The organism is Microbacterium laevaniformans (assembly GCF_016907555.1).
Classification (GTDB): domain Bacteria; phylum Actinomycetota; class Actinomycetes; order Actinomycetales; family Microbacteriaceae; genus Microbacterium; species Microbacterium laevaniformans.
This window is the reverse complement of record NZ_JAFBCE010000001.1, coordinates 343,044-399,016: the sequence shown is the minus strand read 5'-3', so window position 1 is coordinate 399,016 and position 55,973 is coordinate 343,044. Positions and strand designations below refer to the sequence as shown.

Annotated in this window: 57 protein-coding genes (1 of these 57 only partly in view); 18 read left to right on the top strand and 39 right to left on the bottom strand. The window is 68.8% G+C overall.

The annotated features are described in order from the left end of the window. On the bottom strand, positions 1-460 hold the 5' portion of the coding sequence (locus JOE53_RS01815; protein ID WP_204946579.1) for a glycerophosphodiester phosphodiesterase family protein. 533 nt of this gene lie to the left of the window's left edge; 460 of the gene's 993 nt are visible here — the first part of the coding sequence; it begins with the start codon at positions 458-460; the stop codon falls past the left edge of the window. A gap of 152 nt (positions 461-612) precedes the next feature. Between JOE53_RS01815 and JOE53_RS01810 the strand changes: the two genes are divergently transcribed. Next, positions 613-1,530 carry a Bax inhibitor-1/YccA family protein gene (locus JOE53_RS01810; protein WP_204946578.1) on the top strand — a complete coding sequence of 306 codons (918 nt, stop codon included), beginning with the start codon at positions 613-615 and terminating at the stop codon, positions 1,528-1,530. A 306-nt stretch (positions 1,531-1,836) separates the two neighbouring features. Here the strand turns inward: JOE53_RS01810 and guaA are convergent, their stop codons facing one another. Genes guaA through JOE53_RS01790 form a run of 4 tightly spaced genes read right to left on the bottom strand, consistent with a single transcriptional unit; the run spans position 1,837 to position 5,840 of the window. After that, complete coding sequence (guaA, locus tag JOE53_RS01805; protein ID WP_061682894.1) at positions 1,837-3,420, bottom strand: glutamine-hydrolyzing GMP synthase; 1,584 nt, start codon at positions 3,418-3,420, stop codon at positions 1,837-1,839. Then, positions 3,417-3,887 (bottom strand): DUF3817 domain-containing protein, encoded by a 471-nt coding sequence (locus tag JOE53_RS01800; RefSeq protein ID WP_036318291.1) that lies wholly within the window; start codon positions 3,885-3,887, stop codon positions 3,417-3,419. Before JOE53_RS01800 ends, guaA begins: the two co-directional genes overlap by 4 nt. A gap of 10 nt (positions 3,888-3,897) precedes the next feature. Then, complete coding sequence (locus tag JOE53_RS01795; RefSeq protein ID WP_112932471.1) at positions 3,898-4,722, bottom strand: SURF1 family protein; 825 nt, start codon at positions 4,720-4,722, stop codon at positions 3,898-3,900. Then, on the bottom strand, positions 4,719-5,840 hold the full coding sequence (locus JOE53_RS01790; RefSeq protein WP_036287715.1) for a GuaB3 family IMP dehydrogenase-related protein: 1,122 nt from the start codon (positions 5,838-5,840) through the stop codon (positions 4,719-4,721). The genes JOE53_RS01795 and JOE53_RS01790 overlap by 4 nt, the downstream gene beginning before the upstream one ends. 86 nt (positions 5,841-5,926) lie before the next feature. Between JOE53_RS01790 and JOE53_RS01785 the strand changes: the two genes are divergently transcribed. Beyond that, complete coding sequence (locus JOE53_RS01785; protein ID WP_204946577.1) at positions 5,927-7,039, top strand: FAD-dependent oxidoreductase; 1,113 nt, start codon at positions 5,927-5,929, stop codon at positions 7,037-7,039. 33 nt (positions 7,040-7,072) lie between these two features. On the opposite strand, the gene JOE53_RS01780 is transcribed toward JOE53_RS01785, so the two are convergent. The 3 genes from JOE53_RS01780 to guaB all read right to left on the bottom strand — a co-directional run bounded on the left by JOE53_RS01780 (position 7,073) and on the right by guaB (position 11,554). After that, on the bottom strand, positions 7,073-8,761 hold the full coding sequence (locus JOE53_RS01780) for an ABC-F family ATP-binding cassette domain-containing protein (RefSeq protein WP_204946576.1): 1,689 nt from the start codon (positions 8,759-8,761) through the stop codon (positions 7,073-7,075). Between the two features lie 229 nt (positions 8,762-8,990). Beyond that, positions 8,991-9,839: an endonuclease domain-containing protein gene (locus JOE53_RS01775; RefSeq protein WP_204946575.1), complete on the bottom strand. Its 849-nt coding sequence runs from the start codon at positions 9,837-9,839 to the stop codon at positions 8,991-8,993. 212 nt (positions 9,840-10,051) lie between these two features. Beyond that, positions 10,052-11,554 (bottom strand): IMP dehydrogenase, encoded by a 1,503-nt coding sequence (gene guaB / locus JOE53_RS01770; protein WP_204946574.1) that lies wholly within the window; start codon positions 11,552-11,554, stop codon positions 10,052-10,054. 360 nt (positions 11,555-11,914) lie between these two features. Here guaB and JOE53_RS01765 point away from each other — a divergent pair, with 360 nt between their 5' ends. Genes JOE53_RS01765 through JOE53_RS01750 form a run of 4 tightly spaced genes read left to right on the top strand, consistent with a single transcriptional unit; the run spans position 11,915 to position 16,049 of the window. Then, on the top strand, positions 11,915-13,255 hold the full coding sequence (locus JOE53_RS01765) for a branched-chain amino acid ABC transporter permease (RefSeq protein ID WP_204946573.1): 1,341 nt from the start codon (positions 11,915-11,917) through the stop codon (positions 13,253-13,255). 10 nt (positions 13,256-13,265) lie between these two features. Further along, positions 13,266-14,261 carry a branched-chain amino acid ABC transporter permease gene (locus tag JOE53_RS01760; protein WP_036284236.1) on the top strand — a complete coding sequence of 332 codons (996 nt, stop codon included), beginning with the start codon at positions 13,266-13,268 and terminating at the stop codon, positions 14,259-14,261. Next, positions 14,254-15,267: an ABC transporter ATP-binding protein gene (locus tag JOE53_RS01755; protein ID WP_204946572.1), complete on the top strand. Its 1,014-nt coding sequence runs from the start codon at positions 14,254-14,256 to the stop codon at positions 15,265-15,267. Before JOE53_RS01760 ends, JOE53_RS01755 begins: the two co-directional genes overlap by 8 nt. Further along, positions 15,264-16,049 (top strand): ABC transporter ATP-binding protein, encoded by a 786-nt coding sequence (locus tag JOE53_RS01750; protein ID WP_005050387.1) that lies wholly within the window; start codon positions 15,264-15,266, stop codon positions 16,047-16,049. The genes JOE53_RS01755 and JOE53_RS01750 overlap by 4 nt, the downstream gene beginning before the upstream one ends. Positions 16,050-16,071: 22 nt before the next feature. Here the strand turns inward: JOE53_RS01750 and JOE53_RS01745 are convergent, their stop codons facing one another. The 4 genes from JOE53_RS01745 to groES form a co-directional block, all read right to left on the bottom strand. Continuing rightward, positions 16,072-17,382, bottom strand: a complete 1,311-nt coding sequence (locus JOE53_RS01745) for an ISL3 family transposase (protein WP_204946571.1) — start codon at positions 17,380-17,382, stop codon at positions 16,072-16,074. Between the two features lie 159 nt (positions 17,383-17,541). Beyond that, positions 17,542-18,876 carry an ABC transporter substrate-binding protein gene (locus JOE53_RS01740; RefSeq protein ID WP_204946570.1) on the bottom strand — a complete coding sequence of 445 codons (1,335 nt, stop codon included), beginning with the start codon at positions 18,874-18,876 and terminating at the stop codon, positions 17,542-17,544. A 170-nt stretch (positions 18,877-19,046) separates the two neighbouring features. After that, the gene (gene rarD / locus JOE53_RS01735) at positions 19,047-19,979 is read right to left on the bottom strand and encodes an EamA family transporter RarD (RefSeq protein WP_036284242.1); all 933 of its coding nucleotides are present in this window, start codon (positions 19,977-19,979) and stop codon (positions 19,047-19,049) included. 141 nt (positions 19,980-20,120) lie between these two features. After that, positions 20,121-20,417 (bottom strand): co-chaperone GroES, encoded by a 297-nt coding sequence (gene groES / locus JOE53_RS01730; protein WP_005050391.1) that lies wholly within the window; start codon positions 20,415-20,417, stop codon positions 20,121-20,123. Positions 20,418-20,638: 221 nt separating this feature from the next. On the opposite strand from groES, the gene JOE53_RS01725 reads away from it, so the two are divergent. Beyond that, entirely contained in the window at positions 20,639-21,832 is a 1,194-nt protein-coding gene (locus JOE53_RS01725) for a class I SAM-dependent methyltransferase (RefSeq protein ID WP_204946569.1), read from the top strand. 29 nt (positions 21,833-21,861) lie between these two features. Here the strand turns inward: JOE53_RS01725 and JOE53_RS01720 are convergent, their stop codons facing one another. From JOE53_RS01720 to coaA, 9 genes are all read right to left on the bottom strand, one after another. Continuing rightward, positions 21,862-22,356, bottom strand: coding sequence for a hypothetical protein (locus tag JOE53_RS01720; RefSeq protein ID WP_204946568.1), 495 nt, complete (start codon positions 22,354-22,356; stop codon positions 21,862-21,864). Then, the gene (gene tsaD, locus JOE53_RS01715) at positions 22,353-23,420 is read right to left on the bottom strand and encodes a tRNA (adenosine(37)-N6)-threonylcarbamoyltransferase complex transferase subunit TsaD (protein WP_204946567.1); all 1,068 of its coding nucleotides are present in this window, start codon (positions 23,418-23,420) and stop codon (positions 22,353-22,355) included. The genes JOE53_RS01720 and tsaD overlap by 4 nt, the downstream gene beginning before the upstream one ends. Next, positions 23,417-23,914, bottom strand: coding sequence for a ribosomal protein S18-alanine N-acetyltransferase (gene rimI, locus JOE53_RS01710; protein ID WP_204946566.1), 498 nt, complete (start codon positions 23,912-23,914; stop codon positions 23,417-23,419). The genes tsaD and rimI overlap by 4 nt, the downstream gene beginning before the upstream one ends. After that, positions 23,911-24,603: a tRNA (adenosine(37)-N6)-threonylcarbamoyltransferase complex dimerization subunit type 1 TsaB gene (gene tsaB / locus JOE53_RS01705; protein ID WP_271170995.1), complete on the bottom strand. Its 693-nt coding sequence runs from the start codon at positions 24,601-24,603 to the stop codon at positions 23,911-23,913. The genes rimI and tsaB overlap by 4 nt, the downstream gene beginning before the upstream one ends. 38 nt (positions 24,604-24,641) lie before the next feature. Continuing rightward, positions 24,642-25,145 carry a tRNA (adenosine(37)-N6)-threonylcarbamoyltransferase complex ATPase subunit type 1 TsaE gene (gene tsaE / locus JOE53_RS01700; RefSeq protein ID WP_204946564.1) on the bottom strand — a complete coding sequence of 168 codons (504 nt, stop codon included), beginning with the start codon at positions 25,143-25,145 and terminating at the stop codon, positions 24,642-24,644. A gap of 94 nt (positions 25,146-25,239) precedes the next feature. Continuing rightward, positions 25,240-26,364 carry an alanine racemase gene (alr, locus tag JOE53_RS01695; protein WP_204946563.1) on the bottom strand — a complete coding sequence of 375 codons (1,125 nt, stop codon included), beginning with the start codon at positions 26,362-26,364 and terminating at the stop codon, positions 25,240-25,242. Further along, positions 26,361-26,723 carry a holo-ACP synthase gene (locus JOE53_RS01690; RefSeq protein ID WP_005050400.1) on the bottom strand — a complete coding sequence of 121 codons (363 nt, stop codon included), beginning with the start codon at positions 26,721-26,723 and terminating at the stop codon, positions 26,361-26,363. Before JOE53_RS01690 ends, alr begins: the two co-directional genes overlap by 4 nt. 59 nt (positions 26,724-26,782) lie before the next feature. Further along, positions 26,783-28,654: a glutamine--fructose-6-phosphate transaminase (isomerizing) gene (glmS, locus tag JOE53_RS01685; RefSeq protein WP_204946562.1), complete on the bottom strand. Its 1,872-nt coding sequence runs from the start codon at positions 28,652-28,654 to the stop codon at positions 26,783-26,785. 70 nt (positions 28,655-28,724) lie between these two features. Beyond that, the gene (gene coaA, locus JOE53_RS01680) at positions 28,725-29,669 is read right to left on the bottom strand and encodes a type I pantothenate kinase (protein ID WP_204946561.1); all 945 of its coding nucleotides are present in this window, start codon (positions 29,667-29,669) and stop codon (positions 28,725-28,727) included. Between the two features lie 33 nt (positions 29,670-29,702). On the opposite strand from coaA, the gene JOE53_RS01675 reads away from it, so the two are divergent. Continuing rightward, complete coding sequence (locus tag JOE53_RS01675; protein WP_204946560.1) at positions 29,703-30,644, top strand: Ppx/GppA phosphatase family protein; 942 nt, start codon at positions 29,703-29,705, stop codon at positions 30,642-30,644. Between the two features lie 121 nt (positions 30,645-30,765). On the opposite strand, the gene glmM is transcribed toward JOE53_RS01675, so the two are convergent. The 5 genes from glmM to JOE53_RS01650 all read right to left on the bottom strand — a co-directional run bounded on the left by glmM (position 30,766) and on the right by JOE53_RS01650 (position 36,244). Then, a complete protein-coding gene (glmM, locus tag JOE53_RS01670; protein WP_204946559.1) occupies positions 30,766-32,109 on the bottom strand; it encodes a phosphoglucosamine mutase in 1,344 nt (447 codons plus the stop codon). A 6-nt stretch (positions 32,110-32,115) separates the two neighbouring features. Beyond that, positions 32,116-32,613 carry a 30S ribosomal protein S9 gene (gene rpsI, locus JOE53_RS01665; RefSeq protein ID WP_061682875.1) on the bottom strand — a complete coding sequence of 166 codons (498 nt, stop codon included), beginning with the start codon at positions 32,611-32,613 and terminating at the stop codon, positions 32,116-32,118. 27 nt (positions 32,614-32,640) lie between these two features. Beyond that, positions 32,641-33,087, bottom strand: coding sequence for a 50S ribosomal protein L13 (gene rplM, locus JOE53_RS01660; protein WP_005050409.1), 447 nt, complete (start codon positions 33,085-33,087; stop codon positions 32,641-32,643). Between the two features lie 393 nt (positions 33,088-33,480). Next, entirely contained in the window at positions 33,481-34,419 is a 939-nt protein-coding gene (locus JOE53_RS01655) for a UTP--glucose-1-phosphate uridylyltransferase (protein ID WP_204946558.1), read from the bottom strand. Positions 34,420-34,546: 127 nt separating this feature from the next. Further along, positions 34,547-36,244, bottom strand: coding sequence for a sensor histidine kinase (locus tag JOE53_RS01650; protein ID WP_204946557.1), 1,698 nt, complete (start codon positions 36,242-36,244; stop codon positions 34,547-34,549). A gap of 134 nt (positions 36,245-36,378) precedes the next feature. Here JOE53_RS01650 and JOE53_RS01645 point away from each other — a divergent pair, with 134 nt between their 5' ends. Then, the gene (locus JOE53_RS01645) at positions 36,379-36,858 is read left to right on the top strand and encodes a VanZ family protein (protein WP_233449456.1); all 480 of its coding nucleotides are present in this window, start codon (positions 36,379-36,381) and stop codon (positions 36,856-36,858) included. Positions 36,859-37,009: 151 nt separating this feature from the next. Here the strand turns inward: JOE53_RS01645 and JOE53_RS15060 are convergent, their stop codons facing one another. Continuing rightward, complete coding sequence (locus JOE53_RS15060; protein WP_204946556.1) at positions 37,010-37,705, bottom strand: response regulator transcription factor; 696 nt, start codon at positions 37,703-37,705, stop codon at positions 37,010-37,012. Continuing rightward, positions 37,702-37,959 (bottom strand): hypothetical protein, encoded by a 258-nt coding sequence (locus tag JOE53_RS01635; protein WP_112932452.1) that lies wholly within the window; start codon positions 37,957-37,959, stop codon positions 37,702-37,704. Before JOE53_RS01635 ends, JOE53_RS15060 begins: the two co-directional genes overlap by 4 nt. Before the next feature lie 324 nt (positions 37,960-38,283). On the opposite strand from JOE53_RS01635, the gene JOE53_RS01630 reads away from it, so the two are divergent. Next, positions 38,284-39,150: a CPBP family intramembrane glutamic endopeptidase gene (locus tag JOE53_RS01630; RefSeq protein ID WP_204946555.1), complete on the top strand. Its 867-nt coding sequence runs from the start codon at positions 38,284-38,286 to the stop codon at positions 39,148-39,150. Here JOE53_RS01630 and JOE53_RS01625 read toward each other — a convergent pair. Continuing rightward, positions 39,059-39,382 (bottom strand): sensor histidine kinase, encoded by a 324-nt coding sequence (locus JOE53_RS01625; RefSeq protein WP_233449455.1) that lies wholly within the window; start codon positions 39,380-39,382, stop codon positions 39,059-39,061. The two genes, JOE53_RS01630 and JOE53_RS01625, sit on opposite strands and share 92 nt — an antisense overlap. On the opposite strand from JOE53_RS01625, the gene JOE53_RS01620 reads away from it, so the two are divergent. Next, on the top strand, positions 39,372-40,109 hold the full coding sequence (locus JOE53_RS01620; protein WP_233449454.1) for a sensor histidine kinase: 738 nt from the start codon (positions 39,372-39,374) through the stop codon (positions 40,107-40,109). The two genes, JOE53_RS01625 and JOE53_RS01620, sit on opposite strands and share 11 nt — an antisense overlap. 1 nt (position 40,110) lies before the next feature. On the opposite strand, the gene JOE53_RS01615 is transcribed toward JOE53_RS01620, so the two are convergent. Next, positions 40,111-40,866: a DeoR/GlpR family DNA-binding transcription regulator gene (locus JOE53_RS01615; RefSeq protein ID WP_204946554.1), complete on the bottom strand. Its 756-nt coding sequence runs from the start codon at positions 40,864-40,866 to the stop codon at positions 40,111-40,113. 46 nt (positions 40,867-40,912) lie between these two features. On the opposite strand from JOE53_RS01615, the gene JOE53_RS01610 reads away from it, so the two are divergent. After that, positions 40,913-41,317 (top strand): DUF4406 domain-containing protein, encoded by a 405-nt coding sequence (locus JOE53_RS01610; RefSeq protein ID WP_233449453.1) that lies wholly within the window; start codon positions 40,913-40,915, stop codon positions 41,315-41,317. Positions 41,318-41,406: 89 nt separating this feature from the next. On the opposite strand, the gene JOE53_RS01605 is transcribed toward JOE53_RS01610, so the two are convergent. The 4 genes from JOE53_RS01605 to JOE53_RS01585 form a co-directional block, all read right to left on the bottom strand. Then, positions 41,407-42,717: an HNH endonuclease signature motif containing protein gene (locus JOE53_RS01605; RefSeq protein ID WP_204946553.1), complete on the bottom strand. Its 1,311-nt coding sequence runs from the start codon at positions 42,715-42,717 to the stop codon at positions 41,407-41,409. Between the two features lie 86 nt (positions 42,718-42,803). After that, a complete protein-coding gene (locus JOE53_RS14630; protein ID WP_233449452.1) occupies positions 42,804-43,604 on the bottom strand; it encodes a G5 domain-containing protein in 801 nt (266 codons plus the stop codon). 76 nt (positions 43,605-43,680) lie between these two features. After that, positions 43,681-44,070, bottom strand: coding sequence for a hypothetical protein (locus JOE53_RS01590; RefSeq protein ID WP_204946552.1), 390 nt, complete (start codon positions 44,068-44,070; stop codon positions 43,681-43,683). Positions 44,071-44,073: 3 nt separating this feature from the next. Next, positions 44,074-45,384, bottom strand: a complete 1,311-nt coding sequence (locus JOE53_RS01585; RefSeq protein ID WP_204946551.1) for a UDP-glucose dehydrogenase family protein — start codon at positions 45,382-45,384, stop codon at positions 44,074-44,076. Positions 45,385-45,494: 110 nt separating this feature from the next. Here JOE53_RS01585 and JOE53_RS01580 point away from each other — a divergent pair, with 110 nt between their 5' ends. Next, the gene (locus JOE53_RS01580; protein ID WP_204946550.1) at positions 45,495-45,989 is read left to right on the top strand and encodes a DUF4916 domain-containing protein; all 495 of its coding nucleotides are present in this window, start codon (positions 45,495-45,497) and stop codon (positions 45,987-45,989) included. A 318-nt stretch (positions 45,990-46,307) separates the two neighbouring features. On the opposite strand, the gene JOE53_RS01575 is transcribed toward JOE53_RS01580, so the two are convergent. Genes JOE53_RS01575 through JOE53_RS01560 form a run of 4 tightly spaced genes read right to left on the bottom strand, consistent with a single transcriptional unit; the run spans position 46,308 to position 49,957 of the window. Then, the gene (locus JOE53_RS01575; RefSeq protein WP_204946549.1) at positions 46,308-46,589 is read right to left on the bottom strand and encodes a Dabb family protein; all 282 of its coding nucleotides are present in this window, start codon (positions 46,587-46,589) and stop codon (positions 46,308-46,310) included. A gap of 4 nt (positions 46,590-46,593) precedes the next feature. Further along, positions 46,594-47,574, bottom strand: a complete 981-nt coding sequence (locus JOE53_RS01570) for a GDP-L-fucose synthase family protein (RefSeq protein ID WP_204948153.1) — start codon at positions 47,572-47,574, stop codon at positions 46,594-46,596. Between the two features lie 58 nt (positions 47,575-47,632). Beyond that, complete coding sequence (gmd, locus tag JOE53_RS01565; protein WP_204946548.1) at positions 47,633-48,661, bottom strand: GDP-mannose 4,6-dehydratase; 1,029 nt, start codon at positions 48,659-48,661, stop codon at positions 47,633-47,635. 36 nt (positions 48,662-48,697) lie between these two features. Beyond that, positions 48,698-49,957, bottom strand: a complete 1,260-nt coding sequence (locus tag JOE53_RS01560) for a glycosyltransferase (RefSeq protein WP_204946547.1) — start codon at positions 49,955-49,957, stop codon at positions 48,698-48,700. Positions 49,958-50,011: 54 nt separating this feature from the next. Here JOE53_RS01560 and JOE53_RS01555 point away from each other — a divergent pair, with 54 nt between their 5' ends. The 5 genes from JOE53_RS01555 (at position 50,012) to JOE53_RS01535 (ending at position 54,915) form a co-directional block, all read left to right on the top strand. Next, on the top strand, positions 50,012-50,560 hold the full coding sequence (locus JOE53_RS01555) for an LbetaH domain-containing protein (protein WP_204946546.1): 549 nt from the start codon (positions 50,012-50,014) through the stop codon (positions 50,558-50,560). After that, positions 50,557-51,699, top strand: a complete 1,143-nt coding sequence (locus JOE53_RS14920; RefSeq protein WP_204946545.1) for a glycosyltransferase — start codon at positions 50,557-50,559, stop codon at positions 51,697-51,699. Before JOE53_RS01555 ends, JOE53_RS14920 begins: the two co-directional genes overlap by 4 nt. Then, on the top strand, positions 51,699-52,586 hold the full coding sequence (locus tag JOE53_RS01545; RefSeq protein ID WP_204946544.1) for a beta-1,6-N-acetylglucosaminyltransferase: 888 nt from the start codon (positions 51,699-51,701) through the stop codon (positions 52,584-52,586). Before JOE53_RS14920 ends, JOE53_RS01545 begins: the two co-directional genes overlap by 1 nt. Positions 52,587-52,619: 33 nt before the next feature. Next, positions 52,620-53,507, top strand: coding sequence for a glycosyltransferase family 2 protein (locus JOE53_RS01540; protein WP_204946543.1), 888 nt, complete (start codon positions 52,620-52,622; stop codon positions 53,505-53,507). A gap of 109 nt (positions 53,508-53,616) precedes the next feature. Next, the gene (locus JOE53_RS01535) at positions 53,617-54,915 is read left to right on the top strand and encodes a hypothetical protein (protein ID WP_204946542.1); all 1,299 of its coding nucleotides are present in this window, start codon (positions 53,617-53,619) and stop codon (positions 54,913-54,915) included. 63 nt (positions 54,916-54,978) lie between these two features. Here the strand turns inward: JOE53_RS01535 and JOE53_RS01530 are convergent, their stop codons facing one another. Continuing rightward, entirely contained in the window at positions 54,979-55,815 is an 837-nt protein-coding gene (locus tag JOE53_RS01530; protein ID WP_204946541.1) for a glycosyltransferase family 4 protein, read from the bottom strand. Positions 55,816-55,973 lie beyond the last annotated feature (158 nt).

Below are 55,973 nucleotides of genomic sequence, written 5' to 3'. Positions count from 1 at the left end.
AGTAGGTGGCGTGCTTGATCTCCAGGACGATGCCGATGTCGCGCCCCTGCTGATGTGAGGCCGCCGCGACGAGATCGAGCAGGTCGCGCAGGCGCAGCGGCGGCTCCGTGTCGTCGAAGGCCGCGCTGCCGCGGCGCAGGTGCGACAGCCGTTCGCGACAGCGCAGCGTCGACAGCTCCGCCCAGGTGAAGTCCTCCGTGAACCAGCCCGTCTGCGGCACACCGTCGACCGGCTTGGTCGTGCGGCGGTCCGCGAACTCGCAGCGCTCGGCGACGTCGGTCGTCCCCGAGATCTCGTTCTCATGCCGGACGACGGCCACCGCGTCCTTCGTGAAGACGACATCCGGTTCGACGGCATCCACTCCCATCGCCAGCGCCAGCTCGTAGGAGGAGCGGGTGTGCTCGGGGCGGTATCCGGGGGCACCACGGTGACCGATCACCAACGGGCGGGCACGAGGCATGGCTCCAGGCTACCGATCGAGGTTCGTCTGAGCGGCTTCACAGCAGCGACACAGCCGGCGCCCGACGATGCGGCACGACCGTCCGATAGCCTGTTATCCACAGCACCGCGCTGTGCACCCGACCGGTGCACCCTAGGGAGTGGAAAGAGACCATGGCCTCCGGCAACTTCGCCTTCAACAACCCCGCCTTCCAAGAGCAGCGTCCCGGCCTCACGCCGCCCGCCGCGCCGCAGCCCGGCGCCTCGACCGGCTACGCCGCGACGTCGCACCAGGTGACGGATGCCGCGGTGAACGCCCAGCTCGAGGGCGCTTTCGCCGCCCCCGCCGCCGCGTCGCACCAGACCGGCCGCATGACCGTCGAGGACACCGTCGCCAAGACGGTGGGCCTGTTCGCGATCCTCCTCGTCACGGCCGTCATCGGCTGGGTGTGGACGCTGGGCGGCGCCTTCTCGCCCACCGACGTCGCACGTTCCTCGCAGATCACGATCGTGCCGTGGATCATCGGCATGCTCGGCGGCTTCGTGCTGGCGATGGTCGTCTCGTTCACGTCGCGCAAGAAGATCCGCCCCGCGCTGATCTTCGGCTACGCGGCCTTCGAGGGCCTGTTCGTCGGCGGCATCTCGGCCTACTTCGAGTTCATCTGGCCCGGCATCGTCATGCAGGCCACGATCGCCACCTTCGCCGTCGTCGGTGTGACCCTCGCCCTGTTCGCGAGCGGCAAGGTGCGCGCGAGCGCGCGCGCCAACAAGATCTTCCTGATCGCGATGGTCGGCTATCTCGTCTTCGGCCTCATCAACCTGGTGCTGATGTGGACGGGAATCGCGCCCGGCGCCTTCGGCCTGTACAGCGCGAAGATCGCCGGCATTCCGATCGGCCTGATCATCGGTGTGCTCGTGGTCATCATGGCCGCCTACTCGCTCGTGCAGGACTTCGACCAGATCCAGCAGGGCGTCCGCAACGGCGCGCCCCGCGAGTTCGGCTGGCTCGGCGGCTTCGGCATCATGGTGACGGTCGTCTGGCTCTACATCGAGATCCTGCGCATGATCGCGATCCTGCGCGGCAACAACTAGCGCGCGACGCATCCGCGCACGAAGGCCCGTCCGGCTCGCGCCGGGCGGGCCTTTCGCATGCCTCGGCATCCCGCGGGCCCGGCTTCCCGACCCCGCCCCCGACCCCGCCCCCGGCCGTTCCGTACTCAGTCTGCGCGCGGCGGCATCTCGGTGTCGGCCGCGCCACCACCCGGGAGCGGTGTCGCAGCAACTCCGCCGAGACTGAATACGGAACATCGCGCCCCGGTGTCATGGGCCGGCGATGCACCCCGCAATGACGGATGCCGGGACCCGGGGCAGTCCCCGCGATCCCGGCATCCGGTCAGATCACTCCCACTCGATGGTCCCCGGGGGCTTCGACGTGACGTCGAGCACGACCCGGTTGACCTCGCGGACCTCGTTGGTGATGCGGTTGCTGATCTTGGACAGCACGTCGTAGGGCAGGCGCGTCCAGTCGGCGGTCATGGCGTCTTCGCTGGAGACGGGGCGCAGCACGATCGGGTGCCCGTAGGTGCGGCCGTCGCCCTGCACGCCCACCGAGCGCACGTCGGCCAGCAGCACGACCGGGCACTGCCAGATCTCGCCGTCGAGGCCCGCCTTCGTCAGCTCCTCACGGGCGATGGCGTCGGCGTCACGCAGGATCTCGAGACGGTCAGCGGTGACCTCGCCCACGATGCGGATGCCGAGGCCGGGCCCCGGAAAGGGCTGACGTCCCACGATCGCTTCGGGAAGCCCGAGCTCGCGGCCGATGGCGCGCACCTCGTCCTTGAAGAGGGTACGCAACGGCTCGACGAGCTCGAACTGCAGGTCCTCCGGCAGGCCGCCGACGTTGTGGTGGCTCTTGATGTTGGCCGTGCCCGCTCCGCCGCCGGATTCGACCACGTCGGGGTAGAGGGTGCCCTGCACGAGGAAGCGGATCGGCTCGCCCTCGGCCGCCGCTTCGGCGACCAGGTCGGCCTGCACCTTCTCGAAGGCGCGGATGAACTCGCGGCCGATGATCTTTCGCTTCTGCTCGGGGTCGCTGACACCGGCCAGCGCGTTCAGGAACGTGTCGCGCGCGTCGACGGTGATCAGGCGCACACCGGTGGAGGCCACGTAGTCGTTCTCGACCTGTTCGCGCTCGCCCTTGCGCAGCAGCCCGTGGTCGACGAACACGGCGACGAGCTGGTCGCCGACGGCCTTGTGCACGAGCGCCGTCGAGACGGCCGAGTCGACCCCGCCCGACAGCGCGGACAGCACGCGACCGGTGCCGACCTGTGCGCGGATGCGATCGACCTGCTCGGCGATGACGTTGCCGCTGTTCCAATCGGCCGCGAGGCCGGCCGCCTTGTGGAGGAAGTTGGTCAGGACGTCCTGGCCGTAGTCGGAGTGCTTGACCTCGGGGTGCCACTGCACACCGTAGAAGCACTTCTCGGCGTTGCCGAACGCCGCCACCGGTGTCGCGGCCGTCGAGGCGAGCACCTCGAAGCCGGCCGGCGCCGTGGCAACCTGGTCGCCGTGGCTCATCCAGACGTTCTGCTCGGCCGGTTGACCGCCGAGGAGCACTCCGCCGTCGTTCACGACGACGGCATCCGTCGCGCCGTACTCGCGCAGGCCCGTGTTGGCGACCTCGCCGCCGAGCTGCTGGGCCATCACCTGGAAGCCGTAGCAGATGCCGAGCGTCGGCACGCCGAGCTGCAGCACGCCGGGATCGAGCGAGGGCGCCCCGGGCTCGTAGACCGACGACGGCCCACCGGACAGGATGATCGCGACGGGGTTCTTGGCCTCCACCTCGGCCGCGGTGACGGTGTGCGGCACGAGCTCGCTGTACACACCCGCCTCGCGCACCCGACGCGCGATGAGCTGCGCGTACTGGGCTCCGAAGTCGACGACGAGGACGGGACGCTGAGCGGTCTCGGTCTGGGTGGTCACCGGCTGCCTTCCGTGGCGGGGATCGAGGCGGAGGATTCGTCGGCTTCGCGCTGGGCGAGGTAGGCCCGCACCTCGCGCGCGACGCGCGCCTCCATGAAGAACGACAGCAGCGGCACGATGCCGCCGAGTGCGAGCACGATGAAGCGCACGAAACCCCAGCGCATGAGGCTCCAGACGCGGAAGCACGCGAAGAGGTAGACGACGTAGAACCACCCGTGCGCGATGAGGATGCCGGTGGAGAGGTTGATCGCTCCGCCGGTGAGGTCGGCGCCGCCGTCGAGGGCTACGGGGTGCAGCCACAGCGCTCCCCCGGACCCGCCCGCGAACAGCTCGTAGCCGAACGCGTACTTCACGATCATCTCGGCGCACAGCGACAGCAGCATCACACCCGTGATCACCGAGGCGATCTGGTAGAACCTGAGCGCCCCGCGGATCGCCGGAAAACTGGCGAGTTTGGGCTGAGGCATGCCGTCAAGTCTAGTCGGCGTGCGCGGCCGCTCCGGCGGCCTGCGCCTCCTCCAGCGCCTCGACCTCCTTCTCCCACGCGTCGCGTGCGAGCCGGTACCACATGTAGAACGCGAAGCCCGCGAAGATGGCCCATTCGACGGCGTAGAAGATGTTCAGCCAGTTGACGCTGGAGCCCTCCGCCGGCGCCGGCGAGTCGATCGCGACGAGCCCGCCCACGAGGGGTTCGCCGGCGTCGGCGACGAGGTACGAGCGGTACACCGACAGCTCCTCGGTGTCATGCCACCAGCTCAGCAGCGCGGCCGGCGACATCCGCGTCATCTCGGTGTCCGCGGCCCCGCGCGGGGGCGCGACGGGCCCCTCGTCGGCGATGAGCCGCCCCGTGAGGGTGAGCGCGCCGCCCGGGTCAGCGTTGAGGGTGGATGCCGCGGCATCCGCGACCGCACGGTCGGCGCTCCAGCCGACGGCGACGGCCAGGGAGGTCGGCGTCGCCGCGTCGGTGCGCAGCTGCCCGGTGACCCAGTACCCCTGCTGACCGTCGTTGAAGCGCGAGGAGACCACGAGGAAATCGCCGGGGACGAACGATCCGGCGACCTCGACGCGCTGACCGACGAGCGGCTCGGGCAGGTAGGCGCCGGGCGCGGTCACGTCGGCGATCGGGCGCACCTGTTCGGTGGCGCCGGGCGCCGGCGGCGAGGTGTCGATGGCGCGGCCCAGCTGCCACTGGCCGAGCCAGGCGAACACCGCCGCGACGACGAGGGCGAACACGAGCATGCCGAGCCACCAGGGGCGCAGCATGACCTCGCGCAGCGTCGGCGGGAACGGCTCCGCGGTCATCGACCTGCCATGTAGGGCGCGACGACGACCTCGACGCGCTGGAACTCCTTGAGGTCGGAGTACCCGGTGGTGGCCATCGACTTCTTCAGCGCGCCGATGAGGTTCGCGGTGCCGTCGGCGACCGGGGCGGGGCCGTAGAGGATCTCCTCCAGCGGCGCGACCTGCCCGACCTCGACGCGCTTGCCGCGCGGCAGCTTCGGGTGGTGCGCCTCGGGGCCCCAGTGGTAACCGCGGCCGGGCGCGTCGGTCGCGCGCGCGAGCGCGACGCCGAGCATGACGGCATCCGCGCCCATCGCCAGCGCCTTGACGATGTCGCCCGACGTGCCGACACCGCCGTCGGCGATGACGTGCACGTAGCGGCCGCCCGACTCGTCGAGGTAGTCGCGGCGCGCGCCGGCGACATCGGCGACGGCCGTCGCCATCGGTGCATGGATGCCGAGGGTCGCGCGGGTGGTCGAGGCCGCTCCGCCGCCGAAGCCGACGAGCACTCCGGCCGCGCCGGTGCGCATGAGATGCAGCGCCGCGGTGTAGGTGGAGGCGCCGCCGACGATGACGGGCACGTCGAGGTCGTAGATGAACTTCTTGAGGTTCAGCGGCGCGTCGACGCTGGAGACGTGCTCGGCCGACACCGTGGTCCCGCGGATGACGAAGAGGTCGACGCCGGCGGCGACGACGGTCTCGTACAGCTCCTGCGTGCGCTGCGGGGTGAGCGATCCGGCGACCGTGACCCCCGCCTCGCGGACCTCGGCGAGGCGGTCCCGCACCAGCTCGGGCTTGATCGGCTCGGTGTACAGCTCCTGCATGCGGCGCGTCGCCTCGGATGCCGGCAGCGACGCGATCTCGGCGAGCAGCGGCTCGGGGTCGTCGTAGCGTGTCCACACGCCCTCGAGGTCGAGCACGCCCAGCCCGCCGAGCTGGCCGAGCATGACGGCGGTGCGCGGACTCATGACGGAGTCCATCGGCGCGCCCAGCACCGGGATCTCGAAGCCGAAGGCATCGATCGACCAGGCGGTCGACACGTCTTCGGGGTTGCGGGTGCGCCGCGAAGGCACGACCGCGATGTCGTCGAACGCGTAGGCACGGCGGGCGCGCTTGGCGCGGCCGAGCTCGATCTCCATGGTCACCCCCTCAGCCTACTCGCGGTGCCCGCCCTCACCCCGCGACGCCCACACGGCAGGATGGGAGCACCGGGAGAAGGGATGCCATGTCGGAACGCATCATCGTCGTGGGCGGCGGGGTCATGGGACTCGCGACGGCGTGGCAGCTCGTGCGCCGCGGCGAGCGCCCGATCGTGCTGGAGCGGTTCGCCCGCGGCCACCACGAGGGCGCCTCGCACGGCGAGACCCGCAACTTCAACAATGCGTACGGCGACGCCCACTACCTCGACCTGCTGGTCCGCGCGCGCGAAGGCTGGGATGCGCTCGGCGAGGTGGAGGGCGAACCTCTGCTGCGGTTGCACGGCCTCGTCTCGCACGGGTCGGGACTCGCGCTCGGCAGTGCGACGGCGCGCGATCTGCCGGCGATCGCGGGCGAGCTGGGTGCCCGCGGCATCCCGGCGGAGATCCTCGACGGCGCCGCGGCCGGCCGGCGCTGGCCGGGGATGCGCTTCGAGGAGACCGTCCTGTTCTCCCCCGACGCCGGCGTCGCCCGGGCGGCGGCGACCCTGCGCGAGCTCGAGCGTCGCATCGCCGGCGGGGGCGGCGAGGTGCGGTGGAACACGCGGGTGCGCGCGGTCGCAGCCGATGCCGACGGCGCGACCGTGGTGACAGATGCCGAGACGCTGCGCGCCGACACGGTCGTCGTGACCGTCGGCGCCTGGACCTCCGGACTGCTCGCGGACCTCGGCATCCCTCTTCCGCCGCTGCGGGTGACGGAGGAGACCCCGGCGCATTTCACGGCGACCATCGCAGGGCCCTGGCCATCGTTCAACCACTTCGTCGCTCCGGGCTCGCAGCCGGCGAACGTCTACGGCATGCCGACACCGGGCGAGGGCGTGAAGGTCGGCTTCCACGGCATCGGCGACGAGATCGATCCCGACCGGCGCCCGCACCTCCCGGTGCTCCAGCGCGAGCTGCGCGACTACGTCCGCGAGTGGTTTCCCGGCCTCGACGCCGACACGGCCGTCCCGATCTCCTGCACCTATACGACGACGCCGACCGAGGCGTTCGTGCTCGACCGGGTCGGACCGGTGGTGGTGGGCGCCGGATTCTCGGGGCAGGGCTTCAAGTTCGCCCCGGGCGTGGGCGCCACCCTCGCCGATCTGGTGCTCGATGCCGACGCCCGCGCCGCGGAGCCGTTCCGCCTGCCGCGCGGGTGACCGGTCGCTCGGGTACGCCGCGCGGGTGCGGCGCTACCGCGCCCGCGCCACCCGCGTCTCATCCCAGACCGGCTCATCGGACTCGACGACCCGACCGTCCGCACCGAAGACCAGGAAGCGATCGAAGGAACGCGCGAACCAGCGATCGTGCGTGACCGCCAGCACCGTGCCCTCGAACCGGCCGAGCGCCTCTTCGAGCGCTTCCGCCGAGACGAGGTCGAGGTTGTCGGTGGGCTCGTCCAGCAGCAGCAGCGTCGCGCCCGACAGCTCCAGCAGCAGCACCTGGAAGCGCGCCTGCTGCCCGCCCGACAGGCTGTCGAAGCTCTGCTCCGCCTGACGGAGCAGGCCGTAGCGGTCGAGCGCCGAGCTGGCGGCATCCCGCGGCATCCCGGCGCGGCGGTCGTCGCCACGGTGGAGGATGTCGAGCAGCGAACGCCCCGCGTACTCGGGATGGCGGTGCGTCTGAGCGAACCACCCGGGCCGCACACGGGCGCCGAGCACCGCGCGCCCGCTGTGGGCGACCGGCTCGAGCGCGACGCCGAGCTCGGTGACGTGCCCGAGGAGGGCGTCGGGGTCGGTGCCGCCGCGAGCCAGCAGCCGCAGAAAGTGCGACTTGCCCGATCCGTTCGAGCCCAGCACGGCGATGCGATCGCCGAACCAGACCTCCAGATCGAACGGCTTCATCAGGCCGGTCAGCTCCAGGCGTTCCGCGACGACGGCGCGCTTGCCGGTGCGCGCGCCGCGCAGGCGCAGGTCGAGGTTCTGCGCGGGGGGACGTTCCTCGGGCGGGCCGGCGTCTTCGAAACGACGAAGCCGGGTCTGGGCGGCACGGTAACGGGAGGCGAACTCGTCACTGGCGGCCGCCTTCGCCTTCATGTCGGCGACGAACCGCTGCAGTTTGAGGTGCTGCTCATCCCACCGGCGGCGCAGCTCGTCGAGTCGAGCCATCCGGTCTTCGCGCGCGGCGTGGTAGCCGTCGAAGCCGCCGCCGGGCACCCAGGCGCTGCTGCCGGCGCCGCCCGGCTCCAGCGTCACGATGCGGTCGGCGGCACGCGCCAGCAGCTCGCGGTCGTGGGAGACGAGCAGCACGGTCTTCGGCGTCTCGCGCAGACGCTCCTCGAGCCAGCGCTTTCCGGGCACATCGAGGTAGTTGTCGGGTTCGTCGAGCAGCAGCACCTCGTCCGGCCCGCGCAGCAGGGCTTCGAGTGCGAGACGCTTCTGCTCACCGCCCGAGAGGGTGGTCAGCTCGCGGAAGCGGGCACGGGCGAAGGGGATGCCGAGAGCCGCGATCGTGCAGGTGTCCCAGACGGTCTCGTACTCGTAGCCGCCCGCCTCGGCGTAATCCGCCAGCGCGCTCGCGTACCGCATCTGCGTGTCGAGGTCGTCGCGGTCGATGATGGCGGCCTCGGCATCCTCGAGCTCGCGTGCTGCCGTGCCCACGCGCGCCGGGGCGACCGAGACCAGGAGGTCGTGGATGGACTGCTCCGCCGTGCCGTGACCGACGAACTGGTCCATGACACCCAGTCCGCCGTCGATCGTGACGACGCCCGACGGCGGGGCGAGCTCACCGCGGACGAGACGCAGGAGCGTGGTCTTGCCGGCCCCGTTGGGGCCGATGAGGGCCGTCGTCTTGCCGTCGGCGACCCGGAACGTCACCTCGTCGAGCAGGGGGCGCCCGTCTGGCAGCACGAAGGAGACGGCGGCGATGTCGATGTAGCCCACAGCGGGTCCTTCCGCCCTCGCCGCGGCGGGCGCAGAGCCGACCAGCCTCACCGTTCTCGCCTCGACCGCGCGAACCGGGCCGACCGGCTCCGATGCGAGCCCGGTTCACGAACCCCGCAGAATGTGACGAACTCCGCACCAGATAACGCGAATGGATGCGGAGTTCGTGCGAATCTGCGGAGTTCGTGACACCACGGATGCCGCAGCCGAGCCGATCCCGGTGCCGCCGCTACCGAGCGGGCATGTCGTGCAGGCCCGCGGCCAGCGCCCGGCGAATCGCGCGCTCGACGGCGGCCGCGTCGTGCACGACCTGGGCGTAGGAGAAGCGGAGCACGGTATAACCGCGCACACGCAGCTCGACGTCGTGGGAGATGTCCTTCGACCGCTGCGTGGACGACGAGTGATGCGCCCAGCCGTCGATCTGGATGACGAGCCACTCGCCGACCAGGACGTCGACCGGTCTGCCCGCGAGGTACACCTGCTGGCGCACGCGGACCCGCAGCCGCCGCAACGGACGGCACACCAGCACCTCGAGACCGGAGTCGGCCAGCCCCGTGATCTCCGCGGCGAGCGCCGTCGCCGCACGTGACGGCCAGCGGATCGCGCGCAGCGCCTCCGGCGCCAGGCGCTCGACGCCGGCGGCCGACTCCCAGAGCACGATCGCCTGCTCCGGCGGCACGCACACGGCGATGTGTGCGAGCGCATCCTCGACGGTTGCCACGAGCGAACGTCCGAGAGGCGCGACCGGCTGTGTCCAGTGCGCGACGCCGTCCCAGGGGGCACGGGGCCCCGTCGACCCGGGCGGGAAATGCAGGTGCAGCTCGTTCGCGATACCCTCGGACATCCACCACCCCCGCTGACGCGCGAGCGTGGTGCAGGTCATCCTCCCGCCCCACCGTGCGGCCTCGCGCAGCTCGTTCGCCGCGTCGCGACCGACGAACCACGCACGGCGAAAGAGCTCTGCCGCTCCCGACCGCACCGCCGCGCGGAGCTGCTCGGCGCTGTACCCCTCACCCCGCAGCTGCTGACGGTGCTCCGCCGTGCCGCGGAGGCGGTCCGAGATGGGCACGAGCTGCATACCGGCATCCTGACCGGCTCTCGCGCCCGACCGGGCGCCGCGGGCTCCATCTGTTGCGAGAAGCCTCACGACGGCGGTTGGGGAGGAGTTCACGAACCCCGCAGAATGTGACGAACTCCGCACCCGATAACGCGAATGGATGCGGAGTTCGTGCGAATCTGCGGAGTTCGTGACACCACGGAGACGGATGCCGCGGACGCGGCGGGCCGCGCTCAGCGCTTGTAGTTGGGGGCCTCGACGACGATCTGCACGTCGTGGGGGTGGCTCTCCTTGAGCCCGGCCGCCGTGATGCGGACGAACTTGCCGCGAGCCTTGAGCTCCTCGATCGTGCGCGCACCGACGTAGAACATCGACTGGCGCAGGCCGCCGACGAGCTGGTAGGCCACCGCCGAGACGGGACCGCGGTACGCGACCTGACCCTCGATGCCCTCGGGGATCAGCTTGTCGTCGCTCGGGATATCAGCCTGGAAGTAGCGGTCCTTCGAGTACGACGTCTTCTTGCCGCGCGTCTGCATCGCCCCGAGCGAGCCCATGCCGCGGTACAGCTTGAACTGCTTGCCGCCCTGGAAGACGATCTCACCCGGCGACTCGTCGGTGCCGGCCAGGAGCGATCCCAGCATGACGGTGTCGGCGCCGGCGACGAGAGCCTTCGCGATGTCGCCGGAGTACTGCAGGCCGCCGTCGGCGATGACGGGGATGCCGGCCTCGCGCGCGGCCTGGTAAGCCTCCCAGATCGCGGTCACCTGAGGAACGCCCACGCCCGCGACGATGCGCGTCGTGCAGATCGAGCCCGGGCCGACGCCGACCTTGACGGCATCCACCCCGGCGTCGATGAGCGCCTGCGCACCCTCGCGGGTGGCGACGTTGCCGCCGATGACGTCGATGTGCGCGAACGACTCGTCGGCCTTCAGGCGACGGACCATGTCGATGACGCCCTGGGACTGCCCGTTGGCGGTGTCGACGACGATGACGTCGACACCCGCGTCGCGCAGGGCCTCGGCGCGCTCCCAGGCGTCGCCGAAGAAGCCGATCGCCGCGCCGACGCGCAGACGCCCCTGGTCGTCCTTCGTGGCGAGGGGGTACTTCTCGCTCTTGTCGAAGTCCTTGATCGTGATGAGACCGGCGAGCTTGCCGTCGTCGTCGATGAGCGGGAGCTTCTCGACGCGGTGCTGCGCGAACAGGGCGATGACCTCGTTGGCGCCGATGCCGACGCGCCCGGTCACGAGGCCCTCGCTCGTCATGACGTCACGCACCTTGGTCGTCTGGCGCTCGAAGCCCGAGACGAAGCGCATGTCGCGGTTGGTGATGATGCCGAGGAGGCGACCGTCCTCGTCCACGACGGGAAGGCCCGAGATGCGGTACTGGCCGCACAAGGTGTCGACCTCTTCGATCGTCGCGTCCGGAGTGGTCGTGATCGGGTCGGTGATCATGCCCGACTCGCTGCGCTTGACCTGGTCGACCATGGCGGCCTGCTCGGCGATGGCGAGGTTGCGGTGCAGGATGCCGAGTCCGCCCTCGCGGGCCATCGCGATGGCCATCCGCGCCTCGCTGACGGTGTCCATCGCCGCCGACAGCAGCGGGGTCGCGACCGTGATGCGGCGGGTGACACGCGACGACGTGTCGGCCTCGGAGGGGATGACGTCGGTGTGCCCGGGCAGCAGCAGCACGTCGTCATAGGTCAGTCCGACGAAACCGAACGGGTCGTTGTGCTCCACGTGCTCTCCTGTGTCTGGCATGTGCGTCGCGCGCGGCTCGCGTGTGTCTCGCGCGCGCGAAAGGCGGGTGTACCGATTGTAAGTCGCGGCGGCCTGCGCGCATTCCGCCGATACTCCCGGCTCATCCGGTTCCGCCGTGCACGTCACATCTCGATACGTGCACGTGAACGTTTCGCCTCTTGACGCGGGGCGGCATCTGAGGGAGCGTTTCTTCACGCGACGATGCGCACCCCGACGAAGCTCCGACGACGACGCGACGACGTCCTTGTGCGAAACACGCGCGACACATCCGGGTCGTAGCCTCGACCCACCAACGAGCGACCGTCCGGATGGCCGCCGTCGATTTCAGAGTGGAGTGCCATGCTCGTGTCCTCAGCGAGACTCGAGGTCCATCCGCGACGACGCGTCGCCCTCCTCGTCTCCCTTGTGTTCGCCGCGATCACGCTGCTGGCGGTGCTCCTGCCGGCGCAACCCGCCGCGGCCGCCTCGCCCTCGTGCTCGGCCGACGCGTCGACCGCATGCGTGCAGGGCACGATCCGCCAGAGCGACGGCTCACCCGCGGTGGGTGTGGGACTGACGATCTCCGGCCCCGGCGTCGGCGCCAGCCCGACCACGACGACCGACAGCGCCGGGCGGTGGGTGTTCGCCGTCACGAAGGACGGCACCTACACGGTGAAGGTGGATGCCGCGACTCTCGCCCAGGGCCAGTACCTCGACGGCGCCGACTCGCGCGAGGTCAGCGTGACGCTGCACTCCGACGTCTCGGCGATCTTCAAGCTCTCCGACAGCCCGGACGGCGCCGCCGCCAGCGCGAGCGCGTTCGACTGGCCGCGGTTCTGGCAGCAGGCGGTGCAGGGCATCCGACTGGGGCTGCTTCTGGCACTCGCTTCGCTGGGGCTGTCGCTCATCTTCGGTACCACCGGCCTCAGCAACTTCGCCCACGGCGAGCTCGTCACCATCGGCGGCGTGCTCGCCTGGTTCCTCACCTCGCTCACCGGCAACCTCTGGCTCGGTGGCGGCCTCGCCGTCGTCGTCATGGCGGCGCTGGGGTGGGTGCAGGATGCCGGGCTGTGGAAGCCGCTGCGCCGACGCCGGCTGAGTCTGACCCAGATGATGATCGTGTCGATCGGTCTGTCGATCGCCCTGCAGTACGTCGTGCAGCTGTGGATCGGCGCGGGAACGGTGCGCATCGACAAGTCGAACCCCACCACCGTGACCATCTTCGGCGTCACCCTGACCATCCAGTCGTACGTCGCGATGGGGATCGCGATCGTCGCCATCGCGGCTGTCGGGCTCGGCCTGATGTACACGCGCTTCGGTCGCGCCACCCGCGCGGTCTCCGACAACCCCGCGCTGGCCTCGGCATCCGGCATCGACGTCGACAAGGTCATCCGCGGCGTCTGGATCCTCGCCTCGGGCCTCGCGGGTCTCGCCGGCGTGCTGCTCGGCCTCGTGCTCAACGGCATCGGCTGGGAGACCGGCGGCCAACTGCTGCTGCTGCTGTTCGCCGCCGTCACCCTCGGCGGACTCGGCACCGCGTTCGGCGCGTTCGCCGGCGCGATGGTCATCGGCCTCATCGTCGAACTCACGAACATCTGGCTGCCGGGCGATCTGAAGTACGCCACGGCGCTCGCACTGCTCATCGTCATCCTGCTGTTCCGGCCGCAGGGCATCTTCGGCCGCGCCGAGCGAGTCGGCTAAGGAGAGGGCCATGGACTTCTGGATCACGCTGCTGCAGCAGCTCACCGAGACCGCGATCGCACCGATCACCGCCGCGTACGTCATCGCGGCGATCGGCCTGAACATCCACTTCGGATACACGGGCCTCATGAACATGGGGCAGGCGGGCTTCATGCTCCTCGGCGCCTACGGGTTCGCGATCACCGTCATCAACGGCGGCGGCTTCTGGCTCGGCGTTCTCGTCGCGATCGTGGCCTGCGTCGTGTTCGCGTTCGTGCTCGGCATCCCGACCCTGCGCCTGCGCGGCGACTACCTCGCGATCGTCACGATCTGTGCGGCGGAGATCGTGCGCATGGTCGGACGCCTGTCCGCCCTCGCCGGCGTGACCGGCGGATCGACGGGCCTCGTCGGACCCGAATACCGCGGAGCGTTCACGAGCCTGTCGATCCTGCCTCCGGGCACCACGCAGATCCTGTGGTTCTCGTACCCCAACACCGACCCGGGGTCGGGCAACGACTGGTGGACGCGCCTGGTCGCCTGGGCCCTCGTCGCCATCGCCCTGCTGTTCACCTGGCTGGCCATGCGCAGCCCGTGGGGTCGCGTGCTCAAGGGCATCCGCGAGGACGAGGACGCCGTGCGCAGCCTCGGCAAGAGCTCGTACTCCTACAAGATGCAGGCTCTCATCATCGGCGGTGTGCTCGGCGGCATCGCCGGCATCCTGGTGGTGCTGCCGGCCTCCGTGCAGCCCGACGGCTTCGGGCGTCCGCTCACGTTCAACCTGTGGACGATCATGCTGCTGGGCGGCGCCGCCACGATCTTCGGCCCGCTGCTGGGATCGATCATCTTCTTCGTCGTGCGCATCGCGATCGTGCAGATCGCCGGCGAGTACATCCCGGCGTCGATCCTCAACACGCAGCAGACGCAGTGGCTGTCGTGGGTGCTGATCGGCATCGCTCTCATGCTGCTGGTGATCTTCCGACCACAGGGCATCCTCGGCAATAAGAAGGAGTTGAGCTTCAATGCCTGACCAGACCGCCGACCGCGCCGTTCCGGTCTCGCAGGAGCCCGGCGCGATCACACAGGCCATCCGCTCCACGCTGCTGAACGTCGCGGAGACGCCCGGCTCGGCCAAGCCCGATCCCATCCTCGTGGTCGACAACATCGTTCGACGCTTCGGCGGGATGACGGCCGTCGACGTCGATCACCTCGAGGTGCAGCGCGGCGCGATCACGGCGCTGATCGGCCCGAACGGCGCCGGCAAGACCACGTTCTTCAACCTCATCACCGGCTTCGACAAGCCGTCGTCGGCGAAGAAGCTCTTCGGGGGGCCTTCACCGGCCGAGGCTGCCAAGTGGTCGTTCGACGGGCGCACGCTCGGCAACACCGCGGCATCCAAGGTGGCCCGCGCCGGCATGGTGCGCACGTTCCAGCTGACGAAGGCGCTGTCGCGCATGACGGTGCTGGACAACATGCTGATCGGCGCGAAGGACAACCCCGGCGAGAACCTGGCGGTCGGCCTCATCAAGCCACTGTGGGGCGACGCCGAGAAGGCGAACATCGCCAAAGCCGAGGAGCTGCTGCAGCGCTTCAAGCTCGACACCAAGCGCGACGACATGGCCGGAAGCCTCTCCGGCGGGCAGAAGAAGCTCCTCGAGATGGCTCGGGCCCTCATGAGCGATCCGAAGATGATCATGCTCGACGAGCCCATGGCCGGCGTCAACCCCGCGCTGACGCAGAGCCTGCTCGAGCACATCCAGGCGCTGCGCAACGACGGCACGACCGTGCTGTTCGTCGAGCACGACATGCACATGGTGCGCCACATCTCCGACTGGGTGGTCGTCATGGCCCAGGGCGAGGTGGTCGCCGAGGGCGATCCGGAGCGCGTCATGAAGAACCCGGCCGTGATCGACGCCTACCTGGGCGCGTACCACGACACCGATCTCGGCGACGATGCCGCCGTGAACACCGGCCTCATCACCCAGATCGAGGCCGAGGTCGAAGCCGAGGCCGAGCAGGAGGACGACCACAAATGAGCATGCCATCCGCCGCTGCGGCGCCCGAGGCGCCGACGGCGACGCCCGTCGTCAAAGCCGACAGCCTCGTCGCCGGGTACCTGCCGGGCGTCAACATCCTCAACGACTGCACGCTGGAGGCGTTTCCCGGTGAGCTCGTCGGGATCATCGGTCCCAACGGCGCCGGCAAGTCGACGCTGCTGAAGGCTCTCTTCGGACTCGTGAACGTCCGCTCCGGCGCCGTCACGCTGGAGGGCGAGGACATCACCAACCAGAAGGCCAACCAGCTCGTGCAGGCAGGGATCGGCTTCGTTCCCCAGACGAACAACGTCTTTCCCTCCCTGACGATCGAGGAGAACATGCAGATGGGCATGTTCTTGCGACCCAAGGAGTTCCAGAGCCGCGTCGCCGAGATCTGGGAGCTCTTTCCCGTGCTGGGCGAGCGTCGCAAGCAGCGCGCCGGATCGCTCTCCGGCGGCGAGCGCCAGTCGGTCGCCATGGCCCGCGCCCTCATGATGAAGCCGAAGGTGCTGCTGTTGGACGAGCCCAGCGCGGGCCTGTCGCCCGTTCGGCAGGACGAGACGTTCATCCGCACGCGGGAGATCAACAAGACCGGCGTGACCATCATCATGGTGGAGCAGAACGCCCGCCGCTGCCTGCAGATCTGCGACCGCGCCTACGTCCTCGACCAGGGCCGCAACGCCTACGAGGGCGCGGGTCGCGAACTCGCGAAGGACCCGAAGGTCATCGAGCTGTACCTCGGCACGCTCGCCGCGGATGTCGAGGCGTCGCACTCGGACTGACCGCTCAAGGGAAAGAAGGGGCTCATCGCAATCGAGGGTGTAGGAGTGGTCTGAAGCCGCCGGCTTCGAGCAGCGACCGCGCGATGTAGTGAGTCAGGTTGCGGAAGCCCAGGGCCGATCCGCGGAGGTGTTCGAGGCGCCCGTTGATTGCCTCGGTGGGTCCGTTCGAGGTGCCGGGGCGGTCGAAGAACGCGAGCACGTCGGCTGCGCGCTGCTTCAAGGTCCGCCCGAGTCGGCGGATCTCGGTGAGAGCGGCGGGGACGCCGCTGCTGACGGCGTCGATCACTGCGCGCATCATCTCCTTGGCCTTGTTCTTGTCGGGTTCGCGGTAGGCCGCGACGATGCGCTGGTAGATGCCCCAGGTCGCTTCGACCTCGATGTGCTCCTCGGCGGCGAACACCGCGTCGAGGCGTGCGGTCTGCTTCTCGGTGAGCAAGCTCGCGCCGGTGTGAAGGGTGCGGCGGACACCGTAGAGCGGGTCACCGGCGTGGCCGCGGTGGCCGAGGTTGTCCTGCTGAACACGCTGCCGGGTGCGGTCCAGGGCGTCGCCGGCGAGGCGGACGACGTGGAACGGGTCCATGACGGGGACGGCGTCGGGGAGTTCCTCGGCCGCGGCGGTCTTGAACCCGCTGAACCCATCCATCGCGACCACCTCGATCGCCTTCGACCAGTCCGCGGGCCGGGCGGCGAGCCACTGCTTGAACACCTGCTTCGACCGCCCCTCGACCATGTCCAGCAGCCGGGCCGGGCCGCTCTTCTCGCGGACCGGGGTGAGGTCGATGATCACGGTCACGTACTTGTCGCCGAACCGTGTGTGGCGCCAGACGTGCTCGTCGACACCGATCGTGGTCACCCCATCGAACCGCGTGGGGTCGTCGATCAGCCGTCGCTTGCCTTCGGCGAGGATCGCGGTGTTCGCGGTGTGCCACGACACCCCGAGTCCTGCTGCGGCGCGGGAGACGGTGAGGTGGTCGACCACGATCGTGGTGAGTGCCCACCCGATCCCGCCGCGCGAGATCTTCGCCCGTGGCGCCGCCGCTTTCGTCGTGTCCTGCCGCCAGGTGCGCCGGCAGTGCGCGCACCGGTAGCGGCGCACCCGGATCAGCAGCGTCGTCGGCCGGTGCCCGAACGGCTCATGCGCGAGCGGCCGCGTGACCGTGTCACGCGCCACGCCCTCCGCACCGCACTTCCGGCACCACGGGTCATCATTGATGACACGGCACTCAAGCACTGCCCGGTCTGGCTCGAGCAGCTGTCCAACAGCCTCGAGGCCGAGCTCGTCGAGGCGGCAGAACGTGGTCAGGTCAGGGGTCGCGAACGTAGGGTGGTGCACGTCGAGGTCTTTCGGATGGGCAGCGTAGGAACTTCCATCCTGGAAGACCTCGACGCCTATCCGCGAACCACCAGCCGGCCCACGACTACACCCTCATCTGCGAAGAGCCAAAGAAGGGGCGGATGCCGCAGCATCCGCCCCTTCTTTCGTGCGTGGGTGTCAGTTCACGGAGCCCTGGATGGACTTCTGGAAGACGGGAGTGTTGTTGGTGTCGAACTTGTAGATGCCGATGTAGGCGCTCGACGGGTCGTTCTGGGAGTTGAAGGGACCGATGCCCGCCTTACCCGTGTACGTGATGTCCTTGCCGCTCTTGATGAGCGCGAGGCACGAGGCGTAGTCGGAGCACTTCTCACCGTTGGTGGTGCCCGAGACCGCGGCGAGGTTCGCCTGGATCGTCGGACCGTCGGTGCCCTTGCCCTTCTCGGCAGCCAGCGCGGCGAGCACGATGGCGTCGTAGGACTCGGGAGCGTACGAGAAGTCCTTCAGGTCGGCGTTCGCGCTCTTCTTGTAGAAGTCCACGAGGCGCTGCTTGAACTCGGGGTCGGGCTGGGCGCCGGGAATGGTGCCCTGGGCGCCGGTGAGCGTGCCCGCCTCGAAGTCCTTGCTGTAGTCGGCCGTGTTGCCGTCGACGAGGTACGTCTTCGACAGATCCCAGCCCTGAGCCTTCAGCTCGGGGACGATCTGCTTGGTCTCGTCGAAGGCGAGGATCACGATCGCGTCGGGCTTGGCCGCCAGAGCCGCCGACACCTCGGACGAGAAGGTCTTCTGCCCGGGAGCGAACTCCTGACCCTTGCCCTTGGCGCCGTAGACGACTTCGCCGCCCGCCTTGGTGACGGTGTCTTCGACGACATCGCGCAGGCCGGTGCCGTACGCGTCGTTGAAGACGATGAACGCGACCTTCTGGACGCCGTCACCGATGACGAGGTTGCCCAGCGCCGAGCCCTGCACCGTGTCCGGCGGAGCGGTGCGGAAGTAGTAGCTGGAGTAGCCGGAGAGCTCGGTCGCGGTGTTCGCGGGCGAGATCTGCACCTTGCACTTCGAGACGATGGTGTCGACGAAGTTGAGGCTGACGCTCGAGGACTCGGCACCGAGCACGACCTGCGCGTCCGACGACGCGATCTGCGCAGCCGAGGCGGTGGAGACCGACAGGTCCGACGAGGCGCCGGAGTCGGTGATCGGGCCGACCTTGATCGGCTGGCCGAGCACGCCGCCGGCGGCGTCGATGTCCTCGACGGCGAGGCCGTAGCCGGCCTCGGCGGGCGGGTTGAGGTAGGCCAGCGAGCCGGTCTGCGGCAGGATCGTCGCGAGCGTGAACGGTCCGGTCGAGGGCGTGCCGGGCTTGCAGGCGGCGGCAGGGTCCGCCGACCCCGTCGAGGTTGCCGTGGGAGCCGTCGTGGCGCCGCCCCCACCCGAGCTCGAACACCCTGCGAGGGCGAGCGACGCAGCGCCCGCGAGCGCAAACGCGGCGATCAGCGCCTTGTTGCGATGAACCATGGGTTCTTCCCTTTCTTCGATGACATCGCGCGGCGCACGGGCTCCGCGGTCTGGCTTGAACGCTAAACCTGCTGTGTCACCAGGATGTTTCGCGCACGCATCGAAGAAAAGCACCGCGACGCAATCGTTATGAACCTCGCCGTGCGCGCGGGAGCACCGCCGGGAGGGTCTCAGACCAGATCGGCGACGTCGGAGATGCTCCGGGACCGCCGCGACGACACCACGGAATCGACGCTCAGCACGACCAGCGCGACCCACACGAGCGCGAACCCGATCCAGCGTTCGAGCGGCATCGGCTCGTGCAGGATCCACGCCCCGGTGATGAACTGCAGGATCGGGGCGACGAACTGCAGCAGGCCGATCACGGTGAGCGGCGCCCGGCGCGCCCCCGCGGCGAACAGCAGCAGCGGAACAGCGGTGACGACGCCCGCGAGGGTGACCAGCACGGTGTGCCCGACGCCCTGGGTGCCGAAGACGAGGCCGGTGGTGGCGGCGACCACGACGAGCTGGATCAGGGCGATCGGGGCCAGCCACAGCGATTCGAGAGTGAGGCCGCTGATGGCATCGACCCGAGGACCGATCTGCTTCTTCACGAGTCCGTAGGTGCCGAAGCTCGCCGCCAGGGTCAGTGCGATCCAGGGGAACGATCCGTAGGCCACGATGATGACGACCACGGCCAGGCCCGCGAAGCCGATCGCGATCCACTGTGCCAGCCGGAGGCGCTCCTTCAGCACGATCACACCCAGCAGCACGGTCACGATCGGGTTGATGAAGTAGCCGAGGCTGCCCTCGATGACGTGACCGGTCAGGATGCCGATGAGGAACACCTGCCAGTTCACGTAGATCAGCAGGCCCGCGACGATCGTCCAGAACACGAGCCGCCGATCGCGCAGGATCGCGAAGAGCTTGCCCCACGTGCGGGTGACGGTGAGCAGGACCGCGCAGAAGGCGAGGGAGAAGAGGATGCGCCAGCCGACGATCTCCCACGGCCCGATGGGTGCCAGCAGCAGGAAGTAGAGGGGCATGAAGCCCCAGAGGAAGTACGCCGCGAAGGCGTAGATCCCACCGCGCCGTTCGTCGCGGGCGGACTCGGCGGGTGTCATGAGACAAAGCCTACGACGGTCGTGACATGCGCGGGGCGACGGATGCCGAGGCATTCTGCCGTTGGTCGTCGTTCCTCCGCCAATCCGCGTTAACGGCGATGGCCCCCGGACTTTGCCGGGGGCCATCGTCGAATGCGATCGTCAGCGGACGACGACCGCCAGAACGTCGCGGGCCGACAGGACGAGGAACTCGTCGCCGCCGAACTTCACCTCGGTGCCGCCGTACTTGCTGTAGATGACGCGGTCGCCGACGGCGACGTCGAGCGGCACACGGTTGCCGTTGTCGTCGATGCGGCCGGGGCCCACGGCGACGACCTCGCCCTCCTGGGGCTTCTCCTTGGCGGTGTCAGGGATGACAAGGCCACTGGACGTGACCTGCTCAGCCTCGACCTGCTTGATGACGATGCGGTCCTCGAGCGGCTTGATGGAAACCGACACGGTCTACCTCTTTCTTGCTGGGCGTGATGCTTCAAGACTCGTTAGCACCCACAGGGGTGGAGTGCTAACAGCAAGTCTAGAGCGCGGCTGGCACTCGTGCAACGCGAGTGCCAGCTCTACCTCGGGCGAGGGGATGCGACGGTGACAAGCCTGCGGCAGACGTCGGCATCGCGCTGGACGAAAGTGAGCGGGTGCTGAGCCGCCCCGCATAGGCTGGCGGGATGGAACGCGCCGAGCTCACCGCCCTGCTCACCCCCGAGGGGCTGCGGCTGGTCGATGAGCTCGGCGCGATCGACTCCGCCGACGAGGTGGCCCGCACCGTGTCGCGATTGCGGGCGCAGGGCCTGTCGCCCGACCTCGTCTCCGCTGCCGTGGGCCAGGCGCGGCTGCGGACGCGCGCACGCGCGAAGTTCGGCGACTTCGCCGACCGGATGCTCCTCACGCGCGCGGGCCTCGAACAGGCCACGCGCCTGTCGGTGGGCGCGCGCCACGCGGGCCGGTTCCGCGACGCCGGCGTGCGCCGCGTCGCCGACCTCGGCTGCGGGATCGGCGGCGATGCGCTCGCGTTCGCCGGGATCGGCCTCGACGTGCTGGCCGTCGACGCCGACGAGACCACGGCCGCCCTGGCCGCGTACAACCTCGCCCCGTTCGGCGAGTCCGCGACGGTGCGCCATGCCCGCGCCGAGGAGGTCGCGCTCGACGGCGTCGACGCGGTGTGGCTCGATCCGGCCCGACGCACGGCCGGCCATACCGAGACCGCGCGGGTCGCCGCCGGTGACTGGTCGCCGTCGCTGGAATGGGTCTTCGCTCTCGCGGAGCGGATGCCCGCGGGCATCAAGCTCGGACCGGCGTTCGACCGGGCGCGGATCCCCGAGACTGCGGAGGCGCAGTGGATCAGCGTCGACGGGTCGACCATCGAGCTCGTCGTCTGGACCGGAACGCTCGCCCGCGCCGGTGTCCGCCGCTCGGCGCTCGTCGTCCGCTCCGACCGTGCGGCCGAACTGACGGCGTCCTCCGACGCCGAGGATGCCGAGGTCCGCCCCTTGGGCGCTTTCGTCCACGAGCCGGAGGGCGCCGTCATCCGCGCACGCCTGATCGGCGAGGTGGCCCGCCGCCTCGACGCCGGAATGCTCGCCCCCGGCATCGCCTACCTGACCTCCGATGCCGAGATCACCAGCCCCTTCGTGCAGTCCTTCCGCGTCCTCGAGGAGCTGCCCACCGATCTGAAGGCGCTCCGGCAGGCGCTCCGGGAGCGGGAGATCGGCACGCTGGAGATCAAGAAGCGCGGCGTCGATGTCGACCCCGCGACCTTCCGCACCCAACTGAAGCTGAAGGGTCCGCGCACCGCGACGCTGATCCTCACGCGCGCGGGGACCTCGCGCATCGCCCTGCTCGCCGAGCGCGTCACCGGCTGACGCGCATCGCGTCGGCGCGGCGCGCCCGCTCAGCCGAACAGCGGCCCCTGGGTCGACGCCCACCACAGCCAGCCTGCGCTGTAGGCGAGCGACAGCAGGCTCAGGCACAGCGCCCAGACCGCGACGGCGCGGCTCTCCCACGGGTGGCGCAGTGCGACGACGGCGAAGACCGCTCCCACGATGCCGATGAGAAAGCCCCAGCCGACCACGAGCGACACGATCAGCCCGACGACGGCGAACGTGAGGGCCCACGGGGCGCTGCGGGGCAGCACCGGCGGCGCCGGAGCCCAGCGCACGTCGGGTTCGGGCGTCCACGACGCAGCGGCCGCGGCATCCACATCCACCGGCGCCGCCACGGGTACCGGCTCGGTGAACTCGCGCTGGAAGCCGCCGCGGTGCGCCCCGGGGAGGGCAGCGCTGTCGGCGGGGGCGACGTCAGTCGACCGTGCTTCCAGCCGCGTCTCGACACGCGGGAGGGGCACGTCGGGCACGTCGGGCGCGGGGCCGGGGCGGTCATCACTCATCCCACGGCCTCCCCGGCGACCTGGATCTGCGTCACCGGCAACGTCGAATCCGCGCCGAACGCGAGGGTCGAGGGCTGGCGTCCGCTCGCGATGAGCTCGGACGCGAGCGCGGCGATCATAGCCCCGTTGTCGGTGCACAGACTCAGCGGCGGGATGCGCACGGCGACTCCCGCTTCGGCCGCGCGCGCCAGCGCGACCTCGCGCAGGCGCCGGTTGGCGATGACGCCGCCGCCGAGCAGCAGTCGCGGCACGCCGTGGTGCGCGCAGGCGTCGAGCGCCTTCGTGACGAGCACATCGACGACCGCTTCGCGGAAGGATGCCGCGACATCGGCCACGGCGACCTGCTGCCCCGACGCGTCGGCCTGCTCGACCCAGCGAGCGACGGCTGTCTTCAGGCCGGAGAAGGAGAAATCGTAGCGGTGCGCCGCCATGTCGGACGCGCGGGACAGCCCGCGCGGGAAGCGGATGGCCGACGGGTCGCCGCCCGCGGCGGCGCGGTCGATCTCCGGTCCGCCGGGGTAGGGCAGCCCGAGGATGCGCGCGATCTTGTCGAAGGCCTCTCCGGCGGCGTCATCGAGGGTCTCGCCGAGAAGCTCCACATCGCTCACGAGGTCACGCACGAGAAGCAGCGACGTGTGCCCGCCGCTGACCAGGAGCGCGACCGTCGGGTACTCGACGTCCTCGCCGGTGAGCAGGTCGGCGGCGATGTGTCCGACGAGATGGTTGACGGCGTACAGCGGCTTGTCGAGACCGACCGCAAGCGCCTTGGCGGCGCCGATGCCGACCATGAGCGCACCGGCGAGCCCCGGCCCGCTCGTGACGGCGACGGCATCCACGTCGGCGAGGGCGATGCCGGCCTCGGCCACGGCGGCGGCGATCGCCGGCTGCAGCGCCTCCAGGTGCGCGCGGGCGGCGACTTCGGGCACGACCCCGCCGAAGCGGGCGTGCTCGTCCATCGAGCTCGAGATGGTGTTGCTGAGCAGGGTGCGGCCCCGGACGATGCCGATGCCGGTCTCGTCGCAACTCGTCTCGATGCCGAGCACAAGCGGTTCGCCGGCGGTCATGAGCACACTCCCCCGATCTGCGTCTGCGCGTGCCGCTCGGCGGCCCAGGCGACGAGATCGAGCTTCATGACGACGGCATCCACGTCGTCGGGCTGGTAGTAGCGGGGGCGACGCGCGATCTCGAGGAATCCCTCCGAGACGTACAGCGCGGACGCGGTCGGATTGTCGGCACGCACCTCGAGGAACACTTCGCGCGCCCCGCGCTGCCGCGCCGCCTCGAGGAGTGCCCGCAGCAGCGTCCGCCCGCGGCCCCGGCCCCGGGCGGACGCGGCGACCGTGATCGTCTGGATGTCGGCGTCTGCGGCGCGGGCGACAGCGCGGACACCGCCGTATCCGAGCAGACGACCCGCCTCGACGTCGACGAGGTAGTGCGCGTGCGGCGAGAGGAGCTCCTCGCGCATCATCGGCTCGCTCCACGCGTCGGTCGGAAACGACGCGCGTTCGAGGTCCATGATGTCGGCGAGGTCGCCGACCGTCGCCACGCGAAGCGTCATGATGCTCCTCCCACGGGCGGGCGGGCGATGCTCTTGGGCAGCGTGACGTCGGGAGCTCGCAGGTACAGCGGCTCCGCACCGGTGAGTTCGCGTCCGGCGGCGACGGCACGCGCCGCGACGACCGCGAGCATGGCCGCGCTGATCGCGGTCACATCGACGCGCTCGGCCTCCTGCGCGGACAGCACCGCGTCGATGTCGGTGCGCAGGGCGAGGGCGGGTCCCATCGCACGGATCGGGAGACCGTCGGCATCCATGCCCTCGTACACCGAGTACGCGACCTCACGCCGCCGGGCATCGGTCACGACGGCGAACCGGCGCGTGTCGGCGTACGGATCGGCCAGCGCATCGTCGAGGAGGACCGCGAGGGCCGCCGCGTCATGACTGGGAACCGCGACGACGGGGAGGCTCCGGGCGAGAGCGAAGGCGCGTGCCGCCGCGATACCCACCCGCAGCCCCGTGAAGGGGCCCGGCCCCATGCCGGCGGCGACGTGCGTGAGGGTGACCGGCTCTGCCGCCCCGGTCTGTCCGATCGGGCCCCGGGCGGCGTCGGCGAGCGCGTCGCGCAGGAGGTCGCCGATCACTTCGGCGTGACCGAGCGGGTTGTCGCTGGTGCGGTCGGCGCGAACCGCGCCGTCGGGATCGACGATGCCGACGGCGGTGCCGAGCGAGGTGTCGATGCCGAGGATCACGTTTCCAGGGTAATCGCGCTCAGCGCCCGCCGGAGCGCTCACCCGTGCCGGGTGATGCGCACGCGCCGCGGTGCGGCGTCCTCCATCGCGGCCATGTGGGGGCCGGCGGTGCCGCAGGCGTTGTCGACGCCGGCGCCGCTCCAGCCCCGGTCGATCTCGACCTCCCACCAGCGGTCGGCGACGGCATCCGCGAACGGCGCCGCCCACTCGGCGACGACGACCGCATGGGCGAAATCGATGTCGAGGTCGTCGAGCTCTCCGTCGGTTCCGAGCCGGTAGGCGTCGACGTGAACGAGGGCGGGACCGTCGGCGAGCGAAGGGTGGGTGCGGGCGATGACGAAGGTCGGGCTCTGCACGCGGCCGCGCACGCCGAGTTCGGCGGCGATGCCGCGCGTCAACGTCGTCTTGCCCGCGCCGAGGGGCCCCGTCAGCACGACGAGATCACCGGCGCCCAGCGCGCGGCCGAAAGCCCGGCCGAGCTCTTCCATCTCTGCGGGCGAGGCGATCTCGCGCTGCCCGACGAACTCATCCAATCCGCTCATGCGATCACCGTTTCGTCTTCTCTCCGCCCGCTGCAACGCCGCGGACGGGTCGCGGATTCCCGCGGGCGGGGTGCGGCAGCGCGCAGCGGTGAACTCACGCCACGCCCTCGCGCCGCGGCACGCGCGGACCGATGCGGGTGACGATCTCGTAGTTGATGGTGCCCGCGGCATCCGCCCACACCTCCACCGGAGGCGCCCCCAGCGTCGGGTCGCCGAACAGGACGGCTTCGTCGCCCACCGCGACGGGGTGATCACCGACGTCGACGACGAACTGGTCCATCGCGATGCGACCGGCGACGGGGAAGACCTCCCCGCCGATGCGGACGGCGGCGCCCCCGGACGCTGCGCGCGGCACACCGTCGGCGTAGCCCGCGGGGATCAGGGCGAGCGTGGTCGCCCGCGTCGTGCGGTAGCCGTAGCCGTAGGAGACGCCCTGGCCGGCGGGCACGCGCCGGACAGCGGCGACGGCGGCGCGAAGCGTCATCGCGGGTCGCAGGCCCAGATCGGCGGAGGTGCGGTCGGCGAACGGCGACAGCCCGTAGATCGCAATGCCGAGCCGGACGCACCCGAAGCGCGATTCGGGCAGGGCGATGGCCGCGTGCGAAGCGGCGATGTGCCGCAGCTGCGGGGCGAGGCCATAGGATGCCGCGAGGGCGAGCCCGTCGCTGAAACGCTCGATCGCCGCGCGGTCATCGGCGGCGGACGTGTTCGACAGATGGCTGAAGATGCCCACGACCCGCAGGCGCCCGATGCGCTCCAGACGGGCGGCCTCGGCGAAGGCGACCGCGTAGTCGGCGGGGGCGAGCCCGTTGCGGCCGAGGCCCGTCTCGATCTTCAGGTGCACGCCCACGGGGCGATCGGCCGACGCCGCCGCGGCGGCGGCCTGCAGCTGATCGATGCGGGAGACACCGAGCTCGATGCCACGGGAGGCGGCCTCGGCGAAGCGGGCGGCGGGCGCGTGGAGCCAGGCGACGATGGGGGCGTCGATGCCCGCGCGGCGCAGGGCCAGCGCCTCGTCGATGTCGGAGACGCCGATGCGGCGGACGCCCCCCTCGAGCGCCGCGCGGGCCGAACGCACGGCGCCGTGCCCGTAGCCGTCGGCCTTGACGACGGCGATGACCTCGGATGCCGTCAGCTGTCGCAGGTGCCGCACGTTCGCCGTGATCGCCGCGGTGTCGATGACGGCTTCGCGCAGCACGCCCTCGGGAAGTCTGCTCATGCGCTCTCCTGCGATTCGGCAATGACGTACGCGGTCGCCAAACCCGCGTCGTGACTGAGGGACAGATGCAGGGCGCCGATGCCGCGCGCGGCGACCGTGGCCGCCGTCTCGCCGCTCAGCGCGAAGACGGGTCGGCCCGACGGCTCGCTCGCCACCTCGATGTCTGTCCAGTGCACACCGTCCGAGCCGCCGAGCGCCTTGATCAGCGCCTCCTTGGCGGCGTAGCGGGCGGCCAAGGAGTGCGGCCTCAGGCCGCGCTCCCCCGGCGCGAAGAGACGCTCGATCAGCCGGGGCGTGCGCTGCAGCGAACGCTCGAAGCGCGGGATGTCGACGAGATCGACGCCGATTCCGATGATCACGGCATCCACCCCCTCCGCGCACGCGCGCCCCACCAGCCTACCCGCGCCGCGCCGGCGGACTATTCGACGGTGACGGACTTTGCGAGGTTGCGCGGCTGGTCGACGTCCAGGCCCTTCGCGGTGGCGAGGCCCATGGCGAAGATGTGCAGCGGCACGACCGCGAGCAGCGGCTCGAACAGGGGGCCGGCCAGCGGGATGCGCAGCACCTCGTCGGCGAATGGCAGCACGGCGGCATCGCCCTCTTCGGCGACGGCGATGACGCGCGCGCCTCGGGCGCGGATCTCCTGGATGTTGGAGACGACCTTCTTGTGCAGCTCGGCCGACTCGCGCGGCGAGGGCACGATGACGAAGACCGGCTGACCGGGTTCGATCAGCGCGATGGGTCCATGCTTGAGCTCGCCGGCGGCGAAGCCCTCCGCATGGATGTAGCTGATCTCCTTGAGCTTGAGAGCACCCTCCAGGGCGATCGGGTAGCCGACGTGACGACCCAGGAAGAGCACCGACTGGGTGTCGGCCATCCAGTGCGAGAACTGCTCGATGTGCGTCTGCTCCTTGTCGAGCACCCGCTGGATCTTGGCGGGGACCGCCTCGAGCTCGCGAACGTGCGTCGCCTGCTCGGCCACGGAGATCGTGCCGCGCAGGCGCGAGACGTGCAGGGCCAGCAGGTACAGCGCGGTGATCTGGGCGACGAAGGCCTTCGTGGAGGCCACGGCCACCTCGGGTCCGGCGTGCGTGTAGATCACGGCATCCGACTCGCGGGGAATCGTCGCGCCCTGCGTGTTGCAGATCGACAGCGTCTTGGCGCCCTGCTCGCGGGCGTACTTGACGGCCATCAGGGTGTCCATGGTCTCGCCCGACTGACTGATCGAGACGACCAACGTGTCCTCGCCGATGACCGGGTCGCGGTAGCGGAACTCGTGCGCGAGCTCCACGTCGACGGGGATGCGGGTCCACTGCTCGAGCGCGTACTTGCCGGTCTGACCGGCGTAGGCGGCGGTGCCGCAGGCGATCACGACGATGCGACGGATGCCGGTGAACAGCTCGTCCAGCCCGTCGAGCTCGGGAATGGCCACCGTCATCTCCGCCCCCGTGGGACCGGCGGCGCGCAGGCGCCCGCGGATGGTGTTCGCGACCGCGTCGGGCTCCTCGGAGACCTCCTTGGCCATGAACGAGGACCAGCCGCCCTTCTCGGCCGCCGAGGCGTCCCAGACGACCTCGAACGGCTCGACCTCGACGGGGGCGCCGGAGAAGTCGGTGACCTCGACGCCGGCGGGCGTGATCGCGACGATCTCGTCCTGGCCGATCGCGAGCGCGTTGCGCGTGTGCTCGACGAAGGCGGCGACGTCGGACCCGAGGAAGTTCTCCCCCTCACCGAGACCGATCACGAGCGGCGAGTTGCGGCGGGCGCCGACGACGAGCCCGGGCTGGTCGCGGTGCATCGCGAGGAGCGTGAAAGCGCCTTCCAGACGGGCCACGACGGTGCGGAAGGCGGCGACGAGATCGCCGGAGGCCTGATACTCGCGGCCGAGGAGCACCGCGGCGACCTCGGTGTCGGTCTCGGAGCGGAACGTGTACCCCTCGCTGAGCAGCTCGGCCTTCAGCTCCGAGAAGTTCTCGATGATGCCGTTGTGGATGACGGCGAGCTTGTCGTCGTCGGCGAGGTGGGGGTGCGCGTTGGCGTCGGTCGGACCCCCGTGGGTGGCCCACCGCGTGTGACCGATCCCGGTCGTGCCGTCGGGCATCGGGTGGGCGGCGAGATCGTCGCGCAGCACCTGCAGCTTGCCCGCGCGCTTGCGCATGTCCAGCTCCCCCGCACCGTCGATGACGGCGATGCCGGCGGAGTCGTAGCCGCGGTATTCCAGGCGGGCGAGCCCGGCGAGAAGGATGGCCTGGCTGTCGCGAGGGCCCACGTATCCGACGATTCCACACATGGGCTCCATGCTAGGTGCGCCCATTTGCGCGGATCCCTCACAAACGCCGTGAATTCGGCGGATGTCGCCGTCAGAGCTTGCGCAGGCGCACCGACTCCACCGCGTGCGCCGCCGCCTTCTTCAGCACGAGGGTGGCGCGGTGGCGCGTGGGCGCGACGTTCTCGCGGAGGTTGGGCAGGTTGATCTCGTTCCAGTAGCCGAGGGCCGTCGTGACGGCCTCCTCGTCGGAGAGGTCGGCGAACACGTTGAAGAACGAGCTCGGGTTGCTGAACGCACCGCGGCGCAGGGCCAGGAACCGGTCGACGTACCACTGGGCGATGTCGGCTTCGTCGGCATCCACATAGATCGAGAAGTCGAAGAGGTCGCTGACGGCGACGTCGTGGGGCGACGGCGGGGGCGAGAGCACGTTCAGACCCTCGACGATGACGACGTCGGGGCGACGGACCGTGACATGCGCATCGGGGACGATGTCGTAGCGGACGTGCGAGTAGAACGGGGCGCGCACCTCCGCGGCGCCGGATTTGACCTCGGTGAGAAAGCTGACCAGCGCGCGGCGGTCGTACGACTCCGGAAAGCCCTTGCGCTCCATCAGTCCCCGGCGCTCGAGCTCGGCGTTCGAATAGAGGAAGCCGTCGGTGGTGACCAGTTCCACCCGGGGCGTTCCCGGCCACCGGCTCATCAGCTCGCGCAGCAATCGCGCGATGGTGGACTTTCCGACCGCGACCGACCCGGCGACGGCGACCACGAACGGCGTGGTCGAGTCGGCTTCGCCGAGGAAGGCGGCGGTCTCGGCGCCAAGGCGCTGGGTGTTCTCGGCATAGGTGCTCAGCAGCCGGCTCAGCGGCAGATAGACCTCGCGCACCTCGGTGAGATCGAGCCGATCGCCGATACCGCGCAGCTGCACGACCTCGGTCTCGGTGAGCGGAGCGGGGATGCCTGCAGCCAGGCGTGCCCAGTCTGCGCGCCCGATCTCGCGGTACAGCGAGTCGATCGTCGTCTCGTCTTGGGTGGACATCGGGCCCACTCTATCTGTGGATACGCTGAACCCATGCGTCTCGGAGTCCTCGATATCGGCTCGAACACCGTCCACCTGCTCGTCGCCGATGTCCACCCCGGCGGGCGTCCCCAGGCGACCACGAGCCAGCGCACGGTGCTGCGTCTCATGCGCTATCTCGAGCCCGACGGTGCGATCAGCGAGGCGGGTGTGGAGGCGCTGGTGGATGCCGTCGCGCAGGCCCGCGCCGTCGCCCAGGCGGAGAACGTCGTCGAGCTGCTGGCGACCGCGACCAGCGCGGTGCGCGAGGCCGCGAACGGCGCCGACGTGATCGCGCGGATCGAGGCGGCCCTCGGCCAGGAACTGCAGGTGCTGGGCGGCGAGTCGGAGGCGCGGTTCACGTTTCTCGCGGTGCGCCGCTGGTTCGGCTGGTCGGCGGGGCAGATCCTGCTGTTCGACATCGGCGGCGGATCGCTGGAGATCGCCGCCGGCGCGGACGAACTGCCCGACGTGGCCGCATCGGTCCCTCTCGGCGCGGGAAGGACGACGGTGGAGTTCCTCCCCCATGACCCGCCCGGCGAGGAGGCCGTGGAGGTGCTGCGCGAGCACGCGCGCGGTGTGCTCGCGCCCGTCGCCGCGCGCATGGCCGGTCAGCCTCGGCCGAACCACGTCGTGGGCTCGTCGAAGGCGATCCGGTCGCTGGCGAAGCTCGCCGGCTACCCCGTGCCGGGCTGGAGCGGGAGCGAGCGGATGCTGCTGCCGCGGGGAGCGCTGAGCTCGTGGATTCCGCGGCTGGCGCGCATCCCGGCATCCGCCCGTCAGGAGCTGCCCGGCATCACCGCCGACCGCACCTTCCAGATCGTCGCGGCCGCCGTCGTGCTGCACACGGCCATGACGGCGCTCGACGTCGACGAACTCGAGGTGAGCCCCTGGGCGCTGCGCGAAGGCGTGCTGCTGCGGTACATCGAGTCGCTGAGCTGGCAGGAACCGGCCTGAGCGCCGTCGGTGGCCGATCGAGGGGAGCAGCCCCTCCGTCGGGGGGGGGGCGTCGGGGGGAACGCTGACGAACGGGCCGCGCACCCCTTTTGCCGGCGCGTAATCTGCGCCGATCGCCGCCTCAGCCCCGGACGATGTCGGCGAGTTCGTCGGCGATACGCTGCGCATCGTCGTGCGAGGCGGCCTCGACCATGACCCGCACCATCGGCTCGGTTCCCGAGGGGCGCAGCAGCACCCGCCCGCTGTCGCCGAGCGCCGCTTCGGCGACCTGCACGCCGGCGAGGACGTCGGCGTCGGTCGCGCGGGAACGCTCGACCCCGCGCACGTTGATCAGCACCTGAGGGAAGACGGTCATGACCGACGCCAGATCGGCCAGCGAACGCCCCGTCCGCGCCATCTCGGCGCACAGGTGCAGCCCGGTGAGCACACCGTCGCCGGTCGTCGCGTAGCGGCTCATGATGACGTGGCCGCTCTGCTCGCCGCCGAGGGAGAAGCCGCCCTCGTTCATCCGCTCCAGCACGTAGCGGTCACCGACCGCGGTCTGCTCGACGGTGATGCCCTGGGCGGCCATCGCGCGGTGCAGGCCGAGGTTGCTCATGACGGTCGCCACCAGCGTGTCGTTCTTGAGCCGCCCGTCGCGCTTCATCGCGACGGCGAGAATCGCCATGATCTGGTCGCCGTCGATCACGCGCCCCTCGGCATCCACCGCCAGGCACCGGTCGGCGTCGCCGTCGTGCGCGATGCCGACGTCAGCGCCGGTGCGCACGACCTCCGCAGACAGCTTCTCGAGGTGCGTCGATCCGTAGCCGTCGTTGATGTTGACGCCGTCGGGGTCGGCGCCGATGACCGTCACCTTCGCCCCGGCGTTGCGGAACGTCTCGGGAGAGACACCGGATGCCGCGCCGTGCGCGCAGTCCAGCACGACGTGCAGCCCGTCCAGGCGGTGCGGCAGGGACGCGAGCAGGTGGATCGCGTAGCGGTCCTCGGCATCCGAGAAGCGCACCACGCGCCCGACGTCGCCGCCGGTGGGACGCAGCTTCTCCCCCGCCATCGCCTCTTCGATGCGTCGCTCGACCTCGTCGGGGAGCTTGACGCCGCCGCGGGCGAAGATCTTGATGCCGTTGTCGGGGGCAGGATTGTGGGATGCCGAGATCATGACGCCGAAGTCGGCGTCGATGTCACCGATGAGGTAGGCAGCCGCCGGCGTGGGCAGCGTTCCCGCGTCGAGGACGTCGACGCCCGACGAGGCGAGCCCCGCTTCGACGGCCGCCGACAGGAACTGACCGGACACGCGAGGATCGCGCGCGATCACGGCGGTGAGCCGCTTGCCCGCGGCCTTTCGTGCCTCGGCGATACGGCCCTGGCCCAGGACGACGGCGGTCGCCTGGGCCAGGGTGAGCGCGAGGTCGGCGGTGAGGGGGCCGTTGGCCAGGCCCCGCACACCGTCCGTCCCGAACAGCGCCATGAAGCTTTAGCGCTTCGAGTACTGCGGAGCCTTGCGGGCCTTCTTGAGACCGGCCTTCTTGCGCTCCTTGACGCGGGCGTCGCGCGAGAGGAAGCCGGCCTTCTTGAGGGTCGGGCGGTTGTTCTCGGCGTCGATCTCGTTCAGCGCGCGGGCGATGCCCAGACGCAGCGCACCGGCCTGACCCGAGGGGCCGCCGCCGGAGATGCGGGCGATGACGTCGTAGCCACCCGCGAGGTCGAGCACCGTGAACGGGTCGTTGATGAGCTGCTGGTGCAGCTTGTTGGGGAAGTAGTCCTCGAGCGTGCGGCCGTTCACCGTGATGGTGCCGGAGCCGGGGATGAGGCGGACGCGCGCGATGGCCTGCTTGCGGCGGCCGACGGCGGCACCGGGAACCGACAGCACCGGGCGGGGCGCGGCAGCGGCCTCGACCGGAGCGCTCTCGGTGGTGTAGCTCTCCGCGTTGCCGAGGGTGTTCTCTTCGATGGAGTCAGCGATCTTCGCCATGAGTTGTCCTTATATCTCTCGGCGCGCTTACTGAGCGACCTGGCCGAAGGTGTACGGGGTGGGCTGCTGGGCCGCGTGCGGGTGCTCGGCGCCCACGTAGACCTTCAGCTTCGACAGCTGCTGGCGACCCAGGCTGTTCTTGGGGAGCATGCCGCGGATCGCCTTCTCGACGGCGCGGACCGGGTTCTTCTCGAGGAGCTCGGCGTAGGAGGTGGCCGTGAGCCCGCCCGGGTAGCCCGAGTGGCGGTAGGCCATCTTCTTCTGGAGCTTCTGACCCGTGAGGGCGACCTTCTCGGCGTTGACGACGATGACGAAGTCACCGGTGTCCATGTGGTTCGCGAAGGTGGGCTTGTGCTTGCCGCGGAGGATGGCGGCGGCGTGCGAGGCGAGGCGTCCGAGAACGACGTCGGTCGCGTCGATGACGACCCACTCGCGGGTCACTTCACCGGCCTTGGGGGTGTAGGTGCGCGTCACAGTAGTGCTGCTTTCTTGATTCGAACGGAGAGGTTCGTGAATCCCGCTCCGGGGTGGTTCGCTGCGCGCATACGAGATACGGGCAGGTGAACACGCCAGTGGAGGGCTCACGTTCGTGGCGTCGGCCGCAGGCAGCACGAGCACCAAAGGGAAAGTCTACGCTACGAGCTCATCACAGCCAAACCGGCCGAGAGGACGCGGACGGGACGGTCCGGAACGTGCCGTGAAAAAAGGGCGACCGAGGAGTCGAAGGGATACTCCGGCTCCTCGGTCGCGGCGGCCGCACGCGGGGGGTCGGCGACCGCCAACCGGTCGTGTGGGGACACTACCGGGGGTTGGGGGGGACAGGCTCTGCGGGCGAGGCTCACTGTTCCTGTGTTGTCTGTCACCAGACTATCGGTCGGATGCCGTCTGCACCGCAGGTTGAGCCGGAGAAGCGGGCACGGAATCCAAGCCCGCGGCGAACTGCTTGAGCCACGGGCGCAGCTCGGGACCGAGGTCGTCGCGGTCGCACGCGAGCTGCAGGATCGCCTTGATGTAGTCGACACGGTCACCGGTGTCATAACGGCGCCCGCTGAAGACGACGCCGTAGACGCCGGGCCCGTCCGCATCGGCCGCGAGCTCGCGAAGCGCATCGGTGAGCTGGATCTCGCCGCCCTTGCCGGGCTCGGTGTGCGCGAGCACTCCGAACACCTCCGGACCCAGCACGTAGCGGCCGATGACAGCGAGGTTGGAGGGGGCAACCTCGCGGGCGGGCTTCTCGACGAGGTCGAGGATGCGGACCGATCCGTCATCGCCGCGAGCTCCGACGGTGGCGACACCGTAGAGATGGACCTGTTCGGGATCGACCTCCATGAGCGCGACGACGGCACCGCCGGTGCGCTCGTGGACCGCGAGCATGGTCGGAAGGAGCGGGTCGCGCTCATCGATGAGGTCGTCGCCGAGCATGACGACGAACGAGGAGTCGCCGACGTACGAGGCCGCTCGCGACACGGCGTGCCCGAGCCCGCGCGGTTCGCCCTGACGGGTGATGTGGATGTCGGCGAGCTGCGACGAGTGGGCGACCTTGCCGAGCTTTGCGGTGTCGCCCTTCGTCGTCAGCGCCGTCTCGAGCTCGGGGACCGAGTCGAAATGGTTGGCGATGTTGTTCTTGTTGCGGCCGACGATGATGAGCACGTCGCGGATGCCGGCGGCCACCGCCTCTTCGACGACGTACTGGATGGCCGGCTTGTCGACGACGGGCAGCATCTCTTTGGGCATCGCCTTGGTGGCGGGAAGGAACCTCGTGCCGAGGCCCGCAGCGGGGATGACGGCCTTGTAGCGAAGGGACATGCGATCTCCTGCGGGGCGTGAAGGGGGGTCTGCTCCGAGGCGCGCAGCGACGCGCGCGTACGGCGAGCATAGCGCCCGCAGAAGATCGCTCTGTGTCGGCCGGGCGACGGCCAGATGACGTGCCGACTCAGGCCGGGGCGGCGATCCGGGTCGTCGGCACGGTCGATTCGAGCACGACCTCGCGCCCGTCCTGATAGAGGAGCGTTCGTCCCGCGAAGGGCCGCATGGGCATGACCGCGCGAGGCAGCTCACCGGCCGATGCGACGCGCACGTGAAGGTCTCCCCCGGCATCCGTGGAGATGTCGATCCGTGCCGCGCGCGCACCGGAGTGCTTGACCGCGTTGACGAGGGCCTCGTTGACGACCTCCGAGACGATGGGGGCGGCCTCGGCACCGTCCACGGCCGACGCCGCGGCGTCGTCGATGCGGGTCTCCAGCACCATGATCGGCTCCCACCCCGCCAGCATCCGCCGCAAGGCGCCCACCGTCTCGATCTCCGACGTCGGCACGGGCACGAGCACCTCGTCGAGCGCCCGGTCGGTGTCGACACGGAACTGCGCGATGTCGTCGGCCGTCGGCGGATTCTCGTCGACGCGAGCGGCGAAGATCACGCAGAGCCCCTGCACGCGCCCGTGGAGAGTGGATGCCGCATGCAGCAACGGAGCCTGCGCTCGCCGCACGCGGTCGGCGAACTCGCCCGCGGCGCGGGCGAGCTCTCGGGTGGCATCGGCCTCGTCGGTGCGTGCCCACCGATACGTGTCGATCGCGAGGGAGAGGACGATGGCCGTGAGCGTCATGGCGAACACGGGGATGATCATCAGCGCCCCGGTCGCCGGGAGCAGGAGACGCCCCACGACCGCGGACGTCATTCCCGCCAACGTCCACACGAGGAGGAAGATGACGCCTCGGCTACGTCGGGTGTGGATCGGCACCGCGCGCAGCACGGCGCCGGCAGCCAGATCGAGCAGGAAGACGGCGACGCCGGCGATGACGACATCGGAGACGTCTCCCACCGTCAGCAGATACGGCGCAGCCATGAGCAGGTAGAGCGCCCCGACCCACAGCAGCGGCGTCGGCTGGAGCCGCTCGAGCCCGTGACGGTGCCGAGTGGCGCGAGACCGCGGCACCGACAGCGCGGGAACCGGCGCACTGGCGGCGGCCATCTCCTCCAGGCGGTGGCTCGCGGCGCGCACGCGTTCGGAGAAGTCGCGCACGGCGTCGAAGTCGATCACCCGCGCCAGCATGGCGTTGCGCTCGGCCCGAAGCTCCGCGACGAGGCTCCGGATGACCAGACGTGCGTCACGGTCGCCGGTGACGACCTGCTTGGTCGCGGCATCCAAGCGGCCCAGAGCGTGGGCAAGACGGTCGGCGGTCGCACGCGTCTGTTGATACTGGGTGGTGGTGATCGCGACGAGGGTGAACAGACCGAAAGCCACGATGACGTTGGTGCCGATGCGCGCCGCCCACACGCCGCCGGAGCGGCCGTTGTAGAGGAGGTGGATGAACGTCTCGTTGAGGATCGGACGCGCGGTCGCGACGAGCAGCAGCGTGACGGTGACCAGGAGCGCACGAGAGCGGTGATCGCGCATTCGGCGTTCGGCGGCAGCCACGGCGAGAACGGGAAGGGCGAGGACGGCCCAGCTGAGCACAGCCGCGGCAATGCCTTGCACATAGCCGTCACGGGTGCCCTCGACGATGGCGACGAGCAGGAGCGCCGAAACGGGCAGCGACACGACAGCGCTCCAGCGCGTGAAGAAGCGACCACTTCCGGCGGTGTCCCAATACGCTGACACCATGTTGATCGCGCGCGGCTCACGCCGGGCCATCAGCTCAACCCCACCATTCCTACCCCCAAGTAGTAGTCAGTGTAGCCATTCGTCTACATGGAGGGGAGAGGGAATTCCTTATAATCCGCCGGTATTCTCGTCGCGACGGGGCGACCCGGTAGAAGGGAAGCCCGATGACGAAAGACGCCGGTTCTGCCCCCTTCGGTCGGCGTCTCGCGCCGACCTGGCAGACGCGACTGGCGCGGTGGGGGCGAAGTGCCCGGGCATGGCTGTCAGCGTACGTGATCGCGCTCGCGCTGATCGCGTTCTGGCCCGTTCCCGTCGACTCCGGGGCCGGGCCACTGCTGCGGGCGGTGACGCGGCTCTTCCCGCTGCTGACCTACGCGCGGATCGAGTTCGGCGCGAACATCCTGCTGTTCGTGCCGCTGGGTTTCCTTCTGACGCTGATTCTCGCGCGCGATCGGTGGCTGGTGATGCCGATCGCGTTCCTTACGACCGTCACGATCGAGACCGGCCAGGCCATCGCGCTGTCCGCGCGGACGCCGAGCGTGCTCGACATCATCGCGAACACGGCCGGGGCCTGCCTGGGCATCGTGCTCGCGGTCTTCGCGGAGACGCTCGCCGGGGCGCGGACGGACCGTCCGACGACGTAAGTGCTCGACCGTCGGACGGAGGGATGCGGTCGCCCCGCGCCAGCCCCCCGGCAGGGGCAGGGCGACCGCCTTCCCGTGGTGACATCTGGGGTTCGTCACCGCATGGGGATGGGGCACGCCCATCATCGACCACCGGAGGCGACTCGTGGGGCTATATGAGAGGAATCTCACCCACCGCGTTCGCGAACTCCGATCCCCCGTGCGCGAGATACGCGCGCACGGCATCCACTCGGGCGTTGCGCGCGGAGTCGGACCCGACGCCGAGCACGGCGTAGGCCGCCCGCAGGTGCGCTTCGACCGAGCGCGGCGAGAGGGCGAGCCGCCCGGCGATCGCCGTGTTGCTGAGCCCCTCGGCGACGAGGGCGAGCACCTCGCGCTGACGGGCGCTGAGGCGGCAGAGGGGGCTCTCGCGCCATTCGACGCTCTCCGCCCGGATGGCGGGGTCGAGTACGCGACGCCCGGCGGCGACCGACCTGAGGGCGTAGATGAGAGCGGGGGATGTCAGCGAGAGGTTCTTGGAGAGCACGGCCCAGCCGGCCGCGTCTTGCGCCGGCACGCGGCGCAGGAGATCCCGCGTTTCGGGCGCCGCGAGCACGACGATCCCGAGGCGGCTCGATCGGGCACGCAGAGCTTCGCCGAGCGGAACCCCGCCGCCGTCGGGAACGTGCGGGCCGATGAGGGCCACATCGATCGCACGTTCGGTCGCCTCGATGGCGGCGCGGGCAGAGTCGCAGAGCGCGACGGCACGCATGCCCGACTGCTGATCGATGAGGCGTGCGAGCAGATCTCGAAGGAGGGGTTGCCCTTCCACGACGAGGACGCGCACCGAGCGCGGCCGGTCGGTCACGCCCGGCTGGTGGCGTCGCCGCCGCGGTGCGTGGTGGTCGCGAGGTACCGGGCGACGGAGATGTCACGGCCGGCGAGACCGGCGGCGCGGCCGGTGATGCGACTCCAGAGGCTGGGGGCGACGCGCACCATCGTGATGCCCTCGGCGCGCAGCTGGCGGGCCGTGGGCGGGTCGAGGTAACGGCGCGAGGGCGCGGGCTGCCAGTGCGCGTTGACGTAGATCTCCACAATGCGAGCGTCGCCGGCTCGACTCATCGTCACTCCTCATTTCCCCAAGATGCGACCCGCCGACCGCAGGCCCGGCGCATCCGGCGAGGGAGGCGCAGCGCTGCAGAAAGTGCTCCGTTCCCAGAAACGGGTCGGTCGCGCCGGCCCCAAGACCGGACGCAGCATCATTGTGTCGCAGCGCGAAAGAGCGCATCGTCCGATATCCGCGATTTCACGAGAGTTTTACGCGAAAGCACGTAAACCGACAGACGACCAAGGGTCGGCCCGTCGCGGTGGGAGCGTTCCCGCGTCGGCAGATTGTCACGGCCTCCCCCGCTGGCTGCGCAGCGAGGGGCGGAGTTGACTCGACGCATGAGCGCGTACCCTGCGTCGGGGATCGCGGCGCCCGCGCGGCGAGGCACCGTGGCGGTGTTCCTGGGCGTCACCTTCGCCGTCACCTGGGGGCTGTGGCTGCCGCTTCTCATCGACGCGCGCACCGCGCCGTCGGGCACGCTCGACACCGTGCCGGCCACCTTCTTCGTCGCGTCGGCGGGACCGGCGGTCGGAGCCGTAGCGGCGACCTGGTTCGCGGCGGGGCCGGCGGCCGTGGTGAGGTGGGCACGACGCATCCTGCGGCTGCGGTTCCGCGGTTTCTGGTGGTTCGCCGCCCTGGGGATGCCGGCGCTGTACTACCTTGTCGGCTTCTTCACCGCCGCTTTCGCCGAAGGCGGCTGGCCCGACCCGGCCGCCTTCGGCACCACCGGCAAACTGCCGGGCCTACCCTGGCCGCTGGTCGCACTGGTGTGGGCGGCGACGTTCGGCCTCGGCGAGGAGGCCGGGTGGCGCGGATGGCTGCTCCCCGTGCTCGCGGAGCGCGTCACGGTGTTCTGGGCGTCGGTGCTGGTCGCCGCGGTCTGGATCGTGTGGCACGCTCCGGCGTTCTTCTTCAATCCGACGTATCAGGCCATGGGCGCCGGCATCGTCGGCTGGATGCTGGCTCTGGTGCTCGGATCGTTCGTCCTGTCGTGGATGACGGCCGGCGCACGGTGGAGCATCGTTCCCGTGGTGCTGTGGCACGCCGGCTTCGATCTGCTGACCGCAGCGCATCAGTCTGCGGGAGTGATCGCGTCGACGATCAGCGCGGTCGTCATGGTGCAGGGGGCGGTGTGTGCGGCGCTGCTGTGGCGGAGGCGGATGCCGCGGCATCCCCGGCACTCTCCTCGCTCAGCGGCAGCGTGAGCTTCAGGCGGGCGCCGGTGCGCGAGCGCCCGCCGTGGAGCGTTGCGAGCACGAGCTGTCCGCCGAGCACCTGCGCTCGTCGCCGAAGGCGCGCCAGCCCCGACAGCGCCGGTGTCGCCGGCGGCGCGGAGCCGGTGTTGCCGACCACGACGAGCAGGATGCCGCCGCTCTCGCGCGCCGAGAAGACGACGTGGTCGGCCGAAGGGGCCGAGCAGCGCGCGATGTCGATCACCGCCCGCCCGTTCCGAGATCAGCGCGGCGCCCGGCGGGGCGCGGTGATCGTGGCGCGCGATATGACGACGGTGTTCGAGGCGTCGCGGATCCGTGACGACTTCCTGCGCGATGCGGCCCACCGCCTGCGCGGTCACCTGACGACGGTGGCCGGCTATGCCGAGCTGCTCGAATCGCACTCCCCGGCCGGTGAGATCGGCGGGCGGCTGAGTCGGGCGACGGAGCAGCTGGTCGACGTGGTGGACGATCTGTTCCGCACGGCTCGTGAGGACGTCGCGCGGTCGATACCCGCTACCGAGGTGTCGGCGGCCCTCTCTGACGTATGCGCCGTGTTCCTCGGCGTTGCAGGGGCCCGAGGGGTGACGCTGCCGGTGATCGATGAGGGCTGCGGCAGCGTGCGGTTCGAGCAGACGCAGCTGCGTCAGGTGCTCGCCGACCTGTTGTCGTATGCGATCGGCCACTGCCGTACGGCGGGCCGGATCGTGGTGCGAGCACATCGCGATCATCACCGCACGACGGTGTCGGTGGCCGACGACGGGCGGCACACGACGGACGAGGAGCGACGGCGACAGCTGGCGCACCTCACGGGCGCTGCCGATCACCGCACGGCGACGCGAGATCCGGCGTTCGCGCCGCGCCATGCCGTGCGGGCGAATCAGGCAACGCTGCCGGTGCGGCCCGACCACCCGGTCGGCACGACCGCGAGTCTGGTGATGATCGCCGTCTGAGTCAGCGTGCGTGCAGCAGGGTCACGCCACGGGCGGCGAGTGCGCGTGCGGTCGGGTCGGCCTCGGCGGCGTCGGCGATGATCGCGGTGACGGCGTCAAGAGCGAGCACCTCGTACCGAGAGGCGGTGCCGATCTTCTCGTCGCTGCCGAGGACATAGGTGTCGGCGGCGCGGGCGGCGAGCGCGCGTTTCATGGCAGCTTCCTCGGCATCGCCGGTGGTGAGCCCAGCAGTGGGATGGATGCCGGTGACGCCCACGAAGAAGAGGTCGGCGCTGATGCGGCCGGCCGCTTCGACGGCGGCGGCTCCGCAGGCCACGGCGGAGTGCTTGAACAGCTGACCGCCGATGAGGAAGACGTCGACGACGTGGTCGAGGAGGGCGGCGGCGATGGTGGGGCTGTGGGTGATGACCGTGCCGGGCTGGGTGCGCGGGAGCGCGTCGACGAGGGCGAGGCTGGTCGTGCCGCCGTCGAGGATGACGGTGGCGCCGGGTTCGATGAGGGATGCCGCGACGGCGGCGACGCGACGCTTGCTGTCGGGGGCGACGGCGGTGCGGGAGGCGTAGTCGACGACGGCGGGCGAGGCGGGCAGGGCGCCGCCGTAGACGCGCACGGCGAGGCCGGCGGCATCGAGGTCGCGCAGATCGCGGCGGATGCTGTCTTCGGAGAGGCCGAGCTCGGCGGCGATCTCTTTCGCGACGATGCGCCCATCGCGGCGCAGGCGGTCGAGCAGGAGGTCTTTGCGGGCAGCGGCGAGCATTCACGTTCTTTCTTGTTTTTGCACGTTGTGTCTTAGTGTAGCCGACATGAGTACGTCGTTGATGATCTTGATCGCCTGCCCCTACGCGTCCGGCACCGATGGTGACCCCGCGCTGGTGGCGAAGAATCTGAAACGGCTCGAGACGGCGGCGTGGCCGCTGTTTCGAGCCGGTCATCTGCCGATGATCGGCGAATGGGTGGCGCTGCCGGTGCTCGACAGCGCGGGGGCGACGGGCCCGACCGACCCGCTGGCCGCGGAGGTGATGTACCCGACGGCGGAGCGCCTGCTGCAGCGCTGCGATGCGGTGCTGCGCCTGCCGGGAGCGTCGCGCGGTGCGGATCAGGACGTCGCGATCGCCGAGGCGCGCGGCCTGCCGGTGTACTGCGCCCTCGAGGACGTTCCGGGCGTGACGGCGTCGACCCTGTCGGAGGGCGCCGCACCGCTGTCGTGACGCCACCGCGCAGCGGTCGTGACGCCACCGCGCCGCGGTTCTGACGACCGCGCGCCGGTGCACGGCATGCCGGACAGCCAGCGTGCGGATCAGAACGGCGGTGCGGTGTCGGTGGGTACCGGCGGTGGCGCGGGACTCATGACGAACGCGACCGGCGGCACGGGTGCGTCTTCGCGGTAGAGGCGGCCGGTCGGAGATGTCCATTCCAGAACGCCGCCGGGATGTTGTCGCACCCTCCACGCGGTGAACTGCTTCATCGAATGGTGCCGCTGGCACAGGTGGGCGAGGTTCCACAGCGCGGTAGGTCCACCTCGGGCATGGTCGATGGTGTGGTCGATCTCGCAGCGGATGGCCGCGCGGCGGCATCCGGGAAAGCGGCAGTGCTGGTCGCGGGCGCGCAGGAATCGCCGCTGCGGTACGGCGGTGCGGTACCGGTCGACCGCGATGACGGTGCCGTCGACGGGATCGGTGAGCACGCGCGCGAGCGAGTGGGTCTCGGCAGCGAGGCACCGCGCGGTGGCGGCGTCGATGGGTGCGCGCCCGACCAGGTCTACGGGCCCCTCGTCGGCGCCGAGGAGCGTGAGGGCGGGCACGATGACCTGCACCTGGGCGCGGATCGCACCGAGCGTTCCCGGCCCGTCGCCGCAGGCGGTCGGATCGAGCGCCGGCGCGCCCGTCAGCAGCAGGTCGCTGAGCACGTCGGCACGCACCTGATCTGTGGTGCGCGGATCGTCGTCGTCAGGAGTGCGCGCATCGATGATGACCGTCGCCTGCTGCGTGAGGCGGTCCATGACCCCTTCCGCGATGACGGTCGGAACCGTCGCGATGAGGTCGGACATGCCCTCGGCGCCCGGCACCACACGCACCCGTCGGCCGCGGCTCGCCTCCGCGTGCCGTTCGGTGAATGAGCGCTCGGCGCAACGTTCGGCGAGGATCTCGACTGCGGAACGCACCCGGTTGGGGGTGTCGCCGGCGCACAGCCGAATCGCCTCCGCCTCGAACGGGGCCTTGCGATCGGCAGGCACGCACGCCCCGGCATCCAGGATCACGCGCACGTGGGCGCGGGTGAGGCGCCCGGCCTCCCACGCGTCGAGGGTGGCAGGGTAGCTCTCGACGAGTTCGCGTGCTTCTCCGATGCGCTGCTGCACCGTGCGATCGGTCACCCGCATGACACCGCCGAGCTCGGCGGCGATCGAGCGCAGGGCCATGTCGTGCACGCGCACCGAGCCCCGCTGGGTGGCCGCTTGACGCTCGGCGAGTTGCCCGGCCCGCGCGAGCAGCCGCACCTCAGCCACCTGGGCCGCCGAGACCTCTGCCAGCACCGTCTCGGTCTCGGCGACCAGAGCCGCGAGCGCGGACAGCTGGTCGCTGTCTTCGCTCATCGGCGTGGTCTCTTCCATGCCTCAAGGGTAGCGATACCCTCGGACATTTGTTCGAATGAAGAGACCCCGTGCAACGCACGCGCCTTCTCCCCCGCCGTTACGCGTCAGCCGTTGCAGGCCCAGCCGTCTCCATCGCCGTCGAGCTTGTAGATGTCGCGGCCGACGACGCGGGCGACGCCGTCGAAGTAGGCGGGGCCGTTGCCCTTTCCGCCCGCGCAGTCGACGTCGCTGGCGATGGACACGCAGGCGTCGGCATAGTTCGGGTCGCAGCCTCCGGGCGCGGCGGCGGGCGGAGGAGCGGCCGGCTCGACATACGTGCCGACGGACGTCACCCCGGTGACGGGCGGCACGGTGACGGTGTCGGAGACGAGTTCACGCTTCGTCTCCTTTCCGTCGGTGAGGGTGACGCGGTAGGTGCGCGTGCGTTCACCGTTCTGTCCCGCGGTCGTGACCGCGCTCTGCCCCTGCGCCATCGTGGAGTCGTCCACCGACGTGCGCTCGAACGGCACGGCTTCGGTGACGGCCTCGTCGCGGGTGGTGACGACCGGCGTGTGCGTCGGCGTGGGCATGCGGGTGGCGGTGGGGGTGGATGCCGCTGCCGTGCCGGTCGCCGCGACGAACGCGACCGCACCGTTCTGTTCGGCCGCCGAGCGTGCGGCGAGCGTGGCCGCACTGACCGCTCCCCCGACGAGCGCGATGCCGAGCACCGCCGCCGCGCCGACGATGATGCTCGTGCGGCGAGAGAGTTCCCGTCCCGGACGCTTGGCCGCGGTCACCGCGGTGTCTGCGGATGCCGCGGCCCCGGTCTTCTCGGCGACGTGCGCAGTCCACGCCGTGCCGTCCCACCACCGCACCGTGTCTGCTTTATTCGGGTCGGGGTACCACCCCGGTTGCACGTTCGCCATCGACTCTCCCCAGCTCGATCAGAACGTACTCCTACCCGCGTAATCACGGCAATGGGAGCGGTACCGTGAAAAAACCTCAGGCAGCGAGATCGCTCGCGGCGCCGATGGTCAGCACGGCACCGGACGCGAGAAAGGCGATGGTGGTCATCCAGGTGCCCCAGGTCTGAGGATTGCGGGGACGCACCGCGGCGAGGGCCGGCGCGAAGCCGCAGACGAATGCGACGAACGCGACGATGGTCACCGCGATCGCGAGGTCGTCACCCGGCTGCGCAGCGGGATCGAAGGCGCGCGCGATGCTGATCGCGGCGGCGACGACAGCGACGACGGATGCCGCAGCCGACAACCCGCTGAGCACGCGCGAGAGCGGCGGGATGTCATCAAGGTCGCGTCGACGCGAGATCGGCCCGTCTGCGAAGACCAGGAAAACCGAGGCCAACGCCAGCACGATCGTTGCGATGAACGTCACGCGTTACGGCCGCCCCATCCCGTAGTACGCCCACCCCGCGGCGCGCCACGCGGCCGCGTCGAGCCCGTTGCGCCCGTCCACGACGACGCGGCCGTCGGTGAGCGACGACGCGTGCTCCGGCGGCAACTGGCGACGGTACTCGTCCCATTCGGTGACGAGCACGAGAGCGTCGGCGTCGCGGATGGCCTCGTCGCGGTCTTCGACATAGGTGAGCTGCGGGTGGATGCGGCGGGCGTTCTCGATCGCCGCCGGATCGGTGACCGTGACGTTCGCGCCGAGTCCGTGCAGGCGCACGGCGACGTCGAGGGCGGGAGAGTCGCGGATGTCGTCGGAGTGCGGTTTGAAGGCCGCGCCGAGCACCGTCACCTTCTTCTCGAACACCGATCCCCCGAGCCCGTCGACGACGAGCTGCACGGCGCGCTCGCGGCGGCGCAGGTTGATCTCGTCGACCTGACGAAGGAACGCGACGGATTCGCCCCGCCCAAGCTCTTCCGCACGAGCGGAGAACGCACGGATGTCCTTGGGCAGGCAGCCGCCACCGAAGCCGATGCCGGCACCGAGGAAGCGACGACCGATGCGGGCGTCGTGGCCGATGGCGTCGGCGAGCTGGGTGACGTCGGCGCCGGTGACCTCGGCGATCTCGGCCATCGCGTTGATGAAGCTGATCTTGGTCGCCAGGAACGCGTTCGCCGAGACCTTGACCAGCTCGGCGGTGGCGTAGTCGGTGACGATGAACGGCGTGCCCTTCGCCACCGAGGGGTGGTAGACCTCACGCAGCACGGATGCTGCGATCTCACCCTCTTCGCCCGCCGGCACGCCGGCGACGAGGCGGTCGGGGTCGACGGTGTCTTGCACCGCGTAACCCTCGCGGAGGAACTCGGGGTTCCACACGAGCGTGGCGCCGGTCTCCGACACCCGCGGAGCCAGGCTCGCCGCGGTGCCGACAGGGACGGTCGACTTTCCGGCGACGATGTCACCGGAAGCGAGGTAGGGCAGCAGAGCATCGAACGCCGCGTTCACATAGGTGAGGTCGGCGGCGTAGCTGTCTTTCTGCTGGGGAGTTCCCACTCCGACGAAGTGGACCTTCGCGCCCGCAGCCTCGGCCATATCGGTGGTGAAGCGCAGGTTGCCCGCTGCAATCCCCGCCGTCAGGATCTCCTGCAGTCCCGGCTCGAAGAACGGCGCCTGTCCCTCGGAGAGCGCGTCGATCTTCCGCTGGTCAACGTCGATGCCGACGACCTCATGACCGATCGACGCCATGGCCGCAGCATGCACAGCGCCGAGGTAACCACAACCGATGACGGACAGCTTCATAGGAGCTCCAAGTTGGGGGGACGGTGCGCGAGTGGAGTGTGAACACGCAAGACTGTTCCTACCAGAGACGCGTATCCGGCTTGTAAACCGGCGGATGTAAAAGAGGTCACGTGACGTTCCTACCCGCCGACACCTATCGCCTCATCGAGGAGTCGATGCCGATCGCCTGCGTCGATTTCGTCCTGGTGCGTGAACCCAACGGACATCGAGAGCTCGGCCTGATCCTCCGCGACTCACCTCATGGCCGGGTGTGGTGCCACCTCGGAGGTCGCATTCAGCGCGGGGAGACGATCGCCGGCGCCATCCGCAGACACAGCCGCGAGACGATCGGCATCGAGCCGACTCTTCCGCTGAATCCGCAGCCAGACTATGTCTACGAGTGGTTCCCGCCCGACCTGACGCCGACCGACGGAACGGTGTCGGGTGATGACCCCCGCAAGCACGCGATCGGGCTCTCCTTCGTGGTCGCGGCGGAAGGCTCGCCGCGACCACGCAACGAGGGTCTCGACTTTGCGTACTTCGCGCCCAGCGAACTGCCCGCAAACCTCTGGCCCGGATGCCGGGAGTTGTTCGCGCTCCTGAAGCTCGCGCCGCTTCCCAATTGATCTTTACCGGGATTGGGCGTAGTTTCATCGCTTGGACGTCGTCGTCCCACCATTCCGGGGGGAATGGTTGTGTGAGCACTCTGGGGGGATGATGCTCGAGCGTGTCAAGAAGCGCATCAACGCGCTGATCTGGGGAATCGAGAGCGTGAACTGCGCCGAGTGCGGTTCATCTGTGTCGCCCGCGAAGGCCGTCTGGAGCGGGCGAGACGCCTACTGCTCGATAGAGCACGAGTTCCGCGATCGCGAGGTTCCCCGTTGGGCGCCGCCATCGCATGCAGAAGCGCGGGCGCGCACGGTCGACGTTGCTCCCGTGTACCGTCAAGCAGCGTAGTCGCCGTTCCACCAGTCGGCGATGTGCGACATCGCCTCGGCTGCGACGACGTGGCGCGGATCAAGTCGAAACTGCTCGAAGCTGCCCTGATCCACGAAGGTGCCATCTTCTACGATCACTCGCCCTTTTCGGGCGTCGAGCGAGAGCTCCACGCGCCAGTCGACCACGCCGGGCAGTGCGGCGAGCGAACGCAAGCGGTCGATCGCCTCTTCCACCCGGTCGTGGTCGACATCGTCGTGCACACGAAACAGCACGATGTGACGGAACACAGGGCTACTCGCGAATGCTGTCGACGTGGTCGCGATACCACGCGACGGTGCGCTCCATGCCCTCTTCGAGAGTGATCTTCGCCGTCCACCCGGCCTCGGCGAGCTTGGAAACGTCGAGCAGCTTCTGCGGCGTGCCGTCGGGCTTCGAGGTATCCCAGTCGGTCTGTCCGGTGAACCCCGTCACACCCGCGATAGTCTCAGCGATCTCGCGGATGGTGACGTCTGAGCCGGTGCCGACGTTCACCTGGTCAGGGCCGTCGTAATGCTCCAGCAGGTGCAGGCAGGCGTCGGCCATGTCGTCGGCGTGCAGGAACTCGCGGCGCGGCGTTCCGGTTCCCCAGTTGGTCACCGACGGCGCACCCGACTTCGCCGCATCGTCATAACGCCGGATGAGCGCGGGCAGCACGTGCGAACCCTTCGGCGAGAAGTTGTCGTTGGGGCCGTAGAGGTTCGTCGGCATCGCGCTGATCCAGGGCAGACCGTACTGGCGGCGCACGGCCTGCGTCTGGAGGATGCCGGCGATCTTCGCGATCGCGTACGCGTCATTCGTCGGCTCGAGGTGACCCGTGAGCAGGGAGTCCTCGCGGATCGGCTGCTCCGCGAACTTCGGGTAGATGCAGGATGACCCGAGGAACAGAACGCGCTCGACGTCGTTAGCAAGTGCAGCGTCCAAGACGTTCACCTGGATGCGCATGTTGTCGCTCAGGAAGTCGACTGGGTACGTGGAGTTGGCGAGGATGCCGCCGACCTTCGCCGCCGCGAGCACAACGTACTTCGGCTTGGCTTCGCCCATGTAGGCGAACACTGCGTCACGGTCCTTGAGATCGAGCTCGGCCGACGTCTTGCCGACGATGTTCTCGAAACCGGCCGACTCGAGCCTGCGCACGATCGCCGACCCGACGAGCCCGCGGTGACCGGCGACGTAGAACGTCGCGTCACGGTCGAGCTCACCCGGCGTGTACTCGACGCCGTCAACGGCCGTCACCACGTCAGACCACTCCCCCGGTCGTTGAGCGAGCGCAGCGAGTCGAAACGCCCCACGCTCACAGAGTCCCCCACGAGGCCAGCTTCACGGTGTCGATCCAGTCGGCGCCCTTTTCCAGTGCTTCCACGTCGGCGTCAACCATGAGCTTGGCCAGTTCCTTCCCATCGATCGTGGGAACCCAGCCGAGCTTGTCGGCGGCCTTGGCCGGGTCGCCGATGAGCGCGTCGACCTCGGTGGGGCGCAAGTAGCGCTCGTCGAACTTGACGAACTCCTGCCAGTCGAGGCCCACGTGTCCGAACGCCGTCTCGAGGAAGTCCTTGATCGTGTATCCGACACCCGTCGCCAGCACGAAGTCTTCCGGCTCGTCGGCCTGCAGCATGCGCCACATGCCTTCGACGTACTCGGCGGCATAACCCCAGTCACGAATCGACTCGAGGTTGCCGAGGTAGATGTCCTTCTGTACACCGGCCTTGATGCGGGCGACGGCGCGCGTGATCTTGCGGGTCACGAACGTCTCACCGCGGCGGGGGGACTCGTGGTTGAAGAGGATGCCGTTCACCGCGAACATGTCGTATGCCTCGCGGTAGTTCTTGGTGATCCAGTACGAGTAGAGCTTCGCGACCCCGTACGGCGAGCGCGGGTAGAAGGGCGTCTCCTCGTTCTGAGGCGGAGGAGTCGCACCGTAGAGCTCCGAGGTCGACGCCTGGTAGAAGCGGGTCGTGATGCCGGAGAGTCGCACCGCCTCAAGCAGACGGATCGTGCCCGTGCCCGTGGTGTCAGCAGTGTGCTCGGGCTCGTCGAACGAGACCCTCACGTGTGACTGCGCGGCAAGGTTGTAGACCTCGTCGGGGTTGATCTCCGACATCAGGGTGACCATGCGCGCCCCGTCGGAGAGGTCGCCGTAGTGGAGGAAGAGCTTCGCGTCGGCGTCGTGCGGGTCGACATAAAGGTGGTCGATGCGGTGTGTATTGAAGGTGGATGCTCGGCGAATGAGGCCGTGCACCTCGTAGCCCTTCGAGAGCAGCAGCTCCGCAAGATAGGAGCCATCCTGGCCCGTAATGCCGGTGATGAGTGCGCGCTTGGTCAAGAGATTCTGCCTATCTTGATCGTCGATGGGGGGAGGTCACGCAGGATGCTTCTCAGCGGCGGTGGCAATCAGATCCGCGAGCAGACTATCGAACCGATCGATCGCGAATGTTTCATCGAGCACCGTCTCTCTGTAACGTTTGCCGTTCTGCCCCAGACGATCAGCGTGGGCTCGGTCAGAGATGAGGGACGAGACGCCGTCGAGCAACGCCGCGGGGTCTCCGGCGGGAACGACGAAACCAGCTTGTGCCGCGGTAACCTCCTGCGCCGTGATTCCGGTGGAGTCCGTCGCCGCGAGCACCGGCCGCCCAGCGGCGAAGTAAGACGTGAGCTTGCTCGGAACAGCCATCTCGGCGACTCCGGGAAGCTCATTAACGAGCAGGACGTCAGCTGCTTGAAGGATGCCGGTGAAATCACGGTCTCCCAGAGGCGGCAGAAACTGCGTCGCCGTCGGCTCCGCATCGGCTCGCTGCTGCAGTTCGTCGCGCTGCGAGCCGTTGCCGACGAGCACGAAGCGCACACGCTCTCCGCGCTGATGCGCCAATCGCCCCGCGTCCACGACGTGGTGAAGGCCTTGCTTGACGCCCATATTTCCGGTGTGGACGACGACGACTTCGTCATCGGGCCAGCCGTAAGAAGCACGTACCGCGGCAACGTCCACCGGTGGCAGCGGGGGCAAATGCGTCCAGTTTCGGACTACCGCGATGCGCTCACGAGGCACACCGAAGTCATCGTGCACACGATCCGCGAATCGGTCGTGAATCACGACGACGGTCGAAGCCGAGCGCAGCAGCCATCCCTCGACGTTACGAATGATGCGCGCAGCCATGCCGCCACCCTGCCCGGTCTCCGATATCCCGATGCCGTAGAGGTCCTGCACCCACACGACGAACGGAGTCGAGCGATGCGTGAGGCGCGAACGCAGACGAACGAGAGCAGAAGAGAGCAATGCTGGCGATACGGCGATGATCGCGGCCGGCCGGCCCCAGCGGGCGAAACTCTGGCGTATACCGAAAGTGACCTCCGACAGCGCGCGTGGCAGCGGCGACGGCCGCTGGGGTACGTAATGACGCAGCCGTGAGAGGGTCACACCCTCGATCTGTTCGCTCCGCGACCACTGCCCGTAACCTGAAGTGATCTTCCAGTCTGGATAATGAGGGTGCGCCGTGATGGCGCGGACCTCGTGCCCGCGCCGCGCCAACCCCCCAGCCATGGCGCCCGTGTAGGGAGAGATCCCCGTAGTCTCCGGGGGGTAGTTGAGCCCGAAGACGAGCGTTCGCGAGGGTCGTTGCTGCACGGCACCGACCTTACAGCGACCGTCGTTACGACACAGTTACGAGAAAGGGACGCCGTGAGCGACATTCCGGTGATCGATCTCTCGAAGGCCCCGGGCGAGCGCGCCGCATGGGATCAACCAGCCTGGAAGGTGTATCTCTGGGCCATCGTCGAGTTGCTTCTTGTCACCAACGCCTGGCAGATCAGCTCGGGCCTACGCATACGAGTGCTGCGCGCGTTCGGCGCCGAAATCGGCAGCGGCGTCATCTTCCGGCCCCGCACCCGCGTGAAATTTCCCTGGAAGTTGCACATCGGCGACCGCTCTTGGATCGGCGAGGGCGCCTGGTTCCACAATCAGGACCACATCCACATCGGCCACGATGTCGTGATCTCGCAGGAGACGCTCTTGACGACTGGAAGCCACCGCCACCGCAAGGACATGGCACTCGTCACGCGGCCAATCACGATCGAGTCGGGAGTGTGGGTGACGAGCCGTTGTGTGGTGCTCGGGGGCGTGACTATCGGGCGATCTGCCCTGATCAAGCCGCTCACCCGCGTCGACAGCGACGTCGAGCCAAACACCATCTGGGATCAGACTGGTCGGCTCGCGGAGCGATTCAGATGAGGGTCGCGCACGTCGTCACCTATCTCTCCCCCGATGGAGCGTTCGGGGGTCCCGCTCGAGTTGCCCTCGGTCAGGCAGAGGCGCTCGCCGCACGCGGTCACGAGGTCACGGTCTTCGCAGCTTGTCCTCCAGACGAGGAAGTCGACCAGCAGCAAGACGGCTACAGCCTTCGAACTTTCTCGGGTCGTTTCCTGCACGCCTCTTTGGGGTTCGCTGGTCTACGATCGCCGGGTCTGATGAGAGCCCTTCGAGCTGCGGCGCCTGATCTGGATATCGCGCACATCCACCTCGCCCGCGACCTCGTTACCCTCCCTGCGGCGAGAGCGGTCCGTCGTCTGGGAATTCCATACGTAGTCCAGACCCACGGGATGATCGATGCGTCCACACGGCTGCTCGCTCGTCCGATCGATCTGTGGGAGACGAGAGCGGCGCTTCGAGGCGCTTCGTGGGCCCTCGTACTAACCGCCGAGGAAGCCGGTTCGTTGGCCGAGATCGAGCCATCTGTGAAGCAGGTCCGAATCACGAACGGTGTGCATGTTGGCGAGCTTTCACCTTACAACGACCGCCTGCCTCGAGTGGTGTTCTTAGCTCGATTGCACCCGAGAAAGCGTGCGCCTGCTTTCGTCGAGACGGCCAGGTTGCTCGCCCCTCGCTTCCCTCAACTCGAGTTTGTCCTGGCTGGACCCGACGAGGGCGACGGTAAGCGTGTTGCGGAGATGATTAGCGCGCTCGGTGAATCGGTGCCTGTCCGATGGATCGGAGCCGTGGACCCCGCCGAGACTGACAGCCTGCTCCGGAGCGCAAGCGCCTACGTACTTCCGGCCGAAGGTGAAGTGTTCCCGATGTCGTTGTTGGAAGCGCTGCGCGCTGGCACTCCTTCGGTGGTCACGACTTCGCTCGGGATTGCAGACGCCTGCCGCAAATACGGTGCGGCGGTCATCACTGATGGATCACCGGAAGCGATGGCGCATGCGCTCGCTGAGATCCTGACGGTGCCTGGCCACGCCGAAAGCCTCCGACAGGGAGGAGCCACGTATCTTCGTGACGAACTCAACATCGATCATGTCGCTCTTCGACTCGAAGGCCTCTACGACGAGACGCGTCAACTGGCCGATGCTCCGCGACCCGGAAAAGGCTGATGCCCGTCTTCGTCGTATTGGCACATGATGACCCAGCCATGTTGCGCCGACTGGTTGGCCGACTGGGTGCGCATCCGATCCATGTCCACATCGACGCGAAGACCGATCTCGACGACTTCGACTCCGTAGCCAAGATCACCAGTTCGCGGACGGCGCAGTACGTTCGAACGCGGAGCAGACTGAATTGGGGCGGATGGTCGATTGTCGAGGGAATGGCACATTCGGTGGATCAGGCCTTGTCGGATACCTCGGTGGATGATCATGTCGTGTTCCTTTCGGGCAGGTGCTATCCGGTCCGTCCCGTCGCCGAATTCGTCAACCACCTGGCTTCGTCGCGCTGGCGCGTGCATGCGCGGGCGCATGCCGTTACCGGACCGGGCGAGGACCATCGATGGCGGTATGAGCGTCGTCATGGCTTCGACTCTTGGGCCGCGCGATTCGGCGCACGTGGATCGCTTTCCCGGAGAGCGATGCGAAACGCCTGGTCACGTTTGCGCTCGATCGGGTATGCGAAGGAGGTTCCCGTACACGTGGCGATCGGGTCTCAGTGGATGGCACTTCCGCGAGATTGTGCTCAGGAGGCAGTCGCCAGCGTTCGTACACAGCAGCGCGAGTGGTTTCTTGACTCCTTTGCGCCTGACGAGATCGCTTTCCAGACCTTCATCTATAATTCGAGATGGGCCGCCGAAACCGAATTCAGGAAGCTGGAACCCAGAGTTGCGAGCGTGTCGGAGATCCCGAACTTTCACATAGTCGACGCAAACCTCACGGGTCGGATCGATTGGGCCATGGCGCTGCAACCGCCGGAGCGCGCCTTCTTCGCGCGGAAGTTTGATTCATCGCGAGACGCAGATCTCTTGAGCGAGATCGACCGCCGCGTCGAATGAACTTCCGGGTCGAACCAACAATAAGGACGTTTCTTGGCTTATAGAGATGAAGCCGTCACAGTCGTAGTCCCCACTCACGGGCGCCCGCGGCTTCTGGAGAGATCGCTAGCCTCTGTGCTGGCACAGACCACGCGTGCCCACACCATTGTCGTCGTGGACGACCTGGACGACCCAGCGACGCGCGAGGTTGTCGAGCGGATCGCCGCAAACTCGATCGAGCGAGTGAAGTACGTCGCATCTCTGACGTTGGCGGGATCCGCGTCGCGGTCAAGGAATGTCGGGCTTGCGATGGTCGAGACGCCCCTCGTGGCGTTCCTCGATGACGACGACGAGTGGCTGCCCGGATTCTTGGCGAGCACGGCTGCCCGCCTCGGAGCGGGCGTCGACCTCGCCGTCAGCCATACTGTGTTGCGGACGAGTCTAGGAGATAGGCCCTTCATGCGGCTCAGCGAAGGGCTGTTGTGGACGATGTGTCTCGGAAACAACCCGGGCTTGACGGGATCAAACTTTGTGGCGCAGACTGCTCAGCTAATCGCCCTCGATGGGTTCGATGAGACGCTACTGGTGGCGGAAGATCAGGATCTCTTGGTCCGATACCTCGCGCAAGGAGGACACTACAGAGTGCTGAGCGAAGATTGCGTCATCCAGCACGCCGGCTCTGGTGAGCATCTTTCCTCTCCCGGTGCTCGACAGGTAGAGGGATTGCGGAGCTTCTTGGATAAGTATCGCGACGTATCGTCTATCCGCGACAGGCGATACCTACGCGCGATGTGGCACGCCGCGAGCATCTATCCGGGGGTCTCTCGTCGAGCTCGCGTCTACCATCGGATCATGCAGCTAATGAACCTTCCGCTGGATGTTTTCATTGGGAGGGTTGCCGCTCGCCTTCGCAACGAGCCGAGTTCTGATGCGTACAAGTAAGGCCTTCCGAACGCCCACCGTCGATCCTATGGCGAGATTGTCAACGCCCGCTTCCCACGCTCCCTTTCTCGGCACCATCCTTGCCGGCGCGTTGGTGGGGCTTGTTCCGATGCTCATCATCGCCGCAACCGGTTCCTCTGCGAGCGACTCCGCGTGGGTCGGTGCCCTCATTGCGGTCATCATCGCCGGTATGCGATTTAGTTGGCTGATGACTGTGCCAGATCGTCGTCTGTTCGAGATGGTGACGTGGCTCTTCGTCTACGTGTTTCTTGGGATCGCTCCGCTCGTACAACTCCGCGGCTACGGTGCCCCATCAACAACACCCAATGTCGACTTCTCCAACGCCTGGACTGCCATCGCGGCGGTCATCGTGTTCGAGGTGCTACTCATACTCGGGGCTGTGCTCGCGCCATCTCGTATCGAGCTCCCAGCGGCGCGTCCGAGAACGATCGATCCGGTCCGTGTCTATCTGTGGACGGCCCTCCTGCTCTCGATGGGTGCAGCATACATAGCACTGATCGGTCTGGGAGCGATTTGGGGCCCCCGCGTTTGGCGCGGCGCAGTTGTTTGGCGAACCTTCGGCGACCCCTTGGTTGCGCAGATAGTGGAAGCACTCGTTTCGGTCGGTCTACTCACGGTGATCGTCGCGCAGGTTCTCGTTATGCGCGATGGCTCCGCTGCCTGGCGATCCACGCGGCGTGTGGTCGTCTTCTTTAGTGCGCTCATGCTCTTGACGATTGTGAACCCGGTCGGCTCGCCGCGATACGTGTTTGGCGTAATCGTCCTTGGACTCCTAGCGGTGATGGGCGCTTACTCGTCGCTACTTAAGTACCGCGCGACATCGATTCTCGCGCTGCTGAGTCTGGCGTTCTTGTTCCCCGTGCTCGATAGTTTTCGATACTCGACCGCGTCGGCGATCGAGTTCTCAGACCCACTCCCTCAGTTCGCGAGCCCGGACTTCGATGCGTTCGCGCAACTCATCAACGTCGTTGAGTACGTGAATGACGTCGGTCCTACGCTCGGATGGCAGATGGTCGGAGTGCTTCTGTTCTGGGTGCCACGAGCATTTTGGCCATCGAAACCTGTCGACACGGGAGTTCTCATCGCCAACTACAAGGGTTACGCATTCTCAAATCTGTCGGCGCCGCTTCCTGCCGAGTTGCTCATAAATGGGGCTTTTCTGGCGGTGATAGTTGGTGCTGTCGCGCTTGGCGTCTTCCTACGCAGGTGGGACACGTCCAACGAGCTGCAACTAAAGAAGACCGGGGTTCCTACTCTGTTGGGATGCGTTCTTCCGTTCTATCTCTTGCTCGTGCTTCGAGGCTCCCTGCTTCAGGCCATGGCGAGTCTCTCCGTGATATTGGCCGTATCGGCGCTCGTAACGTCACGGTCCGATCGTCGGACCTGAGCAAACACGCGACTTGGGCTTCTTCGCTTGGACCAACGGGCCAGAGTCGGCTCAGTCACTCGATTAAACGGAACGCTCGCGCGCGAGCGTATCGAGATACGCGACGATAGGCGCGACAACCTTCTCCCAGGAGTTCTCCCTCGAGAAGCGAATTGCTGCCGCCTCGCGGCGGTGGCGCTCCTCCGAGTTCTCGAGGAGGCGCACTATCGTCTCAGCCTGGTCGTCCGTGCCAATGACGGCGTCGGCGGGCAGATCACCGTTTCGCGTCTCGCGTTCAAGATAGGCCGGACCTACAACGACACGGCCTCGAGCGAGTGCACCTACAAGCTTCAACTGGCTTCCAGCGCCCGACTTGGCGGGCGCAAGAACGAGCGCAGAAGATTCGTATAGTGGTTGCAGGTCATCAACGAAGCCGAGGTTGCTTACGCCGGAGTGGGGCGATTTGTCACTAACAAGGTCGTCAGCGCCGCGGCCGACTACGAGAAGTTTCGCTTCTGGAATCTTGGCGACGACCAGCGGCCACACACTCTGAAGAACTTCTTCGAGCCCTTCACGATTGGGCTCGTACCACCAACTGCCCACCGCGAGCACAACGCGGGACGTGCTGGCAGACTGGATGGCGGGCCGCTGCTCGACTCCGTTCGGCACGAGGATCGTCTGGTTGGTCGAGTAAGAGTCGCCCGAGGGGATCTCGCTCGACGACAGGGCAACAGATAGGTTTGCCCATCGTCGGACAGCAGGTTCCCATACGAGCGCCTTCGCCGCCTCCAACAGTGGCTTGATCTTCTGGACACCCCGTGTGCCCCGGGCTTGCGCGAGGTAGCGGCGACTTTCGAGATTGGCGAACTCTACGATGTGATTTCCTCGAATCCGGGATCGGCGACCGATATCCGCGATCACAGTGTTCTCCCAGAACAGTGCTAGAGGTGCGGTCGACTGCCCGCTTGCGCTCTTCACGGCCCTCATGAGTGGGAACAAAGATCGCGATTCATATGGGCCAGGGAGGAAACGTTCGAAACCCCTAGGTGCGGACCGCGAGACGCTAACAATTCTCACAT

Coding starts and splice junctions, on each gene's coding strand:
- JOE53_RS01810 (WP_204946578.1), top strand. CDS start 613: ATGGCCTCCGGCAACTTCGCCTTCAACAACCCCGCCTTCCAAGAGCAG.
- JOE53_RS01800 (WP_036318291.1), bottom strand. CDS start 3,887: ATGCCTCAGCCCAAACTCGCCAGTTTTCCGGCGATCCGCGGGGCGCTC.
- JOE53_RS01795 (WP_112932471.1), bottom strand. CDS start 4,722: ATGACCGCGGAGCCGTTCCCGCCGACGCTGCGCGAGGTCATGCTGCGC.
- JOE53_RS01790 (WP_036287715.1), bottom strand. CDS start 5,840: ATGGAGATCGAGCTCGGCCGCGCCAAGCGCGCCCGCCGTGCCTACGCG.
- JOE53_RS01785 (WP_204946577.1), top strand. CDS start 5,927: ATGTCGGAACGCATCATCGTCGTGGGCGGCGGGGTCATGGGACTCGCG.
- JOE53_RS01775 (WP_204946575.1), bottom strand. CDS start 9,839: ATGCAGCTCGTGCCCATCTCGGACCGCCTCCGCGGCACGGCGGAGCAC.
- JOE53_RS01765 (WP_204946573.1), top strand. CDS start 11,915: ATGCTCGTGTCCTCAGCGAGACTCGAGGTCCATCCGCGACGACGCGTC.
- JOE53_RS01760 (WP_036284236.1), top strand. CDS start 13,266: ATGGACTTCTGGATCACGCTGCTGCAGCAGCTCACCGAGACCGCGATC.
- JOE53_RS01755 (WP_204946572.1), top strand. CDS start 14,254: ATGCCTGACCAGACCGCCGACCGCGCCGTTCCGGTCTCGCAGGAGCCC.
- JOE53_RS01750 (WP_005050387.1), top strand. CDS start 15,264: ATGAGCATGCCATCCGCCGCTGCGGCGCCCGAGGCGCCGACGGCGACG.
- JOE53_RS01740 (WP_204946570.1), bottom strand. CDS start 18,876: ATGGTTCATCGCAACAAGGCGCTGATCGCCGCGTTTGCGCTCGCGGGC.
- rarD (WP_036284242.1), bottom strand. CDS start 19,979: ATGACACCCGCCGAGTCCGCCCGCGACGAACGGCGCGGTGGGATCTAC.
- JOE53_RS01725 (WP_204946569.1), top strand. CDS start 20,639: ATGGAACGCGCCGAGCTCACCGCCCTGCTCACCCCCGAGGGGCTGCGG.
- JOE53_RS01720 (WP_204946568.1), bottom strand. CDS start 22,356: ATGAGTGATGACCGCCCCGGCCCCGCGCCCGACGTGCCCGACGTGCCC.
- tsaD (WP_204946567.1), bottom strand. CDS start 23,420: ATGACCGCCGGCGAACCGCTTGTGCTCGGCATCGAGACGAGTTGCGAC.
- rimI (WP_204946566.1), bottom strand. CDS start 23,914: ATGACGCTTCGCGTGGCGACGGTCGGCGACCTCGCCGACATCATGGAC.
- tsaE (WP_204946564.1), bottom strand. CDS start 25,145: ATGAGCGGATTGGATGAGTTCGTCGGGCAGCGCGAGATCGCCTCGCCC.
- alr (WP_204946563.1), bottom strand. CDS start 26,364: ATGAGCAGACTTCCCGAGGGCGTGCTGCGCGAAGCCGTCATCGACACC.
- glmS (WP_204946562.1), bottom strand. CDS start 28,654: ATGTGTGGAATCGTCGGATACGTGGGCCCTCGCGACAGCCAGGCCATC.
- coaA (WP_204946561.1), bottom strand. CDS start 29,669: ATGTCCACCCAAGACGAGACGACGATCGACTCGCTGTACCGCGAGATC.
- JOE53_RS01675 (WP_204946560.1), top strand. CDS start 29,703: ATGCGTCTCGGAGTCCTCGATATCGGCTCGAACACCGTCCACCTGCTC.
- glmM (WP_204946559.1), bottom strand. CDS start 32,109: ATGGCGCTGTTCGGGACGGACGGTGTGCGGGGCCTGGCCAACGGCCCC.
- rpsI (WP_061682875.1), bottom strand. CDS start 32,613: ATGGCGAAGATCGCTGACTCCATCGAAGAGAACACCCTCGGCAACGCG.
- JOE53_RS01655 (WP_204946558.1), bottom strand. CDS start 34,419: ATGTCCCTTCGCTACAAGGCCGTCATCCCCGCTGCGGGCCTCGGCACG.
- JOE53_RS01650 (WP_204946557.1), bottom strand. CDS start 36,244: ATGGCCCGGCGTGAGCCGCGCGCGATCAACATGGTGTCAGCGTATTGG.
- JOE53_RS01645 (WP_233449456.1), top strand. CDS start 36,379: ATGACGAAAGACGCCGGTTCTGCCCCCTTCGGTCGGCGTCTCGCGCCG.
- JOE53_RS01635 (WP_112932452.1), bottom strand. CDS start 37,959: ATGAGTCGAGCCGGCGACGCTCGCATTGTGGAGATCTACGTCAACGCG.
- JOE53_RS01630 (WP_204946555.1), top strand. CDS start 38,284: ATGAGCGCGTACCCTGCGTCGGGGATCGCGGCGCCCGCGCGGCGAGGC.
- JOE53_RS01620 (WP_233449454.1), top strand. CDS start 39,372: ATGTCGATCACCGCCCGCCCGTTCCGAGATCAGCGCGGCGCCCGGCGG.
- JOE53_RS01615 (WP_204946554.1), bottom strand. CDS start 40,866: ATGCTCGCCGCTGCCCGCAAAGACCTCCTGCTCGACCGCCTGCGCCGC.
- JOE53_RS01610 (WP_233449453.1), top strand. CDS start 40,913: ATGAGTACGTCGTTGATGATCTTGATCGCCTGCCCCTACGCGTCCGGC.
- JOE53_RS01605 (WP_204946553.1), bottom strand. CDS start 42,717: ATGGAAGAGACCACGCCGATGAGCGAAGACAGCGACCAGCTGTCCGCG.
- JOE53_RS14630 (WP_233449452.1), bottom strand. CDS start 43,604: ATGGCGAACGTGCAACCGGGGTGGTACCCCGACCCGAATAAAGCAGAC.
- JOE53_RS01585 (WP_204946551.1), bottom strand. CDS start 45,384: ATGAAGCTGTCCGTCATCGGTTGTGGTTACCTCGGCGCTGTGCATGCT.
- JOE53_RS14920 (WP_204946545.1), top strand. CDS start 50,557: ATGAGGGTCGCGCACGTCGTCACCTATCTCTCCCCCGATGGAGCGTTC.
- JOE53_RS01545 (WP_204946544.1), top strand. CDS start 51,699: ATGCCCGTCTTCGTCGTATTGGCACATGATGACCCAGCCATGTTGCGC.
- JOE53_RS01535 (WP_204946542.1), top strand. CDS start 53,617: ATGCTCATCATCGCCGCAACCGGTTCCTCTGCGAGCGACTCCGCGTGG.